This is a genomic window from Pelagimonas sp. (assembly GCF_050633425.1).
GTDB lineage: Bacteria > Pseudomonadota > Alphaproteobacteria > Rhodobacterales > Rhodobacteraceae > Pelagimonas.
Genome location: NZ_JBOEGM010000028.1, coordinates 1 through 56,134, shown reverse-complemented (window position 1 = coordinate 56,134; position 56,134 = coordinate 1). Strand labels below are relative to the sequence as shown.

Here is a 56,134-nt window from a genome sequence, read left to right as displayed (position 1 = left end):
CGGACCGATGACGCGATACCGAAAGTCGGCAAGCTTGATGGCGTGTATCTGATCGTCGCTGTCTTGCCCCAGCTGCGTCAGATCATCTGGCCCGCACAGATAAAAGCCCGCATCTATCTGGCCACGTTTCAACCAGGTCATAATATCGCCGCTGACACCATGCATCAGTTCGGTTTCGATGTCTGGGTGTTCTCGTTGCAGGCGGGCCAGCATCTGACCGAGCCGGATAAATTCTGGATCGACGATTGTGCCGATTTTGAGCGTGCCACTGATCCGGCCAGACCGGCGGCGCGCGCTCCGGTGAAAATCGCTCATGGCTTCAAGGATATGTTCCGCTTTTGACAAGACCGCAGCCCCGTCATGGGTGAGCTGTAACCCGGTGGCCGTGCGGTGAAACAACAGGAGGCCGGTTTCTTCGCTCAACCGTTTGATCTGGTGGCTGATGGCGGGTTGTGTGAGGTTCAACACCTCAGCGGCGCGTGACACGCTCCCTTCTCGGGCGACGGTCACAAAGGCCAAGATGCTGTTAATATTCGAAAAACGATCCATATAAAAATAACTAATATGACTGTGTGACATTTGTCATTAGGTTTTTCCCAAACTGTCGCCCAAGGGTTGTTGCACGGCACGCGCCGGGTGGGCGTGGCCGAAAATGGAACGACAGATAGATTGGCGGGAAAATGTCCGAGGCTTCAAACGGGTTCGACTATATCGTAATTGGCGGTGGGTCTGCGGGATGTCTGATGGCAAATCGGCTGAGCGCTGATCCCAGCAATCGCGTGCTTTTGCTGGAAGCGGGCAAGCCAGACACCTACCCTTGGATTCACATCCCTGTCGGGTATCTGTATTGCATCGGCAACCCGCGCGCCGATTGGATGTACAAGACCGAACCGGACAAGGGGCTGAACGGACGCAGCCTATTGTATCCGCGCGGCAAGACATTGGGCGGATGTTCATCCATTAACGGTATGATCTATATGCGCGGTCAGGCCCGTGACTATGACAACTGGGCCGAATTGACCGGCGAAGAGGCTTGGAGCTGGGAAAACTCTTTGGCCGACTTCAAGGCGCATGAGAACCACTATAAACTGGATGGTGGGGCGGATCCTGTCACGGGCGATAACAGCCGGTTTTCTGACATGCATGGGCATGGTGGCGAATGGCGGATCGAAAAGCAGCGGCTGCGCTGGGATGTTCTGGACAGCTTTTCCGACGCTGCGGTGGAAACCGGCATTCAAAAAACCGACGATTTCAACAGCGGCGACAATTCCGGCGTTGGCTATTTCGATGTGAACCAGCGGTCGGGGTGGCGTTGGAACACGTCCAAAGCGTTTTTGCGGCCTGCCAAACACCGCAAGAACCTGATCATCTGGACCCAAGCACAGGTCGAAAAGCTTATATTCGACAGGACTGGGGACGGGGCGTTGCAGTGTGTCGGTGCTCTGGTGCATCGTGACGGCGTGCCGACCACGGTAAAAGCGCGCCGCGAGATCGTCTTGTCTGCGGGGGCGGTGAATTCACCGCAAATCCTGCAATTGTCAGGGATCGGCCCTGCGGCTTTGCTCAGAGAACATGGCATCGACGTGGTCATGGATCAGCCCTATGTGGGGGAGAACTTGCAAGATCACTTGCAAATCCGGGCGGTGTTCAAGGTGAACGGCACCCGCACCATGAACACATTGGCCAACTCTATGATGGGAAAGGCCAAAATCGGTCTGGAGTATCTGTTCAAGCGCTCGGGGCCGATGAGCATGTCACCAAGCCAATTGGGTGCCTTTACGCGGTCTGATCCGACGCGGACCCATGCCAATCTTGAATACCATGTTCAGCCGCTCAGCCTTGAAGCCTTTGGCGAGGATCTGCATGACTTTCCGGCGATGACCGTGAGCGTCTGCAATCTGAACCCAACCAGCCGGGGCCATGTGCGCATCGCGTCGTCCAATTTCCGGGATGCGCCGCGCATTGCGCCGAACTATCTGAACACCGAAGAGGACCGGAAAGTGGCGGCGGACAGTTTGCGACAGGTGCGCGAAATCATGGCGCAATCCGCGATGCGTGTTTACGAACCCGAGGAGTTCAAGCCAGGTGTTCAATATCAAAGCGATGATGATCTGGCCCGGTTGGCGGGTGACATTGCCAGCACGATTTTCCACCCGGTTGGCACCATCAAGATGGGGCGGGCCGATGATCCGACGGCTGTTTTGGACCCGCATTTGCGCTTCAAGGGTGTTGGGGGGCTACGTGTGGTTGACGCTTCGGTCATGCCGGAGATTACCAGCGGCAACACCAATTCACCCACGATTATGATCGCGGAAAAGGCCGCAGGCTGGATGTTGGCAGGCCAGTAGGCCGGATTGTCGTCATTGGGTAGGCGGTCGGGGCTGGGGGCAACCGATGGGGCGCCGTTCAAAGAGCCTCTGGTCCAAGGCGCTCGTAAATTGGGCGATCCGGCGGGTGCCGGTTGGCTCTGAGGTCCTGCGCGGCCCGACTTGACTGTTGGGTCGTGTGCACGCTCACAATCCGAATTCGCCCACCTGACTTTGCGCCAGAAACGCACAGCGTGCCGCATAGGTGCTGTGCAGGGACAGGGCGGCGTGCATTTTGACATAGGCCATTTCCGGTGTGGTATCGCGCCCATCAACCACATTGTTATCGCGCATCACCTGGCCTGCGGCATAGGTGCCAAGCTTCATCCCACCTTCGGGGCATTGGCTTACGGCGATGACGGGGATTTGGCGCTGCTGTGCCCGACCAAGCGCGGCCCGCATTTCTGGCGTGTCCGGCGCAGTGCCAGAGCCGTAACAGCGCAGAACCAGCCCGTCACTATGCTCAACGGCAAAGGAGAGCACATCCGTGTTTGGCCCCGGTGTGATCGAAAAAATGCTCACCTTATGCGGGGCAAAGGCATTCAGACCGGCGCGCTCCGCACCAAAGAGCGGCGGCACCTCGCTTGGTTCTGCTTCAAAGGCTTCAAAGGCGCTGGAATGGGATTTGCGAACGCGCGCGCCATGCAAAAGCTGCCCGGCGAATTGCACCCAGACACCGGGTTGGCAGGTGCCCGCAGCCTTGAGCGCGGCGCGCAGATTACCCAAACCATCGCTGCCCTCTACGGTCAGGGGAAGCATCGAGCCCGTCACGATCACCGGCTTGTCCAGACCGGCAAGGGCCAAGCACAGCGCCCCGGCCGTATAGGCCAGCGTGTCGGTCCCGTGGGTGACGACAACCCCGTCACAGGTTGCGCCTGCGTCATAGATACACTGAGCGACCCTGATCCAATCGGCCGGCGTGGCTTGGGCGCTGTCAATCAACGGTTCGAGCGTCTGGATCGTGACATTTGCAGCTGTGTCGCCCGCAGCAATCAAGCCCTGCACGGCCTCTTCAACAACACCCGCCATTGGGGCGAAGCCCTCTGTTGTTTGGGTCATGCCGATCGTGCCGCCGGTGTGGACCAAGAGTATGCGCATCGTAATTTCCCCGACGTCGTTTCACAGCAAATGCCTAAGGGCCTTAGGTATCCATCTGCGTCGACACAGGCAATGCAAGGGCGTACGGGTCGTGAAAAAACTTGTTTGAGGAAATGACCTTCTAAGCATTGCCCCAAACGTCAGGAAATGATCTGACAGCCAAACAGTGACGGTCTCAAAGAAAGGACGCCCGTTGACATTTTCGATTGGTATCGGCCCAAATATTCGCAAATCGGCCTATTTCGATGCAACCGTGCGCGACGGCGTTCGCAGTTTCTCTGTCTATAATCATATGTACATCCCGGCCCATTTCGGGGACCCGGATGGAGAATATGACCGCCTGATAAACGGGGTCGCCATGTGGGACGTGGCTGCGCAGAGACAGGTCCAGCTGGCGGGGCGCGACGCAGGACGGTTGGCGCAATATCTGACTCCGCGCAATCTGACCAAGACCAAGGTTGGCCAAGGCCGCTATGTTCCGCTTTGTGATCATGACGGGTGGTTGATCAACGATCCGGTTCTGTTGAAATTGGCCGATGACCGGTTTTGGCTGTCTGTTGCGGACAGTGATATTCACCTTTGGGCCGCTGCATTGGGGCGCGAAAAGGGATGGGACGTTGCCGTCACCGAACCCGACGTATCGCCCCTTGCGATCCAGGGGCCCAAAGCTGTGGATGTGGTGGCCAGGCTCTTTGGGGATGCGGTGCGTGAGTACCGTTATTTCGCCTTTGAAGAGACAGCGCTGGATGGCATTCCATTGGTTTTGGCCCGGTCGGGATGGTCAAAACAGGGCGGGTATGAACTGTATCTTCAGGATCAGTCACGCGGCAGTGAACTCTGGGACAAGGTCAAAGAGGCCGGGGCGGATTTTGGCATCGGCCCCGGTGCGCCAAATGACGTTGAACGCCTTGAAAGCGGGTTGATATCCTATGGTGCCGATATGCGCTGGCAAACCTATCGGACAACGCCTTTCGAGATGGGGTTTGGCGGGCTGGTCGATCTTGAGTCTGATATTGATTTTGTTGGGCGCAGCGCATTGACCAAAATCGCCGCGACTCCGCCCAGCCGTCGCCAGATCAGGGTGGTGATCACCGGCAACCCGCCGCTGGTCGGGCATCCGGTTGCGCTCTTGCACAATGGAACTGAGGCCGGGTTCGTCAGCGAATGGGCGTTTTCCAAAAGGGTGGGACAAACGATTGGGGTCGGAATTATTCAGGCAGATCTGCCCAAAGGTTCTGAGGGTCTGAGCATCCAGATCAATGATCAGTCCTATGCGGTGCAAGAGCACGATGCACCGTTTGTCAGCTAGGTCGGCATGTGACTTAGGGCACCACTGTGCGTGACGCCAAAAACCAAGAGGCACCGGACAACCGCGAAATATGACGCGGTCGGGCGGTGCCTTTGATGCCGGGCCGTGTTGGTTGAGCGGCAAGACAAGCTGTGCGTCTAGATGGGCAAGAGCCACGATGTAGGATGAGCCGGTGCCCAGTGTGATGTGATCTCGGATTACGGGCCGCCCATTTGTCTTTTAACACTTCGATTTGAGTCGCGTTCATCAAGGGGGTTGACGTCGAGATGTGTAATATCTAAATAGGTAATAACTTAAATGGATATAAGATAATGCCAAACCTCGACACATATGCAAAACCCAGCGTTGCCGTTGATCTCGCGATCGTGACAGTCATTGACGGTCAGTTAAAGGCAGTGCTGGTTGAGCGACCGGACGATGATGTGCCCGGTTGCGCGATGCCGGGTGGGTTTGTTCGGATTGATGAACCAATGGAGCAAACCGTGGAGCGGGTCTTGGCCGAAAAGGTTGACTTGCGACACGTGCATTTCGAGCAACTGGCCAGTTACGGCGCGCTTGATCGCGACCCGCGTGGCCGTGTGATCAGCATTGTATATCTGGCGCTGTGCCCGGCAAGAGTGTTGGAAGGCCGCAAACTGGCGACCCTTCATGTGGATTGGGAGGGGGAAACCGGTGGGCCTGCGCGGGCGTCGCAGGATGGAAAAACGGTCGCCCTCGCTTTTGATCACGCCGAAATTCTGGGGGATGTGGTGAAGCGGCTTCGCGGAAAACTGGAATATTCGCGGGTTGGTTTTGCCCTTCTTCCCGACAGATTCACCTTGCGAGAGGTGCAGGAGGTGCACGAGGCGATCTTGGGCAAAGAGCTCAAAAAACCGCCCTTTCGGCGCAAGTTGCTGGATCGCGGAATGATCGCCCCGACAGGCAAGTTTGAAACCGGCACCGCCTATCGCCCTGCCGAATTGTACAAAGTTAAATCATAGGAGTTGGATACATGGCACAAATAAAAAGGTATGTCGTCGCCAATCAGCTGAGGGCAGAAGCCTCGCAGCACATTCAATACTTTCGGAAGGGGAACCTTCAGAAATCCGGGCGCGGTCTGTCGTTCTGGTTTGATCCAAACGGCGCGTCGCTAACTGAAATTCCAATGAACGACCGTGAATTGATCTTTATGATCAAAGGCCAATCTTCGGACTACCAAGATTTGGCGGTTCAGGGGACTGTGATCTGGCGCGTTGCCGACGCGGATAAGGTCGCGTCTCGTATCGACTTTGGCATTGATATCAATCAGGGTGCCCACCTGGGCAAGCCCGAAGAGCAAATACAGTCTGTGTTGAATGGGTTGGTCAGCGAATTCGCAGACGCCTATTTGAAGGATAAAGGCGTACGTGATTTGCTTGAGGCGGGGCTGTCTCCTGTGCAGGCGGCCATCGCTGCGGGTTTCAGCGCCGATCCGACCTTGGAAGCTATGGGGTTGGAGGCCGTGAGCATTCGCGTGTCGGCGCTGTCGCCAAAGTCTGAGCTGTTTCGTGCGTTGCAGGCCCCAACGTTTGAGAGCCTGCAGCAAAAGGCGGATGAAGCCACCTTTTCACGCCGTGCTTTGGCGGTCGATAAGGAGCGGGCAATTGCGGAAAACGAACTGCAAAACCAGATCGAATTGGCCCTGCGCCGCAAAGATCTGATTGCGCGTGAAGACGCCAACGCGAGATCGAAAGCGCAAGCCGATGCCGCGGCAAAGCGAATTCTTGTCGAGGCGGACAGCGAGGCCAAAATTATCGCAGCCGAGGCGGAAGCCAAACGGATTCGCGCGGTGGAACAAGCCGCTGCGGATATGGAAAAGGCCCGCATGAACGCCATCGCAGAGGTTCCGCCCGCAGTTATGTTTGCGCTGGCTGCCCAAGAGTTTGCCGGCAAACTGGAGAAGGTCGACAGTTTGACCGTGAGCCCAGACATGTTGGCGGGTTTGGTTCAGCAGGCCAAGGTGTTGATGTCGCCACAGGGGGGTGAGAGGTAAGATGACAAGCCTGAACCCTCGTGTCGTGTTGGTCAGCCGGGAAACCGAATATGCGGCCTTGCTTGCCAAGCACGGAACGCGGGGTCAGGCCGAATTCTTCCTGACAACCCGCGGTCAGAATATCGAAGAACTGGAGGCGCGGGATGCGTTACAATCCCGCGCCCTCACCGCTGCCAAAGGCGCTATTCCGGCGGATTGGTCTTATGTTCAGGTCACACGGGACGATCTGAATCGGTTTTTGTTTGGACCAAATGACATTATTGTGCCGGTTGGATTGGATGGTCTGGTGGCGAATTTGGCCAAGTATCTTGATGGCCAGCCGGTCATTGGTGTCACGCCTGATCCGGCCTCGTCTGAAGGGGTGTTGAGCCGCCACAGCGTGGAAGCTTTGCCAAAGCTGTTGAAAGCTGTGGCCCATGCCGATGTGGAAATTCAAGCGCGAACCATGGTCGAAGCGCACGCGGGCCAAGGCTTGTCTTTGCTCGCCTTGAACGAGCTGTTTATCGGGCACCGTTCCCACCAGTCTGCGCGCTATGTCGTGCAGTCTGCTGGGGCGCAGGAGTTTCAATCATCGTCCGGTATGATCGTCGCAACCGGCACCGGTTTAACGGGCTGGGCCAAGTCGATTATGGTGGCCAACCACCGCGCCTTTGACATCGCGCCCGAAGAAAACCGCGCGGCGTTTTTCGCCCGCGAACCCTGGCCCAGTCGCACGTCGGGCTGCGCCATCGACGCGGGAGAGATACGAGACAATGGCGATTTTTCCATGTTGTCCAGGATCAACGAGGGAGGAGTCATCTTTGCCGATGGTATCGAGCAGGATTTCCTCCCCTTTGATTGGGGTGTTCAGGTTGAGGTTCGGTTGGCGGACAAGAAACTGTCCTTGGTGGTTTAAGACCGCCGCGCTGAACAAAAGCGCGGTTTATCCCGCAGGCTGTCGGCAGGTTTTGTGGCCAGCCTGCCGTTAGGTTTTTGATTGAGTTGCGCTGGAAGGGCTTTGCCGCCCGAACCTCTGGGGGCTTTGCTTTACATAATCCTCATTACCGGATGCAGTTTGCGACAGCCGGGGTGCATTCTAAACTGGATTGCGAAAGTTCTCCTATCTTGCTGGAAAGCAAGGAGAATGAAAGATGGCGCATAGAGAGCTAGACCTTCGTGAACGGCGCAGGATTGAAGATATGTTGAATGCCCAGATGTCTGTGCGAGAGATCGCGGCTGAGATCGGAAGGCATGTTTCGACGGTTTACCGCGACATCACACGCAACGGCTCCACCGATGATGAACTGCCGGAACTGAATGGGTACTACGGCATGGTGGCGCAACGCACAGCGACCCGAAGGCGTTCGCGGCGGCGCAAACTGGTGCGTCTTGTTGGCCTGCGCAAAGCTGTGATCAAGCAACTCAAGGTAGGATGATCGCCGGAACAGATTGCCGGACACTTGCAATTTGAAGGTCAGCCCGTGCGTGTCTGCCACGAGACGATCTAGGCCGATGTTTGCGGTCCTGATGGCCAGTCCAGAGACCTTGCAAGGTACTTGCCCAACCGTCGCAAGACGCGGCGAACACGCCATTCGCGCAGCCCCCGCGGCCTTGTGGTTCCGCCGGAGCGGTCGATCTATGAACGGCCCGATGACGTTGATACCCGCGAGACATTTGGCGAATGGGAAGGTGATCTGATGATCTTTGAACGCGCTCAGGGCAAGATGAATGTGGCCTCATTCGTTGAGCGTGAAACCCGCTTTGCCGTCCTGTTCCGCAATAACGACCGCAACACGACGCACTTGATGAAGCGGCTGATGGGCGTGATGGACCCCTGCCCCAACCGGCCCGCAAATCCATCACCTTTGATCGCGGGATTGCGTTCAGGAACTGGCGCAAGCTGAAGCCTGGGATTGGAACGGAGGCGTGGTTTTGTGATCCGCAAGCCCGGTGGCAAAAGGGTTCCGTCGAGAACCTCAACAAGAGGGCGCGTCGATACTTGCCAAAGGATGCGCCCATGGCCGCGCTCACAAACCGAGATACGAAGTCGATTTGTGAGCGCTTGAACGGCACGCCTCGAAAATGCCTTGGGTGGAGAACACCAACGGAAGCCTTCAGGGAAGAATTGATGAAACCGAGACAGCCGAAACCGTCGCAACGACCCTTGAGACTCCACGCAAAGAGCACCCGGCGTTACCGCCCCGGTCGTCCCGCCCCCGGTCATCCCGCCCCCGGTCGTCCCGCCCTGACAACCTTGCCAATCCGCTTCGTGGCCTGATCTTTGGGGCGGTTTTCTCAGGTGACGACAAAGCCATGCGCATAGGGGTCGCGGCTGTCGATGAAGATGGTGTTGAAACCCGTGACACGCGCCCACCCGCTGACCTGTGGTACAATGGCGGGTCGGTCGCCAACGTGGGTCAATTCATGAATCCGACCCGTGAAAAGCGACCCGATGATGCTTTCGTGGACAAAATCTTGGCCCTGGGTCAAATCTCCGCGTGCGGCCCATTGCGCCATCCTTGCCGAGGTTCCGGTGCCACAGGGTGAGCGATCAATCGCTTTGTCACCATAAAACACGGCATTGCGCGCGGTGGCCTCTGTCGCTCGCGGGGCACCTGTCCACATGATATGGGATAATCCGCTGATTTCCGGCTTTTCTGGGTGCTGGAACGAGTAGGCGTCATTCAATGCAGCGCGCAGTTTGGGGGACCAGCCGATCAGATCCAGTGCCCGCACATCCGCCATATCGGAAAAGCAGTTTTGCGGCTCAACGATGGCATAAAAATTGCCGCCATAGGCCACATCAACCGTGACCATCCCCAGCCCTTCAACCTCGGCTTGCAAATCGCGTGCAGAGAGGAAAGACGGGACATTGGTCAGACGCACCTCTTCGACAAAACGGCCTTCTTGGCGATACTCGGCGATCACCACACCAGCAGGCGTGTCGAGCCGCAACACTCCGGGCGTGCGTGCGGTGACCAGCCCATTTTCGATCGCTGTGGTGACGGTGCCGATGGTGCCATGTCCGCACATCGGTAAACACCCCGAGGTTTCAATATACAAAATCCCGACATCACAATCCTCGCGCGTTGGAGGGTACAGAATGCTGCCCGACATCTGATCATGGCCGCGCGGTTCAAACATCAATCCGGTGCGGATCCAGTCGTATTCCGCCATGAAATGGGCGCGGCGCTCCAACATGGTCGCGCCCTGCAGCATCGGGGCCCCGCCTGTCACCACCCGCACCGGATTGCCACAGGTGTGGCCATCAATGATTTGAAACATGTGTTGTGTCATCTCAGACCCTTCAGAAAATCAGTGAAACGGGTGGGGCGAAAGGGCTGTATATTGACGGCTGTGTCGGCCCCTGTGACCAATTGCGCCACCAATTCGGCGGTGCCTGCGGATTGCGTCAGACCAAGGTGACCATGACCAAAGGCATAGATCACCCTTGGTGCCTTGGGGGCTTTGCCAATGACCGGCAAGCTGTCCGGCAGCGATGGGCGAAACCCCATCCACTCTGTGCCATTCTCAACGCTCAAACCCGGTAGAAACCGTTTGGCTTTGTCCAAGAGAGCTTTGGCCCGTCGATAGTTGGGCTTGCGCCTGAGCCCGGCCAGCTCCACCGCGCCGCCCACCCGCACACCGGCGCCGATTTTGCTCACCACAAATCCGTGTTTGCCAAAGGTCAAATGGGTGCGCAGGTCAAAGGCTCCGTCTGGCAAGGTTGTGTTGTAGCCCCGTTCGGTTTCCAACGGGATGTGATCGCCCAAATCCCGCGCCAGCCGATGCGACCATGCCCCGGCGCAGATCACCAAATGATCGGTTTTGCGCCGCTCTTGGCCGTTTATGTCGATTACCGCGCCGCCGTCATACACCCCGGACACCGTCGCTTGTTCAATACGCCCACCTCCGGACACGAAACGTTGTGCCAAGGCCAATACCCATTCATTGGGGTCGACCAAGTTGGTCCATTGCGGCGTAAACCCCGCATAGCGAAATGTTGGGGCCAAGCCCGGCTGAATCTCGGCAATGGCGGCGTGGCTTTCCAGCAATTCAAACGCAACACCGTGCAAACGCCGGCGGTTCCACATTGATTGTGCCGCGTGAAAGTCTGCGGCCGTGTCATAGAGGTGTAACTGCCCGTCATGGCGCAAGTGGTCTTCTAGGTTTTGGTCTTTGGCCAGACGGTGAAACGCTTCGCGCGCATGGTGCATAAACGTCGCTTGGGCCGCGATGCCGCGTCGATGCCGATCCGGTAGGCTCGCCCGCCAAAACCGCAGCATCCACGGTGCAATCCGTGGCGCATAACCCAAAGGGATCGACAAAGGTCCAACAGGATCAACAAGCCAACCCGGAGCTTTGGTGATGATGCCGGGGGCGGCCAGCGGTTCAATATCAGCAAAGGCCAGCGCCCCGGCATTGCCTGCCGAGGCTTCTTGAGCCACACCTTTGCTATCCAACACCGTGACCGAAAACCCCTGTTTTTGCAGGGCCAGCGCTGTGGTGATCCCCACAACGCCAGCCCCAACCACGGTAATCGACGCCACGCGTCAGACCCCGGTATAGGCGGTTTTGACCTTGGTATAGAACTCGGCTGCATAGCGCCCCTGTTCGCGTGACCCAAAGGATGATCCTTTGGTGCCGCCAAAGGGCACGTGATAGTCGACACCGGCCGTAGGCAGGTTGACCATGACCATACCGGCCTGGGCTTGGGCTTTGAACAGGGTTGCGTGTTTCAACGACTGGGTGCAAATCCCCGCAGACAGACCAAATTCGGTGTCATTGGCCACGCGCACGGCCGTGTCAAAGTCGGCGACCTTGATCACAGTGGCCACTGGTCCAAACACCTCTTCGCGGTTGATCCGCATATCATTTGTGGTGTCTGTGATCAGCGCCGGTTCCATATAGAACCCTTCGGTTTCTCTGGTGACGCGGGCCCCGCCGATCACCTGAGCACCTTGATCTTTGGCGATCTGGACATACTCCAAATTCTGCGCCAATTGCCGTGCATCCACGACCGGCCCCATTTGCACGCCGTCCCCCAAGGCGTGGTCGACCTTAAGCGCGCGCATGCGTTCGGTCAGGCGCGCAACGAAACGGTCATGAATGCCTTGGGTGACAATCAACCGCGAAGAGGCGGTACAGCGCTGACCGGTCGAAAAGAACGACCCATTCAAGGCCACCTCGACAGCGGTCTCGAGATCGGCGTCGTCCAATACCACCAATGGGTTCTTTCCCCCCATTTCAAGCTGAACTTTCTTGAGCTGCGCGCCGCAGGCCGCCGCAATGCCACGTCCGGTTGGAACCGATCCGGTAAAGGAAATTGCGGTGACCCGTGGGTCATTGATCAACGTTGGCCCAAGCTCAGATCCGAGCCCCAGCACAAGGTTGAACACCCCTTTGGGCAGGTCGGATTTCGCGATGATCTGGGCCAAGGCATGGGCGCAACCGGGCACCAATTCGGCCGGCTTCAGCACAACAGCGTTTCCATAGGCCAATGCGGGGGCGACTTTCCACGCGGGAATGGCAATGGGAAAGTTCCAGGGCGTGATCAACCCGACCACACCCATAGGGTCGCGCGTCACATCAATGCCGACGCCGGGCCGTACCGAGGCAAGCAGGTCACCGGTTTGGCGCAGCGCCTCTCCCGCAAAGAACTTGAAGATGTGCCCGGCGCGGGTGACTTCACCGATCCCTTCGGGCAGCGTCTTGCCTTCTTCTCGGCTCAGCAATTTTCCCAATGCCTGAGCGTTGGACAAAATCTCGGTTCCGATGAAATCCAAAACGTCAAAGCGCTGTTGCGGTGTTGACGCGGCCCAGCCCTGTGCCGCTGCATCCGCCGCTGAAATCGCTTGGGTCATCTCTTCGATACCGGCTTGGGCGGCGTGGCCCAGCACATCGGTGGTGTCCGAAGGGTTCACATTTGGCACAGCGGTTCCACAAGACACCCATGCGCCGTCAATCAGGTTTTGATAGTCCATGATCATGCCGCCAATGCCAGAACGTCGGCTTGCGCGGACCAGTCGGCATACCAGTTTTTGAACAACCTGTACTGGGTCTCAACATACTGCTGCTGGCTGGCGCTCAAGGCGTCGTCGGGGTTGAAATGCAACGCATATTCGGCGTCGCCGTTTAGAACCATCAGGTGCTTGTAATACAGAACCAGATCCGGCCCTTCGTCAAAGCTCGACAGCACGCCAAGCGCGGCATCCAGTTCATGGGCTTGGCGCCGTGCCTCGGCGTTTCCGGCTGCGGCCTGTTGGCTCAGCGCCACCAGATGCAGCACCTCGCGCGGAAGTGCATTGCCAATTCCGGTGATCGCCCCCCCAGCACCGCAATTCACAAAGCCATGCACAACGGTTGTGTCGACGCCGATCATCAGCGTCACGTCCTCGGACCCGCTTGTGATGTTTTCAGCCGCATAGCGCAGGTCTTGGGCACCGCCAAATTCCTTGAAACCGACGAGATTGGGGTGCTCGATGCGCAGGTTAAAGAACAGCTCGGCGCGGGTGGCAAAACCGTAATACGGGCTGTTGTAGATCACCGCGGGCAAATTTGGGGCGGCGGATAAAATCGCCTTGAAATGATTGCGCTGCGCGGTCGGCGATGGGCCCCGAGACAGCACGCGCGGGATGACCATCAACCCCTGCGCACCGACTTTGGCGGCATGGGCGGCATGCGCCACGGCACTGGCGGAATTGATGGCACCGGTGCCCACGATGGTTGGCACACCGGCCTCGACCAAACGCGCCACACCTTCCATACGCTCCGCGTCACTCAAGAGCGGCCAATCCCCCATCGAACCGCAGTAAACGACCGCCGACATGCCGGCTGCAATCAGCTCCCGGCCTTTGCGCACCAGCGCGTCAAAGTCGGGTTTTCGGTCGGCGGTACACGGGGTCATCAAAGCGGGAATAGTGCCCGAGAAAATGGTCTGATCCATGGGGGTATCCTTGAAATTGGGAGGGAATTCGACTGGTTGTATCTGGTGTTTGCAAGACGCGTCGGCTGGTTCGGGGTGACGGGGCTGATTGGGCGCACCACGCGGTGGTTGAAGACGCGGGGGCCTGTCCGACAGGACGACCCAATCCAGCCCTTCTTTGCGCTATTTGTTCGTGGCTTTTGCCCAAAATGTTTTGTCCTCCCGTCTGAAACTCAGGTTTGAACCGATGGTCAGAGTCTTATTGTATATTGGATCCAATATACAATATAAAAAATCACATCTTCAAATTACCCAAATCTTCCAGTAGGTTGCCGCCAGTGGAGGTGCCTTTTGAAACTCAAACCTGTTGATATTTCCCGCACGGCTTCGGCTGCGACCATCGTTTTTGAAGCGCTGCGCAAGGCGATCATCGAAGGCGAGATGAAGGACGGCGAACCCCTGCGCCAAGACGAGATTGCCAAGCTTTTCAATACCTCACGCATTCCAGTGCGCGAAGCGATCTCCCGTCTTGAGGAGCAAGGGTTGGTGACATCGCAACGCTATAAGGGCGCCGTTGTTGCCGGGCTTTCGATCGAAGAGGCCAGCGAAGTGTTTGAATTTCGGGCCTTGGTTGAGGGGGACGTGATCCGCCGCTCGGTGCCTTTGATGTCCAAATCCGTGCTGCAAGAGGCCCGCGGATATTGCGACGCCTTTGCCGCGTCGCCCGACCCGATGGCTTGGGGAGAGCTCAATCGCAAATTCCACTGGGCGCTTTATGCCGCCTGCGCCCTGCCCTACCACCTGTCCGTCATTGACAATGCCATGGACCGGATCGACCGCTATTCGCGCGCGCAATTGGTGATGTCTGACGGCATGGAGCGCGCCAATCGCGAACATCTCGGTATCCTCACAGCCTGTGAATCCGGCGATGCAGATCGCGCGGCCGAGCTCACCCGTGCCCATATCCTAGGTGCCAAGGAATCTCTGACAGAACATATGTCGTGACTGTTTTGTCCCCGGACGCTGGTGTTGACCTTGGTGGGCTGGCGTCAGCCTGCGCAACGTCCTTGCTCGGTTTTGCGATTGTACGATGGGTGCCCCTATAACATGTCGTGGCCGTCGTGGTGTCATGTGACTGAGACATCCTAGGATCAGCGCGCCTGTTGTGACGATCTGCCCATCTGTGCCCTCACGGGCTAAGAATTCCGACTATTTTACAAATATGTTTCTTAACTGTCATCCTGGGGTGACAATTTCCGGGTCTTGGTCTCCTGCGAAGAACAGGGGGACGGCATGCTCGAATTTGAGGGCCTGACAAAACAATTTGGTGGTAATGTAGCGGTTGATAATGTCAGCCTGAGCGTTGGCAAGCCTATGATGATCGGGATCATCGGGGCATCTGGTGCGGGCAAATCCACCCTGCTGCGTATGATGAATCGTTTGACGGACGCCACCAGCGGCGCGCTGCGGTTTGAGGGGCAAAACGTGCTTGCGCTCAAGGGCCGCGAGAAACGTAATTGGCAATCTCACTGCGCAATGATCTTTCAACAGTTCAATCTGGTGCCGCGTATGGATGTTGTGTCCAACGTTTTGCATGGCACGTTGAACCGCCGCTCGACCCTGTCGACGATGTTCAACCTGTATCCGAAATCTGACATCTACCGGGCCATCGACATTCTCGAACGGCTTAGCATCGAGGCCCATGCGGCCAAGCGCGCCTCGGCCCTGTCTGGCGGTCAACAACAGCGCGTCGCCATTGCCCGCGCCTTGATGCAAGACCCCAAAATCATTCTAGCAGACGAACCCATTGCGTCGCTTGATCCGATGAATGCCAAGGTGGTCATGGATACCCTGCGCCATATCCACGAAGAAGACGGACGCACCGTGATCGCCAACCTGCACACTCTGGATACGGCGCGCACCTATTGCGACCGGGTGATTGGAATGCGCATGGGCCGCGTCGTGTTTGATGGCACGCCCGAGCAACTGACAACCGGTGTGGCGCGCGACATTTACGGCGCAGATGCCAGCTTCTCTGAAGCGGCGACCAGCACCAGCATTGAAACGCTCGACCGGTCCAACCGCCCCCAACAGGCCGCTGTTACGGCTTGATGAAAACTCAGCACCTCGGGGCGTGACACGCACCGGGACAACATCCAACTGGAGACACACGATGAACAAGCTGATTGCTGCCATTCTGGCAACCACCGCCCTCGCCGCGCCTGCCGCTGCCGAAGGTATCCAAGAATTCCGCATCGGCATCCTGGGCGGCGAAAATGCTCAGGACCGTTTGAACAACAACGAATGCCTGCGCGCCAAAACCGAAGATCTGCTGGGTGTTGAAACCAAGCTTTTCGCCCCTGCCGATTACAACGGCGTTATCCAAGGGCTGCTGGGCGGCACCATCGACATGGCATGGTTGGGCGCCTCTGGTTACGCCAAAACCTTCTTGTCTGACCCGGATGCGGTTGAGCCGATCTTGGTCAAAGTCAACACTGATGGCGGCTATGGCTATTACTCGATCGGTTTTGCGCACAAAGACAGCGGCATCGCGTCTTTGGATGACATGAAGGACAAAGTTTTCGGCTTTGGCGATCCAAACTCGACGTCCGGCTTCCTGATCCCTTCAATCGAAATCCCCGAAGCCACCGGCGCGACCATGACGTCCGGCGATTACTTTGGTGAAGTGAAATTCACCGGCGGTCACGAGCAAACAATCGTTGCCGTGAACAATGGCGATGTTGACGGTGGCGTGACCTGGGCCGACGGTCTGGGCAACTGGGAAGATGGTTTCAACTCTGGTGCCCTGCGCAAAGCGGTTGACGCCGGTCTGGTTGACATGAACGATCTGGTTCAAATCTGGCAGTCCAAGCCGATCCCAGAAGGCCCCGTTGTTCTGCGCAAAGAGCTGCCAGAAGACGTGAAGCTGAAAATGACCGGGCTGATGGCGTCGCTGAAATCCATCGACCCAGACTGCGCCTATGGCGTTCTTCAGGGCGATGCAAAAGGCTTTATGCCCATCACGCACGACGCCTACGAAGTGATCATCGAAGCCCGTAAGCTGAAATCCAACTAATCGCATTTCAACCGCGTCTGGCGGGCTCCGGTGATCCGGGGCCCGTCAATTTCAAATCAAGGCCATCATGACAGATTTACCGCACGACCTTCGCGCCGACTATATGGCGCAGACCCAGCGCAAACGCGTCTATAACAGCATCTTTCTTGTCTTGTTTGTCGCCTTGATGATCGCCGGATTCACCACCGCAGATGACCGCAACGCCGGGAGTTTCGCCGATGGTTGGACCAATGTTTTTGACTTTCCTGCCGAAGTGCTCGGCGAAGCGTCGCAAAAACTGGCTGAATTTCCGGCCCATTTCCTGCGCTTTTTGCCGGCCTTGATCGAAACTCTGAACATCGCCGCAGCGGCCACCTTAATCGGTGCGCTGGTCGCCATTGTCGCCTCGCTTTTGGCAACACGTGGCTTGGCACCCTGGCCACGCGCGATCCCGGTTGTGCGGCGGATCATGGATATCATGCGCGCCATCCCCGAGATTGTGATCGCTCTTGTGTTGATCTTTGTCCTTGGCGGCGGCCCGGTGCCTGCGATGATTGCCATCGCCTTTCACACCATCGGCGCGCTTGGCAAATTGTTCTCAGAGGTCAATGAAAACGCCTCGCTGAAACCGGTTGAAGGGCTGCAATCGGTGGGTGCGGGTTGGGGGCAACGGATGCTCTTGGGCGTTATTCCACAAGTTGCGCCCAATTATCTCAGCTATGCGTTGTTGCGCTTCGAAATCAACATCCGCGCCTCTGCGATCCTTGGCTTTGTCGGGGCCGGTGGCATCGGTTACGAGCTCAAAAACGCCATGTCCTGGGGCAAAGGCAAATATGACGAAGCCGCCGCGATTTTCCTGCTCTTGTTTATCACCATCGTCATCGTCGATCAGCTGTCGTCGACCCTGCGTGATCGCCTGACCCACGGCAATCGCAAGCTGGAGGCCACAGTATGACCGTGCTCTCGACCAACACCGCCCTGCACCACCAAGCCGAACAGCTTTTTGCGCGCAAACGTCTGATTGCCCTCTCGGTGCCCGTTTTGGTTTTGGCCTATCTGGCCTATATTTTTGTCTCCTTTGACATCGTCGGCCTAAGCGAACGCGCCAGCCTCAAAAACGCCCGCACCTTGGTGGCGGACAGCTATAGTTACAAAACCCATATCACCCGCAATCTGCGCACCGGTGACATCACCGCCGCCATCGAAGGGGAGCGCAAAGGCAGCTACCCAGAGGGCACCATGCCCGATTGGGTCACCTTGGGTGATGAACCGCGCGTTGCGCTCAAGGACGGTCATTCCGTTATCCTTGGCGACACCATCATTTATGACTATCCCGGCTACGGCCAGATTTCTGTCACCGCCAGCCGCTCCCAAGGGGTTCAGGCGGTGTTTCCCGACGGTCAGGTGCCCGATTGGGTCAGTCTGTCAAAGTCACGTCTGAGCCTGACAACCGACGCTGGCCGGCTGAATGTGACCAAGACCAAGGCCGAAGTGTTTCGCTATTCCAAAGGCTGGGAGCTCTTCTTCTTCACCCTCGACAGCCCCTATTACGGCCTCGGTCCGTTTGAGCTTTTGAGCCGGGCAATGTCGGGTGAAGGCGCGGCGATTTGGGATGGGTTTTGGAACAACAAGATGTGGCACCATTCCCAAGTGGCTTGGGCGATCTTTGAAACGATCCTCATGGCCTTCCTTGGCACCTTTGGGGCCGCAATCGTGGCCCTGCCCCTGGCCTTTTTGGCGGCACGTAACTTTGCGCCACTGATCGCGGTGCGGTTCGCAGCCCGCCGGATGTTTGACTTCTTTCGTGGTGTGGATGCGCTAATCTGGACCATCATCTTGGCCCGTGCCTTTGGCCCCGGACCGTTGACCGGAGCCTTGGCCATCCTGATCACCGACACGGGAAGCTTTGGGAAAATGTTCTCAGAGGCGCTTGAAAACGTGGATGAAAAACAGATCGAAGGCATTCAATCGACCGGGGCCAAACCGCTGCAACGCTACCGCTTTGGTGTTATCCCTCAGATCACGCCGGTTCTGCTCAGTCAGGTGTTGTATTTCTTCGAATCCAACACCCGGTCGGCCACCATTATTGGCGCGATCACTGGCGGCGGCATCGGCCTGTTGCTGACCCAAGCGATGATCACCCAAAAAGATTGGGAAGAGGTCGGCTATTATATCATCCTGGTGATCTTGATGGTCATGTTCATGGATTGGGTGTCTGGCCTACTGCGGGCCCGTTTGATCCGCGGTTCACAGGAGCATTAACGCTATGGCCCGACTGTCCGCCGAAACCCCGTTTATCCATCCCGATTGCGAGATCACCACATCCGACTTTGGGGCCTTTGTTGAGATCGGCAAAGGCAGTCGGATCGCCAATACGCAAATGGATGATTTCTCCTATTGCGACCGCTTCGTCGATATTGCCAATGCCCGCATTGGCAAGTTCGCCAATATCGCCAGCTTTTGCCGCATCGGCCCAACCGATCACCCGATGCAGCAAGCGTCCTTGCACCATTTCCTGTATCGCTCGGATGATTACTGGGAGGGCACCGGCAAGGACGCCGCCTTCTTTGAACATCGCCTTGGTCGCCTTGCGCATATTGGCCACGATACCTGGATCGGTCATGGGGCGATTATTCGACCAGACGTCACAATTGGGCACGGGGCCATTGTTGCCGCCGGGGCCGTGGTGACCAAGGATGTTGACCCCTACCAAATTGTTGCCGGGTTGCCCGCCAAACCCATGCGCGCCCGGTTTCCAACCGCGATTGCCGATCGTTTGATGGCGCTGGCATGGTGGGATTGGGATCATGACCTCGTGCGTGACCGGCTCGCCGATTTCCGCAACTTGCCGATTGAGACGTTTTTGGAAAAATACGAATAGGCGTCAGTCATGTGCGACGGTCAGCGTCACGCGATCAGCGGCAAACCAAACGGTTCCAAATTCCAAAGGATGGCCGTTTGGGTCGACGTTGATGCCAACCGTTTTCAACACCGGATCCCCTTCGCGTAGACGCAGATGTAGTGCCTGTGTCGGATTGGCCAGTTCCGCCGACATGCGGGTGTCACGCCGGGTGTAATCTTGCAGCCCATTCAGTCTAAAGGCCTCAGTCACGGATGTCGTCTGTTCCAGCGCCTCGGCCATTTTGGGCAAACGCGCGAGCGGGTAAACGCTGATGAACAAGCCGATGGGCGCGGGTCCGGCAAGGGTCAAGCCTTCATAGATCAGCACAGGATCGCCGACGGGAATGTCCAGGGCCTGTGCCTCGACCGGATCACAGCCCCGGTTTTCAATCCGCAGGGTTTTGCGGCTCGGTAGGCGCCCCGTTGCGGCAATGTTTTGATGAAACCGCACCCGTCGGCCAATCGGGTAATCGGTCGGGGGCGCTTCGACAAACACGCCGGCCCCACGCCGTGACCGCACTATGCCGCGCTCTGCCATATCGGCCAGCGCCCGGCGGACCGTGTGACGGTTGACACCAAATCGGCTGGAAAGCTCCGCTTCGGTCGGAAGCTTGTCACCGGTGCCATAGTGCCCCGCGCTCATATCCGCTTCTAGCTGGGTGGTGATTGATTTCCAAATCGGTGTTCGGGTCATGCGTTACCAAAATTTCACAAAAGTTGAGTTGCCAGATCGGGGAGGAGTTCGATAGATGTTGTCTAGTTGTATAGTGGATTAGACAAATCAGCAAGGTGTCTAGATGAGCGCTCCTCAAGAAAATAACGCGGCCCGCAAAAGCTGGATGAGCCTGCTGGCCAAAGCGGCTCCGGCCCGGCTGGAACAGCTTTTTGACGGGCTTGGCACACCGCCCGAATTTGACTGGATGCGCCCGCCGGAAACCGGTGGCGTGATGGTGCGGGGGCGCGCAGGCGGCACCGGTGCTCCGTTTAACCTTGGTGAGATGACAGTGACCCGCTGTGCCCTGCGCCTGTCGGGGGGAGAGACCGGACACGCCTATGTGCAAGGCCGCGACAAGGCCCATGCTCGCCGCGCCGCTTTGGTTGATGCCTTGATGCAAACGCCGCGCGCCGACGATCTGCGCAGCCAAATCCTCGAGCCGCTCGCCCATGAAAGCAAGGCCGCCAAAACCGCCCGCGCCGAAAAAGCCGGGGCCACCAAGGTGGATTTCTTCACCATGGTCAGAGGAGAAGATTGATGCTTGAGTCTGATGATGCCTTGGCTGGCGGCTTTGCCAACCCATCCGTTGACGCGGCGCATGCGTTTCGGGCGGCGCTGAATGCAATGGCGCGCCCGGGTACGATTGAAACGGTTGATCTGGCCAAGGCCCCCGCGCCGATGTCAGCCGCTGCCGCCGCCTTGGTTCTGACGCTGTGTGACGGCGAAACCCCCATCTGGTTGTCTCCAAGCCACGACACGGACGATGTGCGCACATGGATCGCTTTTCACACCGGTGCCCCCATCACGTCGCGCGACACCGCGCAATTTGCCATAGGTCCATGGGACCAAATGATGCCGCTCGGGGATTTCCCCATTGGCACGCCGGAATATCCTGACCGCTCGGCGACGCTGATCGTCGAGGTTGAGACGCTTGAGCCCTCTGGCGCGCGTCTTACCGGTCCGGGCATTGAAGTCGACGCCCATTTGTCGATCCCAGATCACACGGGAATCCACGCCAACCGCGCGGCCTTTCCCTGCGGGTTGGATTTCTTCTTTACCTCGGGGCGCCTGCTGGCGGCGCTTCCCCGAACCACAATTGTCACCACTCTCGCGGAGGCCGTCTGATGTATGTTGCTGTCAAAGGTGGCGAACGCGCCATCGACAACGCCCACGCGTGGCTCGCTCAAGAGCGTCGCGGAGACACGGCCGTTGCCGAGCTGAGCACCGATCAAATTCGCGAACAGATGTCACTGGCGGTGACCCGCGTGATGGCCGAAGGCTCGCTCTATGACCCTGATTTGGCGGCACTGGCGATCAAACAGGCACGCGGCGATCTGATCGAAGCGATTTTCCTGATCCGCGCCTATCGCACCACCCTGCCCCGCATCGGCCATTCACTGCCGGTGGATTGTAATGCGATGTCTTGCATCCGCCGCGTGTCCGCGACGTTCAAGGACGTGCCGGGAGGGCAGATTCTTGGGCCGACTTTTGATTACACACACCGTTTGCTCGACTTCAAATTGGCCGCGGATGGCGAATTGCCGACCTCTGTTTCAGGGGACGCCGTGGCCGAGGCCATGCCGCGCATCACCGGCCTGCTGGATGACGAAGGGTTGATCCAGTCCGACCCCCCCAGCGATGACACCCCCACCGACATGACCCGCAAGCCAATGGAATATCCGGCGGATCGGCCCTTGCGGTTGCAGGCATTGACGCGGGGCGATGAAGGGTTCCTGCTTGGCATGGCCTATTCGACCCAACGAGGCTATGGCCGCAACCATCCGTTTGTCGGCGAGTTGCGCATTGGCACCGTCGATGTGGAAATGGAGATACCGGAACTTGGGTTTTCCATCGACATTGGTGAAATCACCCTGACCGAATGTGAAACCGTTAACCAATTTATGGGGTCCAAAACCGAAGCCCCGCAATTCACCCGCGGCTATGGGCTTGTCTTTGGTCAAAACGAACGCAAGGCGATTTCAATGGCGCTGATCGACCGGTCATTGCGTTGGAAAGAGCTGGGCGAAGACAATGTTGGTGCCCCGGCGCAGGACGAAGAGTTTGTTCTGTCACATGCCGATAACATTCAGGCCACCGGGTTTTTGGAACATATCAAACTGCCGCATTACGTCGATTTTCAGTCTGAGCTGGAATTGATCCGCAAGGTGCGTGCCGAGGCCATGGCCCATAGCCAAAAGGAGGCCGCCGAATGAAACCTTCTGTGGTCGTTTTCGACCTTGGTGGCGTTTTGATCGACTGGCAAAAGCATCTGGCTTGGATTGACGATCTGGGCAGCCGCGAGGCGGTGGACGCCTTCTTGGCGCGGGTCGATTTTTCGGCGAAAAATCTACGGGGGGATGGCGGTGCGCTCTTTTCTGAGTTGGCCGAAGAGTTAGACGATGCAGAGGATCGCGCGCTTTTGGCCAATTATCCGAGCCGCTTTGATCGCACCATCCAAGGTAAGATCGCCGGCACCTGGGACATTTTGCACCGTCTGAAAACCGCCAGCGTGCCGCTCCATGCGATCTCAAATTGGTCGGCGGAAACCTGGCCCGTTGCGGTGAAAACCCACCCTGAACTTGGTCAGGTATTTGGGGTGACCGTGATCTCGGGCGAGGAGCGCATGCTCAAACCCCAGCGCGAGATTTTTGACACCCTGTGCCAGCGCGCCAATGTCGCCGCCCATGACTGTGTATTCATCGACGACAGCCCGAAAAATGTGGTTGGGGCCAAAGCCGCAGGCATGGATGCGATCCAGTTCACCGACCCAGAAGCGTTGGAAAGTGCACTACAAGATCGGGGATTGTTGTGACACTAATGCGAGTTGTCCATGCCTCTCAGCGCGCTGTGATCGACGACGCCCTTGTAGCCAAACCATCCGCCTTCGTTAAACCAAGCGCCACCAGGTCTTTGCGGATGTATGTCGGATCGCATTTCGGTCCCGTCATGCTCGGTCCAAATCCAGAGTCCGCCGGGAAGCGAGCGCAGGCTTTGCCATCTGCGTTCTTTGCGTCGCTTTTCGCGCCATCGCAACACAGCCAAAACGACGATGAACCCAGAGAAAACGGATATCAAAACACTGGTCATTTCACTCAACACTCGCAATTCGTAAGGCAGGATATGAGTGACTATAACACCATCTTTGTTGGGAATGGCAAAAATGCCAACGCGGTCAATGCAGGCATGGATGCGATCCAATTCACCGACCCAGAAGCGTTAGACGTTGATCTCAAGCAGCGGGGTTTGCTCTGATGTCAGTCGCCACCGCCATCACCCCCTCCATCGGAGCCTCCATCGTACCCGTCGCCGCCCGGCTCGCTGTACCAGTCTCCGCCTTTACGGTCCGGATGTGTCGACGAACTTCGCGAAGATCCGTCAAAGTCGGTCCAAAACCATGTGCCTGTGCTGTCTTGATGAAGGCTGGCCCGGCGTTTTTTGCGCTGTCTGGATTTGCGGATCGACAACCCGGCCCAGATCAAGCCGATAGCGACAACGACAAGAACACCCAACCCGCTTTCCATCCAAACACCCTCACTCAGAAAAGGACCATTTCATGAGTGACTATAACTTCGCCTATCTCGATGAACAGACCAAACGGATGATCCGCCGTGCCATTCTCAAAGGTGTGGCCATCCCCGGTTATCAGGTGCCTTTTGCAAGCCGCGAAATGCCGATGCCCTATGGCTGGGGCACCGGTGGTGTACAGGTCACCGCCGCCTGTCTGACCCCAGAAGATCAGCTCAAGGTCATTGACCAAGGCGCCGATGACACCACCAATGCGGTGTCGATCCGCAAGTTCTTTGAGCGCACCGCGCAAATCGCCACGACCGAAGCAACCGCCAAGGCATCGGTGATCCAAACCCGGCACCGCATCCCCGAAGAACCGCTGCGCGAGGATCAGATCCTTGTCTATCAAGTGCCAATCCCCGAACCACTGCGGTTCCTTGAACCGCGCGAGACCGAGACCCGCAAGATGCACAGTCTCGAAGAATACGGGCTCATGCATGTGAAGCTCTATGAAGACATCGCGCGCCACGGTCAGATTGCCACCGCCTATGCCTATCCCGTCAAGGTCGAGGATCGCTATGTGATGGACCCATCGCCGATCCCGAAATTTGACAATCCCAAACTGGAATCCGCCGCGATCCAACTGTTTGGTGCCGGGCGCGAACAGCGCATCTATGCCATTCCGCCCTACACCAAAGTCGTCAGTCTCGACTTTGACGATTACCCGTTTGAAGCCAGCAAAGCCGACGCGGTGTGTGACCTGTGCGGGGCCGAGCATAGCTACCTGGACGAGGTGATCACCGATGACGCCGGCAACCGGATGTTTGTTTGCTCGGACACCGATTTTTGCACCACCCGACAGGCAGACGGCCATCGGGGCCGCTTATCCCCAACGGAGGACGCCGCATGACACCGCTTTTGTCTGTGCGCGATTTGCGCAAAAACTATGGCAACCGGATTGGCTGCACCGATGTGAACTTTGATCTCTTTCCCGGCGAAGTCCTTGGCATCGTGGGCGAATCCGGATCAGGAAAATCGACATTGCTCAACAGCGTGGCGGGCCATCTCGACCCTGATGGGGGTGAAGTGCTCTTTGACACGCGCACCGATGGCCCCCGCGATACCCGCAAGATGAGCGAACCGGAACGCCGGATGCTATCGCGCACCGACTGGGCCTTTGTGCATCAAAACCCGCGCGACGGGCTGCGCATGTCGGTCTCGGCGGGGGGCAATGTTGGCGAACGTCTGATGGCCGTCGGCGCACGCCATTACGGTGATATTCGCGAGCAGGCCATTGATTGGATTGGCCGGGTTGAGATCGCCGCCGACCGTGTCGATGATCGCCCCTCGGCCTTTTCCGGCGGCATGCAGCAACGCTTGCAGATCGCCCGCAATCTCGTCACGGCTCCGCGTCTGGTGTTTATGGACGAACCCACCGGCGGGCTTGATGTGTCGGTTCAGGCGCGTCTGCTTGATCTGTTGCGCAACCTTGTGCGCGAAATGGGTCTGTCGGCGATTATCGTCACCCATGACCTCGCCGTTGTGCGGCTTTTGGCTGATCGCTTGATGGTGATGAAATCGGGCCATGTGGTGGAAACCGGCCTGACCGATCAGGTGCTTGATGATCCGCAACATGCCTATACCCAACTTCTCGTGTCCTCGATCCTGCAGGTGTAACCCATGATCCACGTTGAAAATGTGACCAAGACCTTCACGCTCCACAATCAGGGCGGTGCGGAAATTCGCGTCATGCAAGGCGCAAACCTGTCCGTTGCTCCGGGCGAATGCGTGGCGCTGACCGGCAATTCAGGGGCGGGGAAATCAACGCTGATGCGGATGATCTATGGCAACTATCTTGCCGCCTCCGGGGCCATTGTTGTTGATGGGCTCGACATTGTTCAGGCCCAGCCGCGAGAAATTCTGACGTTGCGCCGCCAGACCCTTGGCTATGTGAGCCAGTTCCTGCGCGTTGTGCCCCGCGTGCCGACGCTTGATGTGGTGGCCGAACCGCTGTTGGCCATCGGAACCGAGCGCGCCGTCGCCCATGAGCGCGCCCGCGATTTGCTAACCCGGCTCAACATTCCGCAAACCCTGTGGTCGCTCTCGCCCACGACGTTTTCGGGCGGCGAACAACAGCGGGTGAACATCGCCCGTGGCTTTGCCCATACCTATCCGGCGATGCTGTTGGATGAACCGACCGCAAGCCTCGATGCCACCAATCGCGCCACGGTTCTGAGCCTGATCGAAGAGGCCAAATCGCGCGGGGCGGCTATTATCGGCATTTTCCACGATCACGAGGCCCGCGACCGGGTCGCAGATCGCGAAATTGACGTCTCTGCATTTACGCCGGGCATGGCGGCATGACGGGGGCATTATTCGCGGTTGTCGGCCCTTCGGGCGCTGGCAAAGACACCCTGATGGAGGCCGTCCAACGTGCGCGGCCCGACGTCACTTTGGTGCGCCGCGTGATCACCCGCCCCTCGGCTGCGGGTGGCGAAAATTTTGAGGGTGTCACCCCAGCCGAATTCGCTCAACGTCTGGCTCAAAAGGCCTTTGCCCTGCATTGGCAGGCGCATGGCCTGTCCTATGGTATCCCTGCCAGCATCACAGCGGATGTGGCACAGGGGAACACCGTTTTGTTCAACGGATCGCGCACCATGCTGAGCGAAGCCGCCCAAATTCACCCCGGTCTGCGCGTCTTGCATATCACCGCCAGCGATGCGGTTCTTGGGGCGCGCCTTCGGGGGCGTGGCCGCGAAACCGACACCGACATCACCCGCCGGCTAGAGCGCGCCCGCCTGCCCCTTCCCGTTGGTTTGGATGTCACGGTTATCGACAACTCCACCACAATTGCGGCGGCAACGGCCCAGATGTTGCAGGCCCTTGATCGGCCAAACCTTGGTAAAAAAACGGCTTGCGAGCCGCAGACTGTCAAACTTCTGTGACACTTGCCATGTCACAAGAGCAGGCTTGATAAAGAAAGACATAAGATGACTGATGTGATCCTCGCCAATGCAAATGTCGTCCTCGAAAATGAGGTCGTCCGGGCCAGTGTGGAAATCCGCGACGGCCATATCACCGATATTGCCCAAGGCACAAATGTGCCCGCCGGTGCCATTGACCTTGGCGGCGACACGCTGATCCCTGGCTTGATCGAATTGCATACAGACAATCTCGAACGCCACATTCAACCGCGTCCCAAAGTGGACTGGCCCCATGCGGCTGCGATCCTCGCCCATGATGGCGAATTGGCCTCGGTCGGTGTGACGACTGTGTTTGACGCCATGCGTGTTGGCTCGATCCCCGAAGGCAAAGGATCGTATAAGAAATATGCCCGCAATCTGGCTTCTGAGCTTTGGGCTCTGCGCGAAGCCGGTGCTCTGCGGATCAACCACTATCTGCATTTGCGCGCCGAGGTGTGTTCGCAAACTCTGGTCGAGGAAATGGCCGAATTTGGCCCTCAGGATCGTGTCGGCATTGTCAGCCTGATGGACCACACCCCCGGTCAGCGCCAGTTTCGAGATTTGTCCAAGCTCAAGCAATATATCCAAAACAAGCACAATATGACGGATGCGGATTTCGACAATCACGTCACCAAGCTCAAATCCCTGCGCGACACCCATGGTGACAAACACGAAATCGCCGCCGTGGCCGAGGCCGCGCGTTATGGTGCTGTGCTCGCAAGCCATGATGACACCACCGCCGACCATGTGTCGGTCAGCGCGGCGCATGGTATCAAACTGGCGGAATTTCCCACAACGGTTGAGGCGGCCAAGGCGTGTCACGCGCATGGCATCAAGGTGATGATGGGGGCTCCAAACCTGATCCGGGGTGGCTCTCACTCGGGCAATGTGGCGGCGCATGAATTGGCGGAATTGGGGTATCTCGACATCATTTCATCCGATTACGTGCCGTCTGCGCTGATGACGTCTGCGTTCTTGCTCGCAGATCTCTGGGATGATCTGCCCGGCGCGATTGCCACTGTCACCGCGACACCGGCCCAAGCCGTCGGCCTCCTTGATCGCGGGCGTATCGCTATCGGCTTGCATGCCGATTTGGTGCGGATCACCCGTGTACAAGGCACGCCGGTCGTGCGCGGCGTGTGGTGTCACGGCCGTCAGGTTGGTTAGGCCAAAGGCCCCAGAAACACGTCGCGCAGGGCCTTGATTTCATCGGCAAGGTGGTCAACCAAAACCCGCACCCGCGTGGTGCGCCGCAGGTCTGAATGCAGCAACAGCCAGATCGAGCGATCTAAATACGGTTTTGTCCCCGGCATTGGCACCAATCCCGGAATCCAATCCCGGCTCGAATATGGCAGGTAACTCATCCCGACGCCCGCGGCCACCAATTGGCCGATCATCGTTGGCGATTGCACCCGATAGCGCAGCTTGGCCTTGGGAAAGGGACTGGCTTTGACCCAAGCCGGGGCCGGATCGGGTTCGCCCCATCCGATCCACTGCAAGCCTTCACCGCCTGGCCCGGCATCCTCCCAATGGCGGTCCAGATAATCCTGACTGGCGAAAATCCCGCCAGCGTATTGCAGCACTTTGCGCCCAACCACATCGTCATCAATCTGATGTGCAACCCGGATCGACACATCGGTCTCTGAGCGGTTGATGTTTTCAAAACGGTTGGTCACGGCGATGCGCAGCTCAATCTCGGGGTATTTTCGCTCAAAATCCGCCAGAATGCGCGCAAACCGGGATGGCACAAACCCCGCTGGCATCGACAGGCGCACCGACCCGCGCGGCTCATCATCAAGCCCCTGTACCCGGCGTCGGGCATTGGTCACGGCGTTGTCGGCCTCTTGTGCCAAGGGCAAAAGCACTTCCCCCGCCGCAGTCAACTGCAACCCAGCCTTTGAGCGATTGAACAGCCGCACGCCATAGTCGTCTTCAAGCGCGCGCAGATTGCGATCGACCGTGGCGTGGGTCGCTCCGATGTGCTCGGCCGCGGCCCGCAGGCTTCCGGTTTGTGCCACCGCCAAAAAATAAGGGAGCCTGGCCCAATCCATCGCTCTCTCTCCTTTGATCGTTCCTGATGAGCTTATCTCATCGCTGCGCCAAGAGGTGTATCATATTTTGACCACGGTGTCGCGAACTTGGCCATATGTCCTAAAAATTGAAACGCTATCTTGCCCTCTATCAACAGGAGGACACCGCAATGAACCGACGAGATTTCCTAGCAACCACCGTGGGTTTGGCCAGCATTGGCCTGCCGCGGATCACAGTTGCGGCTGGCAGTGCCGACTTTCCCTTCACCATGAAAACCCAACAGATCATGGGCCAGACCATGGCCTATGTCGATGAAGGCGCGGGTGACCCGGTGGTGTTTTTTCATGGCAACCCGACGTCGAGCTATCTGTGGCGCAACATCATTCCCGCCGTGACCGGCACCCACCGCGCCATCGCCGCCGACATGATTGGCATGGGGCAAAGTGGCAAACCCGATCTGGCCTATACCTATGCCGATCACGCCGCCTATTTGCATGGGTTGCTTGACGCGCTTGACCTGCAAAATGCGACGCTGGTGTTGCATGATTGGGGCGGGGCGCTTGGCTTTGACTGGGCGATGAAAAACCCGGATCGGGTCAAGGCGATTTCCTATATGGAAACCATCGCGCCACCTGCCATGCCCTTTGCGAACTACGAAGCCATGGGCCCGTTTGGCGATCTGTTCAAGGCATGGCGCACGCCGGGCGTTGGCGAAAAGATGATCCTTGAGGACAATATGTTCGTCAATGAAATCCTCGCCAAGTTTGGTGTCAAAACCCCGCTGACGCCCGATGTCATCGCCCATTACAACAGCTATTACCCAGATGCCAAATCGCGGGCCCCGCTGTTGGAATGGCCACGTCAGGTGCCGATTGGTGGCCTGCCCGAACAGACCACCGCGCTCACCCATGAGATTGCGAAATTCCTCACCACCAGCGATCTGCCCAAGCTTTTGTTCCACGTCACGCCCGGTGTCCTTGCGCCCCCCGAGGTTGTGGCTTGGATGCAGGAAAACGTGCCGAACCTGAGCACCATTGATTTGGGCGAAGGCGCGCATTTCATCCAGGAAGACTACCCCACCGAGATCGGCCAAGGCTTGGCTGACTGGCTCGCAACTCTTTGAAAGGACAAATGATATGCCACATGTGACGGTTACCCGCGTTATCAAAGCCCCGCTCGCCGATGTCTGGGCAAGCTGGGACGATTACGCCAATATTTATCGCTTTAATCCCAACCTCACCAAATCCTACCTGATTGGGGAGAATGGCGAAACGGGGCTGGGTGCAACGCGCCAATGTGATATGGTGGATGGTAAAAATTACATCCGCGAACGCATTGTTGAACACAGGCCGCAACAGCGCCTTGTGGTCGATATCTACGATGGCTCATTGCCGCTCAAACAGGCGCAGGCCGAGGTGTCGCTGCGCGCCGTGAGCCAGACCGAAACTGAGATCAGTTTTACCATGCGTTTCACACCCAAAATGGGCCTTCTGGGTCGTCTGATGGTGCCGCTGATGAAGCCTCAGTTCCGAAAATCCATCGTGAGCTTGATGGATGGCAATCAGGCATATGTTGAACGCGGGGAGCTGGTGAATGCCGCCTGACCTGCTGCGTGAGTCATGGCCAGAGACAACTCTGGCCACCGGCCCTGTTCACACTCAAAAGGTGCCGCACCGTCGTATGACATAGAAAACCCGGCCCCTGCCTGCCCCTGCCCGTCGTCTGCCTGTTTCGCCGGGTGATTGCCGGGGGATTTGCGCTCTTACTCTGGGTGATGACGTGGATGTGATCACAGTTCCTGACACTGCATGGCACTATCCTCCCCCATATCCCTTTGAAGTGCAGGTGGCGGGCTATATCGCTGTTTACGCCGACCAAGTGACTGTAAAGGATGCGCCCCTATGAATGTGCAAAACACCGTTTCATCCCCCCAAGACTCATTCGCCGACATCGCGCTGCTGTTTGATCGCACCCGTAGCCGCACCACAAAACTGGTGGCCCCGCTGACGGCCGAAGACATGATGTTGCAATCCATGCAAGACGCGAGTCCGGCGAAATGGCATTTGGCCCATACCACTTGGTTCTTCGAAGAATTCATCCTGCGCAAATATGTGCCGGGGTATCAATCGCCCGATGATCGCTTTGCGGTTTTGTTCAATTCCTACTACGTTCAGGCCGGGCCTCGTCACGCGCGTGACAAGCGTGGGTTGATCTCGCGCCCTGATCTAGAGGCCGTGCGTTCCTATCGTCTTCATGTCGAAGAGGCGCTGCGGGCGCTGTTGGCCGAGGGTCGGAACGACACGCCTGACATTGCCGCGCTGATCGAACTGGGCTGTCATCATGAAATGCAGCACCAAGAGCTTCTGGTCACTGATCTGCTGCACGGGCTAAGTTATAATCCGCTGCTCCCGGCCTATCTAGATCCGGTTGTGCCCCCTCGCCGCACTCCGGTCGATCTCGCCTTTACCCGTCATGATGGCGGGCTGGTTGAGATTGGCCATGACGGCATCGGGTTTCACTATGATTGCGAAGGGCCGCGCCACAAAACCTATGTTGCGCCGTATCAGCTCGCCAATCGTCCGGTCACCAACCGCGAATGGATCGCCTTCATGCAAGACGGTGGCTATGGCCGCGCGCCGCTGTGGTTGATGGAAGGGCATGCCCGCGCCCAAGCCGAAAACTGGGACCACCCGCTGTATTGGTGGCAACAAGATGACGAATGGTGGAGCTTTACCCTGCGTGGTGCTCAGGCTGTCGATCTGGATGCCCCCGTGGTTCACGTGAGCTATTATGAGGCCGACGCCTTTGCCCGTTGGGCCGGTGCGCGGCTTCCGACTGAGGCGGAAATCGAGCTGGCGGGGCGCGATGCGCCCATTGCTGGCAACTTTCTGGATGACGGCCATCTGCTTCCTTTGCCCGGTGCCGGGTTGTGGGGGGATGTCTGGAATTGGACGCAATCGGCCTTTTCTGCCTATCCCGGTTTTCAGCCGGCAGCCGGAGCGATCGGCGAATATAACGGCAAATTCATGGTCAACCAGTTTGTCTTGCGCGGCGGCTCTTGTGCCACGCCCATCGAACAGATGCGCCCGAGCTACCGCACGTTTTTCTACCCGCATCAACGCTGGCAAATGCTCGGCCTGCGCCTTGCCAAAGACGTATGAACCCAAAACGCCTGAGACATAACGTGTCACTCAGAGGATTTTAGACATGGATAAACCTGTCATCACCAATTACGCCTTGGCGCAGTCCGCCATTGAAACCCTGTCGCGTCCACAAAAGACGCTCGAGGCCAAGTGGTTCTACGATCAACGCGGCAGTGAGCTGTTTGAGCAGATCACGCAGTTGCCGGAATATTACCCAACCCGCACCGAAATCGCGATCCTTGAGCGGCATGCTACGCGCATCGCGCGCCATGTTCCCGATGGCGGTGTGTTGTTGGAGCTTGGCAGCGGGGCCAGTGTCAAAACCCGGCTCTTGCTGGATGCTCTGCCTCGGCTCGGGGCCTATGCGCCGCTCGATATTTCCGCTGACTTTCTGTTGGAAACAGCCGCGCAGCTTCAAGGTGCCTATCCCGGTCTGACCATCACCCCGGTTGTCGGCGACTTTATGGCCCCCCTGCCCGATCCCTCCGACCTGCGCGGCCTGCCCAAAACGGTGTTTTTTCCCGGGTCGACCATCGGCAATCTCACCCCGGACGAGGCCGTTGCCTTGCTCAGGCGTATTCGCTCTTTGCCGGATGTGACGGCACTGATCCTCGGGGCGGATCTGATCAAAGAAGCCTCCCGCTTGATCGACGCCTATGACGACGCCCAGGGTGTCACTGCGGCCTTTAACCTCAACCTGCTGCAACGGATCAACCAAGAAACCGGGGCGGATTTTGATCTTGGGGCCTTTCGCCACCAAGCACGCTGGGATGATAGCCGCGCGTGTATCGAAATGCATCTGGTCAGCACCAAGGCCCAGACCGTCACCATCGCCCAGCCCATCGGCGTGCAGGTCTTTCACTTTGAAGAAGGGGAAAGCATTCACACCGAAAACAGCCACAAATACAGCCGCACCCATCTGACCCGCATGGCAGAGCTGAGCGGCTGGAAACTGTCGGATGACATCACCGACCCGGCCAATGATTTCTCGGTGTGCATCCTGACCCCAGGGGCCCCGGATTGACTCAGAACAGGGGCCAACTCGGCGCGCTCCTGTCGTCACGCCCCGTACAAGTCACGTACGGGCCACGTACGGGCCAGAAACAGGCCAAACATAGGTGGAAAAACGGAAATTTTCACCCGGCGGGCGATTTCAGGTTATGCAAAGCCCGAACAGAGCAGGCCGCCAAGGCCCGCTCTGCGCGTCCGTTGAGATCAGTTGATCGGCGACAACAAGTTGGGATTGGTCACCAGGTTACGCACGCCATGTGCGTGGTTTTCACCAAACGGGTTGTCCTTTAGCCACGCGCCCACAGACGCGATATCCAACTTGGCCACACCGGGGCGCACGCTCCAGGTCACCTGAAAGGGCGATCCTTTTTCATTGTAACCGGGGCCGGTGGTCGAGCCTCTGTACACAATCGGTTGCCCCAAATCTGTCGGCAGGTTGGGAACCTGATTCAAGCCGTCAATCTTTTCAATATTGGCCATCTCGGTGAAATCGGCCCCGCCTTCAGAGACAAGCACCGCCACAACCGTCTCAACGCGCAATTGCGGATTGCCGATGGCATCGCTCAGACAGGTGCCAAGACCATTGCCCAAGGTCGCCTGCGCGGTCGAATGCACAAAATGAATCTCGATGGTATCGCCGGGCACAAGGTCGCCGTGCTCGCTCGTGCCAACGGCCATATCAATTGGCGCGCTCTCTTTGTCCGACAACGTGCCATTATACTTAAAGCCAGTGCCATAGCCCTGACCGTCACCATTGCCGGCAAAGGTGGTAAAGTCACCGCCCTTGTGTTCGGCGTTCTCATGAAAGTGAATGTCGCACAACATCATGTCGCTTACAGCGGGCGCCGATCCAAAATCACGCTGGTTCGCGCCATCACGCGCATCAATGTCGCGGGGCGATTGCGGACCATAGCCCTTGCCTTCAGTCGCGGCGGCCAATGTGGCACGTTGCGCGGCGATGACATCATCCGAAACGGCCTGACCATCGGTTGCAGCAAAGGCAACAGAGCCAAGCATCGTGATCGCAAGGCCAACCGGCAAAATAGTTTTATGCATATCGTTTCCCGTAAAGATAAGTATTAAGGATATGTTAATAGCGAGCATATTTTTGATTGCAGATCAACAGGGGCCATTTGGTTTTTGATATTATTGACAGCCAATCGGGGCGATTCATCAGTCCGCCGCCCCCCAATAGCAAGCGCTGCCCAACGGGCCAGAAACAGCACCGTCATTAAAAGTATTGATTTTAAAAAGGTGTTTTCTTTCAGAGTGATAATGGCTTGAAGCCGCGCGGCATAAAACGTCCGTTGGGACGTGTCGGCCCCGCCAAACTATGGGGCAGATCTGAGGGGGAACGCCCCACATGTCGCAAAGGCCCAGCCCGCGCCGCGCCCCAGAGTTAGCGCGCGAAGTTTCTCATCCAAACACTCTCGATGACCGAAACCCCTTGTCACAAGTGGGGTTTCGGTCTTGGCGATACGGCGCTCGGCCGGTGAGATTTGATCTCAGCCCGCCTGCTGTCAGCGGCCCAAAACTGCTGTCACCGCCCGCTCCGTGGCCGCAACAACTTGATCGGCCTCGTCACGGCTGAGGCAGAACGGCGGGGCAAAGCCCAGGATGTCACCCTGTGGCATGGCCCGTGCAATCACGCTGTCTTGTTCCAACATTTTCGCAGCAATCTGCGGCCCGATCTTATCCGCCGCATCAAAAAATGCATTCCCATCGCGGTCTTTCATAAACTCAACCGCACAGAGCATCCCTTCGCCGCGAATGTCGCCCACATTCGGGTGATCCCCCAGCGCGTCTTTCATCGCACTGTTCAGATAGGCCCCAACCGATCCGGCATTTTCAACAAGGTTCAGCTTGTCGATCAATGTCAAATTGGCAACCCCAGCCGCCGCGCCGATCGGATGCGCGCTATAGGTCCAGCCATGGCCAATCGGGCCGTTTTCATCGGTGCCTTGCTCAAGCACTTTCCAAACCTTATCCGACACAATTGACCCGGACAAAGGCGCATAGGCCGAGGTCAAGCCCTTGGCGATGGTGATAATATCCGCTTCGATCCCATAATGATCTGATCCAAACATTGTCCCCAAACGGCCGAACCCGGTCACCACCTCATCGGCGATCAGCAAAATGTCGTGTTTCTTCAGCACCGCTTGGATGGCGGGCCAATACCCGGCGGGCGGTGGCACAATACCCCCTGTGCCCAGCACAGGTTCGCCGATGAAGGCGGCAATTTTGTCGGCCCCTTCGCGGGCAATCAGCTCTTCCAGACTGGCAACGCATTGCGCGACAAAGGCGGCTTCGCTTTGGCCCTGATCGGTGCGGCGGAAATAATAGGGCGCATCAGTGTGGATCACCTGATCCACCGGCAGATCGAACTTTTTGTGAAACAGCTCAAGCCCGGTCAGCGATCCAGTCACCAGCCCAGACCCATGATAGCCACGCCAGCGCGAAATGATTTTCTTCTTCTCAGGACGGCCAAGGATGTTGTTATAATACCAGATCAATTTGACGTTGGTCTCGTTCGCATCTGATCCGCCAAGGCCAAAATACACCTTGGACATGTTCCTCGGCGCGCGGTCCAAAATCATCTTGGATAGGGTGATCGACGCTTCGGTGCCATGGCCGACATAGGAATGATAATAGGCCAATTCCTGTGCTTGGGCCGCGATGGCTTCGGCGATTTCGGGCCGGCCATAGCCGACATTGACGCAATACAGCCCGGCAAAGGCATCCAGAAACCGGTTGCCGTCGCGGTCTTCAATATGCACTCCGCTGGCGGTTTTGATGATCCGCGAAGGGCTTTCTCCGCGCGCATGTTGGGCAAGATGCGTCGATGGGTGAAAGAAATTGTCGCGGTCCCAGCTGTCCAATTGGTCGTTTTTTAGCATCTTGGCATCCTGTTTTAGCACCTGTGATTCCCTTATTGTACACAACACAATGTGAATCACTTGATTTTCACGCGATAATGGGCACAAATTTACCCAGCAAGGCAATTCAATTTCTGTGTTGTACACATCTCAGCTTCGTTTCCGCGAAAGGAAAACCCGTTGTCCAAGCCCAATGCCGCCTTTTCCCGTGCCGAATATGATCGCCGCATCGCGCTGACCCGTGCCGCCATGCAAGCCGCGGGCCTTGACCTGTTGTTTGTCACTGACCCGTCAAACCAAGCATGGCTAACCGGTTATGATGGCTGGTCTTTTTATGTGCACCAGGGGGTCTTGCTTGGTCTCGAAGGTGAGCCGATCTGGTGGGGTCGTCACATGGATAGCATTGGTGCCGGGCGCACCTGCTGGATCAGTCCCGACAATATCCACGGCTATGCCGACAATTACGTGCAATCGACAGAACGCCATCCGATGCAGGATTTGGCCGGGCATATCAGTGAGTTGGGGCATCACGGTGCCCGGATCGGCGTTGAGATGGAGAACTATTATTACTCCGCCAAAGCCCATGCGGTTTTGACCCACGAACTCCCCAATGCCCAGTTCAAAGACGCCACCGCTCTCGTCAATTGGCAGCGTCTGATCAAGTCCGACCCTGAGATTGAATTCATCCGCAAAGCGGCCCGCATTTCTGAAAAGGTCATGCAAGTAGCGCTTGAACGCGCCGAACCCGGTGTGCGCAAAAATGATCTGGTGGCTGATATTTATCATGCCGGGATCACTGGTGTTGATGATATCTGGGGCGATTACCCCGCGATTGTGCCGCTGACCCCATCCGGGCTTGATGCCACGGCCGCGCATTTGACCTGGGATGGCACGCCCATGCGCGCGGGTGAGGCGACGTTTTTCGAACTCTCGGGCTGCTATCGCCGCTATCACGCGCCGCTGTGCCGCACGATCTATCTTGGTACGCCGCCGCAGGAAATGCGCGATGCCGAAACCGCCCAGCTCGAAGGTATCGAGGCCGGGCTCAATGCGGCGCGGGCGGGCAATCGCACCTGTGACATCGCCAATGCCTTTATCGGCACGCTCGAAAAACACGGGATCAAGCGGGAAGGCCGGTGCGGGTATCCCATCGGTCTCAGCTACCCGCCCGATTGGGGCGAGCGTAGCGCCTCTATTCGCAGCGAAGATCAGACGGTTCTGCAACCGGGCATGGTCTTCCATTTCATGCCTGCGCTTTGGATGGATACCTGGGGTCTTGAAACCACCGAGACGATTTTGATCACCGAAAATGGTGCCGCCGAACCGCTCTGCACTATTGATCGCAAGCTGTTTGTGAAGTCGTAAATGGAGGCCCTCACCCGCACCAAGGCGATCCTGCGCGATTTGATCGCGTTCCCGACCGTGTCCAGCGACAGCAACCTCGCGATGATTGATTACATCGGCGATCTGCTGCAAAACGCCGGTGCCCGGGTCGAGATCATCAAAGCCCCCTGCGGCACCAAGGCCAACCTTTTTGCCACCCTTGGCCCTGATGTGGGGGGCGGAATCGTGCTGTCGGGGCATAGCGATGTTGTGCCGGTGGCCGATCAAGACTGGTCCTCAGACCCGTTTGATATGGTTGAGAAAAACGGAAACCTCTATGGGCGCGGCACTTGCGACATGAAGGGGTTCATTGCCGCTACGCTGGCGATGGCCCCTCAATTCGCCGCGCAAATCCAAACCCGCCCGTTGCATTTCGCCTTTACCTATGACGAGGAAATCGGCTGTTTTGGGGCGCGTCATTTGGCCGACACACTGGCCGCGCGTGACCTGTCCCCAAGCGTTGCCATCATTGGTGAACCAACCATGATGCGCATCATCGAAGGCCATAAGGGGTGCTATGAATACAGCACCCATTTTCACGGTCTCGAAGGGCATGGCTCGGCCCCTGATCTTGGGGTGAATGCGGTGGAAATTGCGGTGCAATATGTTGCTCGGCTGCTTGATCTCAAGGCGCAATTGCCCGCCAAAGCCCCCGAGACCTGCCCCTTTGATCCCCCTTGGACCACGGTCAATGTCGGCGCGTTAAATGGCGGTGTTGCGCATAACGTCATCGCCTCGCGCGCGCAGGTCGATTGGGAAATGCGGCCCGTGCAAACCTCCGACGCCGATTTTGTCAAATCCGCCCTGCGTGATCTGTGCGACACGGAGCTGTTGCCCAAAATGCGTGCGGTCTTTCCCGACGCCCGGATTGAGCTGGAAACCATCGGCGAAGTCGCCGGCCTGATCCCAACCGAAACCAACGAGGCCCGCCAGATCGTCAGCGAACTGACCGGAGGAAACAGCGCCGACCTGGTTGCCTTTAGCACAGAAGCCGGTATTTTCCAGGCGCTTGGAATGGATGTTGTGGTCTGTGGCCCCGGCTCTATTGAACAGGCGCACAAGGCCGATGAATATCTGGCAGAGGATCAATTAATCCAGTGTTTAACCATGCTTTCCCGGCTTGGGGCCCGTTTAGGCACCTAATTGTATGACGGCTGATCTTTCGTCTCATGTGGATCGTCACAACGCCATGCATCACGCAATCCGTGAGCGTATTTGCCTGCTGATTTACGCCCCCGGCATGCATCTGTCCGAGACCGCTCTGGCCGATGAATTTGGCATAAGCCGCACCCCGATCCGGCGGGTGTTGGCCCGGCTTGAAGACGAAGGTTTGGTGCAATCCCAACATGGTATCGGCACCCTTGTCACCGATGCCGACATTCACGAACTGGCGCAGGTGTACCGGTTAAGGGTAGAATTGACCGAGCTTGTCGGACGTCTTGATCCAGTCCCGCCAAGCCCTGCGTTTATGAAAGATTTTCAAGCGTTTATCACGCGAGGAGAGACAATCATCCAATCGGGCACCGCCCATGATTTCACCCGGTTCGATATGGATGTGTTTCAAAGGCTGCTGGATTTGACCGCCAATGAACCTTTGCGCCAAACGCTGGAACGGCTGTATTTTCAGACCAAGCGTATCTGGCTCAAGGCTGCAATAGAAGCGCAGCTTGATCTGGACCAGGAGTTTCGGATTTTCCAGCACGAACTCGAAGCTGTCCACCTCGCCCTGCAATCTGGTGATCTTGAGGCAGCGGCCCAAATCCAACGTGCCCACATCTCCATGAGCTTCCAACGCCTGCAACAAGTCTCTTGATCCCGCAGGCCGCGTGTGTAGACTAATACACACGTTAGGAGCCCTCATGTCTCAAAGCAAACAACGCACCAATGTCTCTCTCTCCGCTGGCAATCTGGCGGCAGCCCGCGAGCTTGGCTTAAACGTTTCGGCCATATCCGACGCGGCTTTGGCCCATGCGGTGAAACAGGCTCAGGCCCAGAATTGGGCGCAAGAAAACCGCAGTGCCATTGCGGAACGCCAAGCGTGGATTGACGCAAATGGCCTGCCTCTCGCGGATGTTCAGCTGCTGCAAACCGACTGATGGCACAGTTTCATGTCTACAAGATTGGGCCAAACCGCTTGGTTCTTGATCTGCAATCCGACCTTATCGACATCGGGTCACGCGTGGTTGCGCCCCTGCTTCCCCAAGACGATGGCCCGCGCCGTCTGACCCGGCTTGAACCGGTTTTTGACATCGCGGGAACGGTCTTTGTCTTGCACACGGCCGAATTGGCCGCGATCCCTGCGCGCTTGCTTAAAGACCCGGCCATCGCCGATTTGACGGCCTTCGATTATGAGATTCGCAAGGCGCTGGACATGGTGTTTTCAGGGTTTTGACCTGCGCCTCACCCCGCACCCTCACCCGGTGCCCTCACCCAGCACCCCATGTATCGCCAAGCCGATAGCCCTCGGGCCAGGGGTCGCTTGGGTCCAGCATATGTTGATGCGTGCCCGTGACCCAGCCGCGGCCGCTGATCTGTGGGCGAATGGCGGGTCGGCCCGCCACGGTTGTCTCGCCCAAAATCGTGCCGATAAATTGCGAGCCAATGATAGATTGCGCCACAAGCCTCTGTCCAACCTGCATTTCCCCCCGGGCCGCCAGCACGGCCATGCGCGCTGAAACCGCCGTTCCGGTGGGCGAGCGATCCACCTTGCCGGGTTGAATGGCCACGGCGGACCGGGCAGAAAACCCGCCCTCGATGGCGCTCAACGCCCCGGCAAACAGGCAAAAGCTGATATGCGTCCAATCGGGGTTTTCCGGGTGGTGAAACCCCAGCTGTGCATTGGCGGCATTGGTGATTTGAACCCCGAGCCGCGCAATGTCTCCGGCCTCGGCCTCGTCAATATCAAAGCTCAATTCCGCCGCATCAACAATGACAAAACTGTCGCCGCCATAGGCCGTGTCGACGCGCAACTCGCCAATGCCCGGCACTTTGAGCATGACATCCAATTGCCCGGCAAAGCTCGGCAGGTTTTCAACACTGATCCGCTCTGCCTTGCCATCGCGGCATTCGGCCTGCACCTTGACCAATCCGCCGGGCGCCTCCAACACCAGATGTGTCACAGGCTCAACCATGGGAATAATTCCGCTATCAAGCAAAACCGTTGCCACACAGATCGAATTTGACCCCGACATTGGCGGCGTGTCTTCGGGCTCCATAATGATAAACGCGGCATCTGCCTCGGGGTGTTTGGGCGGCACCAGCAGGTTCACATGCCGAAACACACCCCCGCGGGGTTCGTTCAACATGAAGTTGCGCAAAACCCCGTCCTGCGCGATCCAGTTTCGTTGTGCCCACAGCGTGTCACCGGGTGGCGGGGCCACGCCGCCGACAATGACATCGCCAACTTCACCTTCCGCATGACAGGACACGACATGTATGGTTTTGCTTGACCGCATTCAGGCTCCTTTGGGCGCGCGGGATGGGGATGAGCGGCACCCCCGGCCCCGCCAAACCCCCAACCGCTACCCGCGTTTTTGAAAGAAGATCATCATAAGCGCGAGACAGCTTGAGCCGAGCATCAACAAAAGCGACACCGCATTCAACAGCGGCGTTGAACCTTCCTTCAAGCGATCAAACATCGCAATCGTCAGCGGCGCATCGGACCCGACCAACATCAGCGTGGTGTTGAAGTTCTCAAAACTCATCAGAAACGCCACCACAAAAGCGCCGATCATCGCCGGGGCCAGATAGGGCAAGGTCACGGTCGCAATCGCCGCCATTTTGCTGGCACCGAGGTTGAGCGCCGCTTCCTCCAGGGTGCGGTCAAATTTCTGCAACCGCGCCCCAATCACCAGTGTCGAGATGGTGGTGATAAAGGAAAACTGCCCCAAAATCACCAATGTCAGCCCCGGCCGCAGCGCCTCAAGATCCCAGCGAAACCCATCCCAAAGCCCATTTGCGACACGGCTTGAGGCCACCAAAATCGAAATGCCAAGCACGATTCCGGGGATCACCAGCGGCAGCAGCATCAGCACATAGAGCACCCCCTGCCCGCGAAATTTGTAGCGGTTGAACAAGAATGCGTTCGACAGGCCAACCGCCACCGACAGCACCGACACCCCCAGCGCCACAAACACAGAGGTGCCGATGGCGCGTAGGATGGAACGTTCATGAAACACCCCGATCATCGGGCGCTCAGAGCCGAAAAACCAGTTCCACGTAAAGCCTTCCCAAGGCAGCGACGGGAATTGGCTGTCGTTAAAGGCAAACGCCGCAACAACAACCAAAGGCAGCGCCAGAAAGACAAAGAACAGCGTCACATAAGCGCCATAGCTTATGGTCAAAAACCGCGATTTTGGGATTGATGGGATCATATCAGCGCTCCTTCTTACCCCATTGTCTTTTCAAGCGATTGCCCGGTCAGCCGCAGCATCCCCCAGACGATCAATGACGACAATATCAACAGCAAGAACCCAAAGGCCGCCCCCAGCTCCCAATTGAACCGCACGATAAATTGCGAATAGATCAGCTCGGTGAACCACAGGCTTTCTTTCCCGCCCAGCATCGTTGGGGTCAGGTAATTGCCAAGGCACAGCATAAACACCACGATACAGCCCGACACGATGCCCGGCATCGCATGCGGAATGATGATTTCGCGCAAAACACTAAGCCCGCTGCCGCCCAAATCATACCCCGCTTCGACCACGTCATCCGCCAGGCTTTCCAATGTGGTGACCAATGGCACCACCATGAACAGCATCGACGTATAGACCAGGCCGACCATAATCGCAGCGTCATTATACAGCATCTCAACCGGCCCCGAAACCAGCCCAACAGATTGCAGCACGTTGGAAATGATCCCGGTTTCGCGCAACAGGATCATCCAGCCAAAGGTCCGCACCAGTTCCGACACCCAGAACGGCACCAAACACAGCAAAAACAGCGCCGATTGCAGGCGCCCTTTGACCATTTTGGCGATGTAATAGCTCACTGGAAAGGCGATCAAAAGCGTCAGCAAAGTCGCCAGGATCGACATGACGGCGGTGCGCAGAAACGTCCACAGATACAGCGGTTCGTTAAAGAATGTCAGATAGTTGGCAAAGCTCAGCTCGTATTTGCCAACCCCGACCCGTTCGCGCAGCGACACCAAAAACAGGTCGATATGCGGAATGAAAATCAACAGCGACAGCCACAGCGCCAATGGCGTCAACAGCAATGCCAGCCCCAGTTTTGCTTCGCTGCGCATCTAGAGCCCCTCGCCCGCAAACACATTGGCCTGATCGCTGGCCCAGCCGATATGCACCGTGTCCCCCTTGGACAGGGACGCAAATTCGCCCGATTGCGGCAGGTTCACGGCCACCTCTTCATGCCCATCCGCCCCGCGCACCAACACCCGGCTGGCGGCGCCGTTAAACAAAAGCGAGGTCACTTGACCACTGATTTTGTTGTCAAAACTCGCGAGCTCATCCGCCGAATGGGCAATTCGGATCGCTTCGGGCCGCACAAAGGCCTGCGCAGCGTCGCCGGGCTGCAAGGCCCGTCCATGGGTTGCCCCGCGCAGAGTCATTCCGCTCTCGCTTTGCACCTCAACCGCATCACCCGCGATGCGTGTCACCCGGCCCTGCCAGCGATTGCTGTCGCCCACAAACCCGGCCACAAAGGCGGTGTCGGGGCGGTAATACAAATCGCGCGCCGTGCCGACCTGCTCAAAACGCCCGTCGTTCATAACGGCAATATTATCCGACATAACAAGGGCTTCGGATTGGTCATGGGTGATATAAACAAAGGTGGTATCAAAAGCGGCCTGTAGCGATTTCAGCTCAACTTTCATCCGCTCGCGCAGCTTAAGATCAAGCGCGCCCAGCGGTTCATCCAGCAACAAAACATCCGGCTCAAGCACCATGCAGCGCGCAATCGCGACCCGCTGTTTCTGGCCGCCCGACAGTTCATCAACCTTGCGTTTGCCAATGCCCGGCAGGCCAATCCGCTCAAGCGCTTCGCCAACTTTGGTGGTGATCTCGGCTTTGGGTAGCCCGGCCCGCCGCAAACCATATCCGATATTATCTTCGATATTCATCATTGGGAACAGCGCCAGGTGCTGAAACACCATATTCACGGGGCGCTTGTTTGGCGGCACGTTCAGAACCGATTTGCCCTTGATGTCGATCGCGCCGCTTGTCGGTTCGAGGAACCCGGCAATCATCCGCATAATCGTGGTCTTGCCGCAGCCCGATGGCCCCAAAATAGAAAAGAAAGACCCCGGCGGAACCGATAGCGATACATTGTCCACGGCGGTCGTGTCGCCGAATGTCTTGGTCAAATCCGTACAGTGCAAGTCGGGTGTCGCGGCAGAGGTCATGGGGGTCTTTCGTCAAATAAGTTGCGCCCGCCAAAATCGTGGCGGGCGCGTCATGTCAGAGTCAAATGGGCTTATTTGGCCGCTTTGACGCGATCCAAAACACCACCTTCGATGGCTTCCAGACCGGCAGGCACCGGTGGATACCACTTGATGTTGTCGATGGCTTCTTGTGGGAAGCTGGCCTGATAGCGCGCTTTGAGATCGGCAGAGGCAAACTCATCTGCGCCCATGGACGCGGTAAAGTTGCCGGCCGCGGCGGTGATCTTGGCCGAGATCTCAGGCTGCATCACAAAGTTGATCCAGGCATAGGCCGCCTCGTCTGCTTTGCCCTTGGCAGGCAGCACAAATGTATCAACCCAACCCAAAGCACCGGCTGCTGGCGCAACAAAGGTGATGTCAGGCTTGTCCGCATTCAGCTTCCATCCGCCGGTGTCCCACGCCATCGACGCCACAACCTCGCCCGAGCGCAGCAGACCCATCAGCTCATCGCCACCACCCCAATAGGTTTTGACGCCGGCTTTACATTCGATCAGCTTGGTTTCGACCTTGTTCATGATGTCGGTATAGGCCGCTTCGTCGCCATAGGCCGCGAACGGGTCAAGACCCATCGCAAAGGCAAAACCGATCAGCGTCGGGCGTTTCAGACGATAAGAGACTTTGCCCGCAACATCAGCGCTACAAAGATCGGTGTAATCCTTGACCATGGGCGCCATTTTGGTGTCGAGAACCAAACCGCTGGTGCCCCAAACATGTGGCACACCGTAAATGTCTTCGCCAACGGTGGTGTTGGCTTGGGTGGCCAGCATCAGCGACGGGATAAACAGATCGGCGTCGATCTTGGACAGATCCATTGGCTTATAGATGCCGAACTCTTCTTGCGGACCGGCGATCCGGTCTTGGCTCGGCTGGGCCAAGTCAAAGCCACCGCCGCCCGTGGCGCGCAGTTTGGCGATCATTTCTTCGTTGTTGGACTTGGTCACTTCAACCGTGTGACCGGTCTGTTCTTCGAACATTGCAACGACATCTTCGGGGGCGTAGCCGCCCCATGTCAAAAGCCGCAACGTATCAGCAGACGCCGCGCCAGCCGCAAGGGCGATGGCTGCAGCAGAAGACAGCATAACCACATGATGTTTCATAGAAGGTATCCCTGTTAAGAATATTTAGGTGATCTTAAGGCCCGCAGTGTGGTGGGATTTTATCTTTTGGTCAATTTGTTTCAGAGCGGTCATAAAAGTTTCAAATTTTACATTTTGGCGCGTTCTCTCCAAAATCCCCAATAAATTAAGGCGGATGAAAACCATGGCGCTGTCCCGGTGCCAGGTTTGGTTTGGCGGCGGTTTTGACCTTGGGCATAGGTGTCAAATCGGGACCTGCGCCGCTTTGGGTGATTCGTCCGGGTGTGATCTGCGAAGACGGCGGTGAAAAACCCGACCCGTAGAAAACCAGCCTGCGGACGCGCGGCCTCCCCGCCCCCTGTGGAAAACCTCTTGCAAGAATCGCAAAATTGCGCGACTTATTTACGGAGAAAAGTGAATAAAACGCCAAGCAGCGTAACTATGACGTGGTTAGCTCGGGGGAAACCCTACAGATATGCCACTCTCGATGCGCCGTGCGGCTCCAAACGAGACCCCATAAAAACCGGGGCAAGATGGTGGGCAGATGAAGGACGAAACCCGTCGCATAGATACCCTTGTTGGGGATCATGCGCAAAAACTATCCGAACGCTTACAGGCGCATCGGGCACAATTGTTTCCCCCAAATGCGCAGCGCACCCTGCGGACTTTCACCTCTGGTGAAGTCGCGACGCTGCTCGGGGTCAAAGATGCCTATTTGCGCAAATTACATCTCGAAGGGCGCGGGCCCCAGCCCGAAATCCGCGCGGGCGGGCGGCGCTATTACACCCCCGACGACATTCAATCCCTGCGCGTTTTGCTGGAACAAGGCGCCAAATCGCCCGGCACCTACCTGCCAGGGCGTCGCGATGGCGACAAGCTTCAGGTCATCACCGTCATCAATTTCAAAGGCGGTTCGGGCAAGACCACAACCTCGGCCCACCTGGCCCAAAAACTGGCGCTTGATGGCTATCGCGTCTTGGCCATCGACCTCGATCCGCAGGCCAGCTTTTCGGCTTTGCACGGGTTTCAGCCCGAATTTGACCTCGTTGATGGCGGGACGCTCTATGATGCGATCCGCTATGATGATCCCCTGCCGATGCGTGACATCATCCAGAAAACCTATTTCACCAATCTCGACATTGTCCCCGGCAATCTCGATCTGATGGAATTCGAACACGAAACCCCGCGCGCCATAGTCACCCATCAGGGCAACCTGTTCTTCACGCGGGTCGGCGAAGCGCTGGCCACGGTCGAAGACGAATATGACGTTGTCGTCATGGATTGCCCGCCGCAATTGGGTTTTCTCACCATGTCCGCCCTATCGGCCGCGACCGCCGTTTTGGTCACGGTGCACCCGCAGATGCTCGACGTGATGTCGATGTGTCAGTTCCTCTTGATGACCTCCAATTTGCTGGGTGTCGTTGCCGAGGCCGGGGGGGATATGTCCTATGATTGGCTGCGCTATGTGGTCACCCGTTATGAGCCGGGGGATGGCCCGCAAAACCAAATGGTCTCCTTCATGCGCTCGATGTTTGGCGACCATGTCCTGAACAATACCGTGTTGAAATCAACAGCAATTTCTGACGCGGGCATCACAAAACAAACTCTGTATGAGGTTGAAAAGTCGCAATTCACCCGCACAACATATGAGCGCGCGATTGAATCGATCAATGCGGTGAACGACGAAATCACCGGTCTCATGCAACAGTCATGGGGGCGCTAGAATGGCACGTAAAAATCTCCTTCAGGGCTTGATGGATGAGGCCGCCAAGACGGACACCCAAGCCGGGACAGCCCCGGAAAACGCGCCCTCTCCTGCCGCTTCCAAGGCGGCTCAGCCTAACAAGGACAGTGATCAGTTTGATCCCGCCCGTCCTCGTCGCTCGACCGGGGCGATTGGTGCCGTGAGCCAGTCAATTGCCCAGCTCAAAAGCCGTTCGGTGATCGAAATTGACCCGTTCGACATCAAAGATGGTGGCCTGCAAGATCGTCTTGAACACCAAGATGATGAGCATCAGGCCCTGATGGAGAGCATGAGGGAATACGGCCAGCAAGTGCCGGTTCTCGTCCGCCCGCATCCCGAAAATGAGAATTCCTACCAGATCGTATATGGCCGTCGCCGGGTTCTTGCCCTGCGCGATTTGGGCCTACCGGTCAAAGCTTTGGTGCGCGATCTCGATGACGATGCCTTGGTTATGGCTCAGGGTCAGGAGAACTCGGCGCGCCGGGATCTGACCTTTATCGAAAAGTGCAACTTTGCCTATCAGATGCGGGAAGGCGGCTATAAACGCAAGGTGATTTGCGACGCGCTTTCAATAGACAAGACTTTGATTTCACGTATGTTTTCCATTGTGGACCGGGTCGGCTTGGATGTGATCCAGGCGGTTGGCTCTGCCCCCGGCATTGGCCGCGATCGTTGGGCGGTTTTGGCCGATCAGATGGAAGAAATCTTTATCGAACCGACGCAAGTCGCGGGGGCAGTGGTCTCTCTTGCTGGGGGGCGTCCCTCGGCCGAACGGTTTGAAGCGGCGCTCAAGGCCTGCGGTGTCGGCGCTGCGCAAGAGGCGAAAAAGCCCCCTGCCCCGCGTGGACGCACCACCCATATCACAAGCGCCCATGGCTTTGAGATTGGCAAAGTCTTGCACAAGGAATCTGAGGTGGTTGTGACCCTGCCCCGCACCGGAGAGGACAAGTTCGGTGATTGGTTGGCGGATCATCTCGAAGAGATCTACCGCGACTGGGTCAGCCAGGTTGCGGAAGATGAAGCCGACTAAAGAACGGCTAAGACAATGAGCAGAAACAACAAAATCAGGAGGCACATCTAGCGCCAAAAAGAAAGAGCCCCCCAGGAAGCAAATCCCAGAAGGCCCATTCGTTCTCTAGACAATTACGAATCTAGGTCTTTCTCTGTACGGCTGTCAACTGCCGAACGCCTCTGGGCGGCCAGATTTTTGCGCTTTGTGAAAATTTATGACCTATCATGCAACGACGCCTTTCGGGCAGCGGTCGGTAACTGCTGGCCTGCTGAAATCGGCCAAGGCCGCGCGCGGCTCTGCGCCCATTCCCAAAGTCGATAAATGGGAGCTGTTCCGCCAGCTCTGCACCGGTCGTTTGGCCTTTGGTGTCACCGATCGGGATCTGACGGTGTTGAATGCCCTGCTCAGTTTTCTGCCCGAGAAGACATTGCAAGACGCGGCACAAACCACCGTGTTTCCCTCAAATCGCGCCCTTGGCGAGCGCGCCCATGGCATGGCCGAAAGCACGTTGCGCCGGCATCTTGGGGCTTTGGTCAAAGCTGGGCTGATCACCCGTCAGGATAGCCCGAACGGCAAACGATATGTGCGCCGTGATCGCTCTGGCGACATCACCCAAGCCTTTGGGTTTGATCTGCGCCCCCTGCTCGTCCATGCCCGCGCTATCAGCGAAGCCGCGCGCGCCGCCGAGGATGCCACCGCCCGTCGCAAAGAGCTGCGCGAGATGATGATCCTCAAGAAGCGCGATGCGTTTAAGCTTTCTGAATTTGGATGTGCTGAGGGGATCGCGGCGAATTGGGATGAGATCTTCGACACGCTTGCCCTGCTTCAGCGCAAGTCGCGGCGGAAACTTGACATTGACGGGTTGCAGGCTTTGCATGATGATGTGGATAAGCTGCTGAACAAGGTGCAGAATATCCTCTTGGAAACAGAAGAAATGAGCGGCACTCACAGCCGTTCTGAGCGGCACTTACAGAATTCAAAACCTGATACTCTTGAATCTGAACATTGCTTAGAAAAAAGCAAGGCATCGCCCGAGCGCCCCATTCAGCAACCCTCAACTTCTGCTCAGGACACGATCCGTGCCAAGCCTGAGATCAAAATCCCCCTGGCTTTGGTTTTGAAAGCCTGCCCGGATTTGGAACCCTATTCCCGTGATCCCATTCGACAATGGAGCGGGTTATATGATGCGGCTCAGCTCGTGCGCGGCATGATGGGCATTAGCCGGTCCGCCTGGGATGAAGCCACGGCGGCGATGGGGCCGGAATGTGCGTCTGCGGTTGTTGCAGGCATGTTGCAACGGGTGGATGAGATCAATAACCCCGGCGGCTATTTGCGGAGTCTGACTCACAAAGCGCAGCTCGGTAAGTTTTCACCTGGCCCGATGATCATGTCATTGCTCAACCGTGGCGAGGCGCAAAAAAGTTGACAGCTGTCAACTTTTTGAGCGTTAGCGCCGTTTTTGGGAAAAGTTGACAGCTGTCAACTTTTTGAGGCTCTCAGAAAATGATGGCTAAACACCAGCACGGCGAAATTGGTTCTAGGCGTGTTTGGTGATGCACATAGCTTCGAAGTTTGGTATACCATTTCGAGGCGGTGCTATTGAGAGGCGGAAAGCCATACAGATAGTTACTGGGGACAAGACGCAGTTTCGATAGAAATCACGAAATTGCAGGGGGATAAAGTGGGGGCAAATCATGCGCATTCTTCCAACTAATGGGCCATTATTAGGGCGTGTCTGGAGCCCTGATGCAGGCGGGCCGCTGGTTGTCACCTGTCGAGACGGTGACCTTTGGGACATCACCAGCAAGGCTGCGCCTACGGTGCGCGACATTTGTGAAATGGCCGATCCTTTGGGATATGTGGCATCAGCTCCGGGGGTTGCGCTTGGCGATGCCACTGAAATTGCAGAGCGGACACCCGATTTGGACGCCGTGCATTTTTTGGCTCCTTGCGATTTGCAAGCCATCAAGGCTTGCGGCGTTACCTTTGCAGGGTCGATGGTTGAGCGGGTCATCGAAGAGCAAGCGGCCGGTGACCCGGCCAAAGCACAAGACATTCGCGCGCGGATTGGGGCCCGGATCGGGGCCAGCCTGTCCAATATCGTGCCAGGGTCAGCTGAGGCGCGGGACGTCAAAACCGCGCTGATCGAAGAAGGCCTGTGGAGCCAGTATTTGGAAGTGGGAATCGGCCCGGATGCTGAGGTGTTTTCAAAAGCGCAGACGCTGTCTGCGATGGGGCCGGGGGCGCAGGTCGGGTTGCACCCGATGTCGAGCTGGAACAACCCGGAGCCTGAGGTGGTTTTGGCCGTTGCGAGCACCGGGCGAATTGTTGGTGCAACACTAGGCAATGATGTGAATTTGCGCGATGTCGAAGGGCGTTCGGCATTGTTGTTGTCAAAGGCAAAGGATAACAATGCGTCGGCGGCGATTGGTCCGATGATCCGTCTGTTCGACGATCATTTTGGGCTAGACGATGTCCGCGCCGCTGAACTGTCGCTGACGGTGACGGGGCAGGATGGTTTCGTGATGAAGGGGTTTTCTTCGATGGCTGAGATCAGTCGCGACCCAGAAGATCTGGTGCGCCAAACTGTGGGCCGTCATCATCAGTACCCGGATGGGTTTATGTTGTACCTGGGGACGTTGTTTGCCCCGACTCAAGATCGTGACACGCCCGGCGGTGGGTTTACCCATAAGGTCGGTGATGTCGTAGAAATTTCATCTGCCCATTTGGGCCGACTCGAAAACACGGTGATGTTGTCAACCGAATGCCCGGAATGGCAGTTTGGTGTCAGCCATCTGATGCGCAATCTCGCAGCCCGTGGGCTGCTTTAATCTAAGGATACTTCAATGCTTAAGGGCACTCACTTGATCGCCGGTGAATGGGTCGGCAACACGGACAGTTTTGCCAATGAGCCTGTGACTGGCGAGGCAGATCGCTTTGCTGCAGGTACGCCTGATCTGGTCGATCAGGCCTGTCAGGCAGCCGAGGAAGCGTTTTGGTCTTATGGCTATACGACACGTGCCGAGCGCGCGGCGTTTCTTCGTACGATCGCCGATGAAATCGAGGCGCGCGGCGCGGATTTGACCGCCTATGGCTGTAAGGAAACCGGGTTGCCGGAGGCGCGTTTGAACGGTGAGCGCGGACGCACCACCGGGCAGTTGCGCCTGTTTGCCGAGCACATCGAAGCCGGTGATTATCTTGATCGGCGCCATGACAAAGCGCTGCCTGATCGTGCGCCACTGCCGCGCCCGGACATCCAGATGGTGCAACGCCCCATTGGGCCGGTTGCCGTGTTTGGCGCATCGAATTTCCCACTGGCCTTTTCAACGGCAGGGGGGGATACGGCGTCGGCATTGGCGGCGGGCTGTCCGGTGGTTGTCAAAGGTCATCAGGCGCATCCGGCAACGGCCGAGATTGTTGCGCAAGCCATTGATTATGCTGTAAAAAAATGCAATCTACATCCCGGTGTCTTTAGCCTGATCCAAGACGGAGGCATTCCTGTCGGACAGGCGTTGGTTCAGCATCCTGTGATCAAGGCGGTTGGTTTTACCGGCGGTTTGCGCGGCGGACGTGCGCTGTTTGACCTATGTGCACAGCGCCCTGAGCCGATCCCGTTTTTCGGTGAGCTTGGTTCGGTCAATCCGATGTTCCTGCTTGACGACGCTCTGGCCGCGCGCGGCACGGATATTGCCAGCGGATGGGCCGGGTCGTTGACCATGGGGGCAGGGCAGTTCTGCACCAATCCGGGCATTGCTGTGGTCAAGGCAGGCGAGGCGGCCGACGCCTTTGTTGCCGCTTCCCGAGAGGCGCTGAGCGGCGCAGGTGAGCAGACCATGCTGACCTCGGGGATTGCATCGGCCTATGATGCGGGGCAAGCGCGGTTTGATGCGGCTGAGGCGGTGACATCTCTGGTGACGTCACCGGCAGCGCCACGCAGCGCCGGGCCGAACCTGTTTTCGGTATCTGCCCAAGCCTTTTTGGCCGATGAGGCGTTGGCCGAAGAGGTGTTTGGCCCGCTTGGGTTGGTTGTGATTGCTCAGGATGATGCCGAGGTGATGGCCGTGGCCAAGTCGCTGGAGGGGCAGTTGACCTGTACCTTGCAGATGGATGACGGTGATCTGGATGCGGCCAAGACCCTTTTGCCGGTGCTGGAGCGCAAAGCCGGGCGGCTGTTGGTCAACGGTTTCCCAACGGGCGTTGAGGTGAGCGAGGCCATGGTGCATGGCGGACCTTACCCGGCGTCGACCAATTTCGGTGCGACCTCGGTCGGGACATTGGCGATCCGTCGGTTCTTGCGTCCGGTGAGCTATCAGAATTTCCCGGAAGCTTTGCTGTCGCTTGACAAGTAAGCCTGTCAAAAGAATGGCCCGCCGGGACTCGGACACGAGTTTGGCGGGCCATTTGTTTTAGAGGGATGCGGCGAGCAGTTGTTGCGAATAGGCATGCTGGGCCTGATTGGAGCGCAGCGCGTCGGTGCTCATAACCTCGACAATTTCACCATTGCGCATCACCGCAAGCCGGTCACACATGTGGCCGACCACGGACAGGTCATGCGAGACCATCAGATAGGTGAGCCCATGTTCTGAGCGCAGATCGGTGAGCAGGTTGAGGATTTCGGCCTGAACCGAGACATCAAGCGCCGAGGTCGGCTCATCCAGCAACAAGAGCGTTGGTTCCGGGGCGAGGGCGCGGGCGATTGCGACGCGCTGGCGCTGCCCCCCAGAGAGCTGATGCGGATAGCGGAAGCGGAACTTTTGCCCCAAACCGACGTCGTCCAGCAGGGTCGCAACCCGTTTGTCGATGTCTGAGAACCCATGCAGCTGGAGCGTTTCGCCAAGCACCTGATCGACGGAATGACGCGGATGGAGCGAGGCATAGGGATCTTGGAACACCATTTGAACGGTCTTGAAAAAGCTCTTGGCGCGTTTGTGTCCGATGGGGGTGCCTGCGACAGAGATGTTGCCCGACCAGGTCGGGGCGAGGCCGGTGATGGCGCGCAGGATCGTTGATTTGCCCGAGCCGCTTTCGCCGACAAGGCCAAAGCTTTCGCCCTTGGCGACGGAAAAGGACGCGCTTTTGACAGCATCGACGCGGTCGCGTGCGGTGCCAAACCAAACGTTGAGAGTGTTAATGTCGAGCATTGTCATATCCGGCCACTCACGCTTGGGGCGGCTGCCCAATCGGGGTCACGTTGCAACACGTCAAGCCGATCACAGGGGGCGTCGAGCCGGGGCAGGGAGCCAAGCAAGCCGCGGGTGTAGGGGTGTTTGGCCTCGTGCAATTTGTCGGCCTCACAGACCTCTACAATGCGGCCCGCATACATGATCAACACCCGGTCACAAAAGTCAGCGACAAGGTTGAGGTCATGGCTGATAAAGATCAGGCCCATGCCGCGTTCTTTTACGAGTTTATCCATGATATCAAGAACTTGCCTTTGAACAGACACATCAAGTGCTGAGGTTGGTTCATCAGCAATCAGGATTTCTGGGCTGGGGATCAGCATCATTGCGATCATGATCCGCTGCCCCATGCCGCCCGACATTTCATGCGGATAGGCGCGCATGACCCGCTCGGGATCGCGGATTGAGACCGCCTCGAGCATTTCGAGTGATTTAAGGTAGGCTTCAGATTTTGAGGTTTTGTTGTGCAGGCGATAGGCTTCGATGATTTGATCGCCGATTGTGGTGACGGGATTGAGCGAAAACTTGGGGTCTTGCATGACCATGGAAATACGTTGGCCACGCACGGCGCGCATGGCCTTTTCGGATTTTTCTAACAGGTTTTCACCATGCAGGTTGATGTGCTCGGCCTCAACGATACCGGGCGGGCGGATCAGCCGCAAAATGGCCCGGCCGGTCATGGATTTGCCCGAGCCGCTTTCGCCAACAATGCCAAGCCGTTCGCGCCCCAGCGTAAAAGAGACACCGCGCACCGCGTCAAACACGCCCTGACGGGATGGGAATTTCACCCAGAGATCTTTGATATCAAGTAGGGTTTCCATCATTCGCCCGCCTTTGGATCAAGCACATCGCGCAGCCCGTCACCGAGCAGGTTAAAGGCCAGCGACACGGTAAAGATCGCCAATCCCGGCACGGTGGCCACCCACCAGTGATCAAGGATAAACCGCCGTCCTTCGGAGATCATCGCGCCCCATTCCGGGCTGGGGGGTTGCGCACCCAGGCCAAGGAAGCCAAGCCCCGCAGCGGCCAGAATGATGCCGGCCATATCCAGAGTGACCCGAACAATCAGCGAAGAAATGCACAGCGGCCAGATATGCTTGGTGATGATCCGAAGCGCGCCAGCGCCCTGCAGTTTGATCGCCGAGATATAGTCTGAGGAGCGAATGGTCAGGGTCTCGGCCCGCGCGATCCGGGCGTAGGGCGGCCAGGCGGTGAGCGAAATCGCCAGCACAGCGTTTTCGATGCCAGCCCCCAATGCCGCAACAAAAGCCAGCGCCAGAACGAGGCGTGGAAAGGCCAGAAAGATGTCGGTGATCCGCATCAGGACAACGTCTGTCCAGCCGCCGAGATAGCCGGAGACGGTGCCAACCAAGAGCCCGACAATCGGAGCGATCAACGCCACAAGACCAACGATATAGAGCGTAATCCGCGCCCCATAGATAAGCCGCGAGAGAATATCGCGGCCCAGGCTGTCGGTGCCAAAGATATGGCCCGGCGTCCAAAGCGGGGCCAGACGATTGCCAAGGTCTTGGACAAAGGGATCATGCGGGGCAAGGAGCGGCGCGGCGGCGGCGGTCAGCACCAGCAGCATCAAAATGCCAAGACCGATCATGGCCATCGTGTTGGACCGAAAACTCAGCCAGCCTTGATAGAAGGAGGACAGCCGGGCGTGACGGCGCGAGGTGGGCGTATCGGTCAATAGCCACGCGCGCAGAGTTTGTGTTTCAGACATAGGGGTGCCCTTATTTCGCACGTGGATCAAAGACTTTGTAGAGCAAGTCAGAGAAGATATTGAGCAGGATGAAGATCAGACCCACCACCACAGTGCCGCCCAAAACGGCATTCATATCCGCGCTGAGCAGGGCGGTGGTGATATAGCTGCCGATCCCCGGCCAGCTAAAGATGATCTCGGTCAGGACCGACCCTTCGAGCAAACCGGCATAAGACAAGGCAATGACGGTGATGAGCTGAACGCGGATGTTTTTAAACGCGTGTTTCCACACCACATTCCATTCCGACATGCCCTTGACCCGTGCCGTGGTGATATATTCGGCGCTGAGCTGTTCGAGCATAAACGACCGGGTCATTCGGCTGATGTAAGCGAGTGAGTAATAGCCCAGAAGCGAGGCGGGCAGGATGATGTGACTAAAGGCGTCTTTGAACACGTCCCAATTGCCATCAAGCGCGGCGTCGATCAGGATCATGCCGGTCACCGAGGGCACAACGTCGACATAGAAAATACCAACACGACCGGGGCCACCGACCCAGCCCAAGATGCCATAAAACACCAAAAGCCCCATCAGCCCGAGCCAGAAAATCGGCATGGAATAGCCAACAAGGGCCAGCACGCGGGCGATTTGGTCGATCCAGGAGCCTTTGCGAACAGCAGCGAGGACACCAAGCGGCACGCCAAGGACAACGCCGATGAGAATGCCGAGCGTCGCAAGCTCCATCGTGGCAGGAAAGACGCGGGCGATGTCTTCGGAGACAGGGCGCGCATTGAGCAACGAGGTGCCAAAATCAAGATGCAGCACATCCCACAGGTAATAGAGGAATTGCACCAACAGCGGTTTATCAAGGCCAAGCTGTAGAAAAACAGCGTCATAGGTTTCTTGGGACGCCCGTTCGCCAACGATGGCCAGCACGGGGTCGATCGGCATGACGCGACCGATGATAAAGGTGATAAAGAGCAACCCCAATAGCGTGACTGAGATCGATCCAAGCGTGAGCAAAGTGGTCTTTAGCCACTGCGGAAGAGGCACCCGAGGGTGCCTCTCACGATTGTCATCTGTCAGGGCCATTTACTTGGTGACCTGCCAATAAGCGGCAGAAGTCACAGCCTGACCGGTCGAGAAGTTCATGACATTGTCACGCATCGCCGACTGTTCAATCTGTTGGAACATAACAACAAATGGGGATTTGTCGCGGAACTCAGACTGAATTTCGTGATACATTTTTACACGCATCTCTTTGTCGCCTTCGGTCACAGCCGCAGCAACTTTGTCGGTCAGATCTTCTGGATCCCAACCGGTGCGCCATGCGAGCAAACCGGTCGCATTGGCCGCGTCGGAGTTGTCGGGGTTAAAGGCAAATGTCCCGGCATTGGTCTGGGGATCAGGATAGTCTGGCCCCCAGGCACCGAGGTATACGTCAAGCTCGCGGGCACGATAGCGCGCCAGAATTTGCTTGGCGGTGCCAACGGTGATGTTGACCTTGATCCCGGCCTGGGCCGCGGCGTTTTGGAAGGACTGACCGATTTCCATGCGCTCTTGAGCTTCGCGCACACCGATTTCGATTTCCAGATCCTTGACACCGGCAGCGTCGAGCAGGGCTTTGGCTTTCTCAATGTCATAGGTGAAAGGAGCTTCGTCCGAGGCACCAAGATAGGTGGCGGGCAGGAAGTTCTGGTGAATGGTGTACTGACCCTTGAGGAAGCTGTCGCGCATGCCTTC

At 57.6% G+C, this 56,134-nt stretch carries 57 protein-coding genes and 1 pseudogene (1 of these 58 cut by a window edge); 36 read left to right on the top strand and 22 right to left on the bottom strand.

The genetic code is table 11. From position 1 onward, the window contains the following. Window positions 1–549 carry the 5' portion of a LysR family transcriptional regulator gene (locus ACRBB0_RS22085; protein WP_431376636.1) on the bottom strand. 363 nt of this gene lie to the left of the window's left edge, so only the first 549 of its 912 coding nucleotides appear in the window; its start codon is at window positions 547–549; the stop codon falls past the left edge of the window. A 131-nt stretch (window positions 550–680) separates the two neighbouring features. On the opposite strand from ACRBB0_RS22085, the gene ACRBB0_RS22080 reads away from it, so the two are divergent. Further along, window positions 681–2,348, top strand: coding sequence for a GMC family oxidoreductase (locus ACRBB0_RS22080; RefSeq protein ID WP_431376635.1), 1,668 nt, complete (start codon window positions 681–683; stop codon window positions 2,346–2,348). 165 nt (window positions 2,349–2,513) lie between these two features. Here the strand turns inward: ACRBB0_RS22080 and ACRBB0_RS22075 are convergent, their stop codons facing one another. Continuing rightward, entirely contained in the window at window positions 2,514–3,464 is a 951-nt protein-coding gene (locus ACRBB0_RS22075) for an asparaginase (RefSeq protein ID WP_431376634.1), read from the bottom strand. A 193-nt stretch (window positions 3,465–3,657) separates the two neighbouring features. Here ACRBB0_RS22075 and ACRBB0_RS22070 point away from each other — a divergent pair, with 193 nt between their 5' ends. The 5 genes and pseudogenes from ACRBB0_RS22070 to ACRBB0_RS22050 form a co-directional block, all read left to right on the top strand. Next, complete coding sequence (locus tag ACRBB0_RS22070) at window positions 3,658–4,773, top strand: glycine cleavage T C-terminal barrel domain-containing protein (RefSeq protein ID WP_431376633.1); 1,116 nt, start codon at window positions 3,658–3,660, stop codon at window positions 4,771–4,773. Window positions 4,774–5,084: 311 nt separating this feature from the next. Then, a complete protein-coding gene (locus ACRBB0_RS22065; RefSeq protein ID WP_431376632.1) occupies window positions 5,085–5,753 on the top strand; it encodes an NUDIX hydrolase in 669 nt (222 codons plus the stop codon). Between the two features lie 11 nt (window positions 5,754–5,764). Then, window positions 5,765–6,784 (top strand): SPFH domain-containing protein, encoded by a 1,020-nt coding sequence (locus tag ACRBB0_RS22060; RefSeq protein ID WP_431376631.1) that lies wholly within the window; start codon window positions 5,765–5,767, stop codon window positions 6,782–6,784. A 1-nt stretch (window position 6,785) separates the two neighbouring features. After that, a complete protein-coding gene (locus ACRBB0_RS22055; RefSeq protein WP_431376630.1) occupies window positions 6,786–7,679 on the top strand; it encodes a hypothetical protein in 894 nt (297 codons plus the stop codon). 235 nt (window positions 7,680–7,914) lie between these two features. Further along, window positions 7,915–8,903, top strand: a pseudogene (locus tag ACRBB0_RS22050) (IS30 family transposase); the annotation flags it as partial. 155 nt (window positions 8,904–9,058) lie between these two features. On the opposite strand, the gene ACRBB0_RS22045 reads toward ACRBB0_RS22050, so the two are convergent. From ACRBB0_RS22045 to ACRBB0_RS22030, 4 genes are read right to left on the bottom strand one after another with little or no spacing between them, the layout of a single operon-like run. Further along, window positions 9,059–10,060, bottom strand: a complete 1,002-nt coding sequence (locus tag ACRBB0_RS22045) for a 4-hydroxyproline epimerase (protein ID WP_431376629.1) — start codon at window positions 10,058–10,060, stop codon at window positions 9,059–9,061. Further along, a complete protein-coding gene (locus tag ACRBB0_RS22040; RefSeq protein ID WP_431376628.1) occupies window positions 10,057–11,313 on the bottom strand; it encodes an NAD(P)/FAD-dependent oxidoreductase in 1,257 nt (418 codons plus the stop codon). Before ACRBB0_RS22040 ends, ACRBB0_RS22045 begins: the two co-directional genes overlap by 4 nt. Before the next feature lie 3 nt (window positions 11,314–11,316). After that, window positions 11,317–12,747 carry an aldehyde dehydrogenase family protein gene (locus ACRBB0_RS22035; protein WP_431376627.1) on the bottom strand — a complete coding sequence of 477 codons (1,431 nt, stop codon included), beginning with the start codon at window positions 12,745–12,747 and terminating at the stop codon, window positions 11,317–11,319. Window positions 12,748–12,749: 2 nt separating this feature from the next. Further along, window positions 12,750–13,709 (bottom strand): dihydrodipicolinate synthase family protein, encoded by a 960-nt coding sequence (locus ACRBB0_RS22030; protein ID WP_431376626.1) that lies wholly within the window; start codon window positions 13,707–13,709, stop codon window positions 12,750–12,752. A gap of 330 nt (window positions 13,710–14,039) precedes the next feature. Here ACRBB0_RS22030 and ACRBB0_RS22025 point away from each other — a divergent pair, with 330 nt between their 5' ends. The 6 genes from ACRBB0_RS22025 (at window position 14,040) to ACRBB0_RS22000 (ending at window position 19,624) form a co-directional block, all read left to right on the top strand. Beyond that, complete coding sequence (locus ACRBB0_RS22025) at window positions 14,040–14,693, top strand: GntR family transcriptional regulator (RefSeq protein ID WP_431376625.1); 654 nt, start codon at window positions 14,040–14,042, stop codon at window positions 14,691–14,693. A gap of 288 nt (window positions 14,694–14,981) precedes the next feature. Then, a complete protein-coding gene (gene phnC / locus ACRBB0_RS22020) occupies window positions 14,982–15,800 on the top strand; it encodes a phosphonate ABC transporter ATP-binding protein (protein WP_431376624.1) in 819 nt (272 codons plus the stop codon). A gap of 61 nt (window positions 15,801–15,861) precedes the next feature. Further along, complete coding sequence (phnD, locus tag ACRBB0_RS22015) at window positions 15,862–16,764, top strand: phosphonate ABC transporter substrate-binding protein (RefSeq protein WP_431376623.1); 903 nt, start codon at window positions 15,862–15,864, stop codon at window positions 16,762–16,764. A 67-nt stretch (window positions 16,765–16,831) separates the two neighbouring features. Further along, window positions 16,832–17,698, top strand: coding sequence for a phosphonate ABC transporter, permease protein PhnE (phnE, locus tag ACRBB0_RS22010; protein ID WP_431376622.1), 867 nt, complete (start codon window positions 16,832–16,834; stop codon window positions 17,696–17,698). Then, entirely contained in the window at window positions 17,695–19,005 is a 1,311-nt protein-coding gene (gene phnE / locus ACRBB0_RS22005) for a phosphonate ABC transporter, permease protein PhnE (RefSeq protein ID WP_431376621.1), read from the top strand. The genes phnE (ACRBB0_RS22010) and phnE (ACRBB0_RS22005) overlap by 4 nt, the downstream gene beginning before the upstream one ends. 4 nt (window positions 19,006–19,009) lie before the next feature. Further along, entirely contained in the window at window positions 19,010–19,624 is a 615-nt protein-coding gene (locus tag ACRBB0_RS22000) for a chloramphenicol acetyltransferase (RefSeq protein WP_431376620.1), read from the top strand. Between the two features lie 3 nt (window positions 19,625–19,627). On the opposite strand, the gene phnF is transcribed toward ACRBB0_RS22000, so the two are convergent. Beyond that, window positions 19,628–20,338, bottom strand: a complete 711-nt coding sequence (gene phnF / locus ACRBB0_RS21995) for a phosphonate metabolism transcriptional regulator PhnF (RefSeq protein WP_431376619.1) — start codon at window positions 20,336–20,338, stop codon at window positions 19,628–19,630. Window positions 20,339–20,441: 103 nt separating this feature from the next. Between phnF and phnG the strand changes: the two genes are divergently transcribed. From phnG to ACRBB0_RS21975, 4 genes are read left to right on the top strand one after another with little or no spacing between them, the layout of a single operon-like run. Then, on the top strand, window positions 20,442–20,897 hold the full coding sequence (gene phnG / locus ACRBB0_RS21990; RefSeq protein ID WP_431376618.1) for a phosphonate C-P lyase system protein PhnG: 456 nt from the start codon (window positions 20,442–20,444) through the stop codon (window positions 20,895–20,897). Next, on the top strand, window positions 20,897–21,484 hold the full coding sequence (phnH, locus tag ACRBB0_RS21985; protein ID WP_431376617.1) for a phosphonate C-P lyase system protein PhnH: 588 nt from the start codon (window positions 20,897–20,899) through the stop codon (window positions 21,482–21,484). The genes phnG and phnH overlap by 1 nt, the downstream gene beginning before the upstream one ends. Beyond that, complete coding sequence (locus ACRBB0_RS21980) at window positions 21,484–22,572, top strand: carbon-phosphorus lyase complex subunit PhnI (RefSeq protein WP_431376616.1); 1,089 nt, start codon at window positions 21,484–21,486, stop codon at window positions 22,570–22,572. The genes phnH and ACRBB0_RS21980 overlap by 1 nt, the downstream gene beginning before the upstream one ends. Next, on the top strand, window positions 22,569–23,171 hold the full coding sequence (locus ACRBB0_RS21975) for an HAD family hydrolase (RefSeq protein WP_431376615.1): 603 nt from the start codon (window positions 22,569–22,571) through the stop codon (window positions 23,169–23,171). The genes ACRBB0_RS21980 and ACRBB0_RS21975 overlap by 4 nt, the downstream gene beginning before the upstream one ends. 2 nt (window positions 23,172–23,173) lie before the next feature. Here ACRBB0_RS21975 and ACRBB0_RS21970 read toward each other — a convergent pair whose 3' ends face one another. Beyond that, window positions 23,174–23,446: a hypothetical protein gene (locus ACRBB0_RS21970; protein ID WP_431376614.1), complete on the bottom strand. Its 273-nt coding sequence runs from the start codon at window positions 23,444–23,446 to the stop codon at window positions 23,174–23,176. A gap of 33 nt (window positions 23,447–23,479) precedes the next feature. Between ACRBB0_RS21970 and ACRBB0_RS21965 the strand changes: the two genes are divergently transcribed. After that, the gene (locus tag ACRBB0_RS21965) at window positions 23,480–23,611 is read left to right on the top strand and encodes a hypothetical protein (RefSeq protein WP_431376613.1); all 132 of its coding nucleotides are present in this window, start codon (window positions 23,480–23,482) and stop codon (window positions 23,609–23,611) included. A gap of 2 nt (window positions 23,612–23,613) precedes the next feature. On the opposite strand, the gene ACRBB0_RS21960 is transcribed toward ACRBB0_RS21965, so the two are convergent. Next, a complete protein-coding gene (locus ACRBB0_RS21960) occupies window positions 23,614–23,880 on the bottom strand; it encodes a hypothetical protein (RefSeq protein ID WP_431376612.1) in 267 nt (88 codons plus the stop codon). Window positions 23,881–23,912: 32 nt separating this feature from the next. Here ACRBB0_RS21960 and ACRBB0_RS21955 point away from each other — a divergent pair, with 32 nt between their 5' ends. From ACRBB0_RS21955 to ACRBB0_RS21935, 5 genes are read left to right on the top strand one after another with little or no spacing between them, the layout of a single operon-like run. Then, window positions 23,913–24,776: an alpha-D-ribose 1-methylphosphonate 5-phosphate C-P-lyase PhnJ gene (locus ACRBB0_RS21955; protein ID WP_431376611.1), complete on the top strand. Its 864-nt coding sequence runs from the start codon at window positions 23,913–23,915 to the stop codon at window positions 24,774–24,776. Beyond that, a complete protein-coding gene (gene phnK, locus ACRBB0_RS21950) occupies window positions 24,773–25,543 on the top strand; it encodes a phosphonate C-P lyase system protein PhnK (protein WP_431376610.1) in 771 nt (256 codons plus the stop codon). The genes ACRBB0_RS21955 and phnK overlap by 4 nt, the downstream gene beginning before the upstream one ends. A gap of 3 nt (window positions 25,544–25,546) precedes the next feature. After that, the gene (gene phnL / locus ACRBB0_RS21945; protein WP_431376609.1) at window positions 25,547–26,230 is read left to right on the top strand and encodes a phosphonate C-P lyase system protein PhnL; all 684 of its coding nucleotides are present in this window, start codon (window positions 25,547–25,549) and stop codon (window positions 26,228–26,230) included. Continuing rightward, the gene (gene phnN / locus ACRBB0_RS21940) at window positions 26,227–26,811 is read left to right on the top strand and encodes a phosphonate metabolism protein/1,5-bisphosphokinase (PRPP-forming) PhnN (protein WP_431376608.1); all 585 of its coding nucleotides are present in this window, start codon (window positions 26,227–26,229) and stop codon (window positions 26,809–26,811) included. The genes phnL and phnN overlap by 4 nt, the downstream gene beginning before the upstream one ends. A 45-nt stretch (window positions 26,812–26,856) precedes the next feature. Next, window positions 26,857–27,996: an alpha-D-ribose 1-methylphosphonate 5-triphosphate diphosphatase gene (locus ACRBB0_RS21935; RefSeq protein ID WP_431376607.1), complete on the top strand. Its 1,140-nt coding sequence runs from the start codon at window positions 26,857–26,859 to the stop codon at window positions 27,994–27,996. On the opposite strand, the gene ACRBB0_RS21930 is transcribed toward ACRBB0_RS21935, so the two are convergent. Then, complete coding sequence (locus ACRBB0_RS21930) at window positions 27,993–28,880, bottom strand: LysR family transcriptional regulator (RefSeq protein ID WP_431376606.1); 888 nt, start codon at window positions 28,878–28,880, stop codon at window positions 27,993–27,995. The genes ACRBB0_RS21935 and ACRBB0_RS21930 overlap by 4 nt on opposite strands. Before the next feature lie 149 nt (window positions 28,881–29,029). Here ACRBB0_RS21930 and ACRBB0_RS21925 point away from each other — a divergent pair, with 149 nt between their 5' ends. The 4 genes from ACRBB0_RS21925 to egtD all read left to right on the top strand — a co-directional run bounded on the left by ACRBB0_RS21925 (window position 29,030) and on the right by egtD (window position 33,027). After that, window positions 29,030–29,983, top strand: coding sequence for a haloalkane dehalogenase (locus tag ACRBB0_RS21925; protein ID WP_431376605.1), 954 nt, complete (start codon window positions 29,030–29,032; stop codon window positions 29,981–29,983). A gap of 13 nt (window positions 29,984–29,996) precedes the next feature. After that, window positions 29,997–30,464, top strand: a complete 468-nt coding sequence (locus ACRBB0_RS21920) for an SRPBCC family protein (RefSeq protein ID WP_431376604.1) — start codon at window positions 29,997–29,999, stop codon at window positions 30,462–30,464. A 297-nt stretch (window positions 30,465–30,761) separates the two neighbouring features. Then, complete coding sequence (egtB, locus tag ACRBB0_RS21915; protein WP_431376603.1) at window positions 30,762–32,021, top strand: ergothioneine biosynthesis protein EgtB; 1,260 nt, start codon at window positions 30,762–30,764, stop codon at window positions 32,019–32,021. A gap of 46 nt (window positions 32,022–32,067) precedes the next feature. Then, window positions 32,068–33,027 (top strand): L-histidine N(alpha)-methyltransferase, encoded by a 960-nt coding sequence (gene egtD / locus ACRBB0_RS21910; RefSeq protein WP_431376602.1) that lies wholly within the window; start codon window positions 32,068–32,070, stop codon window positions 33,025–33,027. 191 nt (window positions 33,028–33,218) lie between these two features. On the opposite strand, the gene ACRBB0_RS21905 is transcribed toward egtD, so the two are convergent. Further along, window positions 33,219–34,070 (bottom strand): delta-class carbonic anhydrase, encoded by an 852-nt coding sequence (locus tag ACRBB0_RS21905; protein ID WP_431376601.1) that lies wholly within the window; start codon window positions 34,068–34,070, stop codon window positions 33,219–33,221. Window positions 34,071–34,534: 464 nt separating this feature from the next. Beyond that, window positions 34,535–35,911, bottom strand: a complete 1,377-nt coding sequence (locus tag ACRBB0_RS21900; RefSeq protein ID WP_431376600.1) for an aspartate aminotransferase family protein — start codon at window positions 35,909–35,911, stop codon at window positions 34,535–34,537. 159 nt (window positions 35,912–36,070) lie between these two features. Here ACRBB0_RS21900 and ACRBB0_RS21895 point away from each other — a divergent pair, with 159 nt between their 5' ends. Genes ACRBB0_RS21895 through ACRBB0_RS21875 form a run of 5 tightly spaced genes read left to right on the top strand, consistent with a single transcriptional unit; the run spans window position 36,071 to window position 39,665 of the window. Continuing rightward, complete coding sequence (locus tag ACRBB0_RS21895) at window positions 36,071–37,255, top strand: M24 family metallopeptidase (protein ID WP_431376599.1); 1,185 nt, start codon at window positions 36,071–36,073, stop codon at window positions 37,253–37,255. Beyond that, window positions 37,256–38,416 carry an acetylornithine deacetylase gene (argE, locus tag ACRBB0_RS21890; protein ID WP_431376598.1) on the top strand — a complete coding sequence of 387 codons (1,161 nt, stop codon included), beginning with the start codon at window positions 37,256–37,258 and terminating at the stop codon, window positions 38,414–38,416. Window positions 38,417–38,420: 4 nt separating this feature from the next. Next, entirely contained in the window at window positions 38,421–39,086 is a 666-nt protein-coding gene (locus tag ACRBB0_RS21885) for a GntR family transcriptional regulator (RefSeq protein ID WP_431376597.1), read from the top strand. A gap of 46 nt (window positions 39,087–39,132) precedes the next feature. After that, window positions 39,133–39,369, top strand: coding sequence for a type II toxin-antitoxin system CcdA family antitoxin (locus ACRBB0_RS21880; protein ID WP_431376596.1), 237 nt, complete (start codon window positions 39,133–39,135; stop codon window positions 39,367–39,369). Beyond that, on the top strand, window positions 39,369–39,665 hold the full coding sequence (locus ACRBB0_RS21875) for a CcdB family protein (RefSeq protein ID WP_431376595.1): 297 nt from the start codon (window positions 39,369–39,371) through the stop codon (window positions 39,663–39,665). The genes ACRBB0_RS21880 and ACRBB0_RS21875 overlap by 1 nt, the downstream gene beginning before the upstream one ends. A gap of 34 nt (window positions 39,666–39,699) precedes the next feature. On the opposite strand, the gene ACRBB0_RS21870 is transcribed toward ACRBB0_RS21875, so the two are convergent. From ACRBB0_RS21870 to ACRBB0_RS21850, 5 genes are all read right to left on the bottom strand, one after another. Beyond that, window positions 39,700–40,728, bottom strand: coding sequence for a trans-3-hydroxy-L-proline dehydratase (locus ACRBB0_RS21870; protein ID WP_431376594.1), 1,029 nt, complete (start codon window positions 40,726–40,728; stop codon window positions 39,700–39,702). 66 nt (window positions 40,729–40,794) lie between these two features. Then, window positions 40,795–41,646, bottom strand: coding sequence for an ABC transporter permease (locus tag ACRBB0_RS21865; RefSeq protein WP_431376593.1), 852 nt, complete (start codon window positions 41,644–41,646; stop codon window positions 40,795–40,797). Between the two features lie 14 nt (window positions 41,647–41,660). After that, the gene (locus ACRBB0_RS21860) at window positions 41,661–42,518 is read right to left on the bottom strand and encodes an ABC transporter permease (protein ID WP_431376592.1); all 858 of its coding nucleotides are present in this window, start codon (window positions 42,516–42,518) and stop codon (window positions 41,661–41,663) included. After that, window positions 42,519–43,631, bottom strand: coding sequence for an ABC transporter ATP-binding protein (locus ACRBB0_RS21855; RefSeq protein ID WP_431376591.1), 1,113 nt, complete (start codon window positions 43,629–43,631; stop codon window positions 42,519–42,521). It abuts the gene before it with no gap. A 71-nt stretch (window positions 43,632–43,702) separates the two neighbouring features. Then, complete coding sequence (locus ACRBB0_RS21850; protein WP_431376590.1) at window positions 43,703–44,767, bottom strand: extracellular solute-binding protein; 1,065 nt, start codon at window positions 44,765–44,767, stop codon at window positions 43,703–43,705. 523 nt (window positions 44,768–45,290) lie between these two features. On the opposite strand from ACRBB0_RS21850, the gene repA reads away from it, so the two are divergent. The 5 genes from repA (at window position 45,291) to ACRBB0_RS21825 (ending at window position 51,851) form a co-directional block, all read left to right on the top strand. After that, the gene (repA, locus tag ACRBB0_RS21845) at window positions 45,291–46,469 is read left to right on the top strand and encodes a plasmid partitioning protein RepA (protein ID WP_431376589.1); all 1,179 of its coding nucleotides are present in this window, start codon (window positions 45,291–45,293) and stop codon (window positions 46,467–46,469) included. A gap of 1 nt (window position 46,470) precedes the next feature. Beyond that, on the top strand, window positions 46,471–47,520 hold the full coding sequence (gene repB, locus ACRBB0_RS21840; RefSeq protein ID WP_431376588.1) for a plasmid partitioning protein RepB: 1,050 nt from the start codon (window positions 46,471–46,473) through the stop codon (window positions 47,518–47,520). Window positions 47,521–47,716: 196 nt separating this feature from the next. After that, complete coding sequence (repC, locus tag ACRBB0_RS21835) at window positions 47,717–48,928, top strand: plasmid replication protein RepC (protein WP_431376587.1); 1,212 nt, start codon at window positions 47,717–47,719, stop codon at window positions 48,926–48,928. 268 nt (window positions 48,929–49,196) lie between these two features. Further along, window positions 49,197–50,333 (top strand): fumarylacetoacetate hydrolase family protein, encoded by a 1,137-nt coding sequence (locus ACRBB0_RS21830; RefSeq protein ID WP_431376586.1) that lies wholly within the window; start codon window positions 49,197–49,199, stop codon window positions 50,331–50,333. A 15-nt stretch (window positions 50,334–50,348) separates the two neighbouring features. Continuing rightward, window positions 50,349–51,851 (top strand): aldehyde dehydrogenase (NADP(+)), encoded by a 1,503-nt coding sequence (locus ACRBB0_RS21825; RefSeq protein WP_431376585.1) that lies wholly within the window; start codon window positions 50,349–50,351, stop codon window positions 51,849–51,851. 57 nt (window positions 51,852–51,908) lie between these two features. Here the strand turns inward: ACRBB0_RS21825 and ACRBB0_RS21820 are convergent, their stop codons facing one another. From ACRBB0_RS21820 to ACRBB0_RS21800, 5 genes are all read right to left on the bottom strand, one after another. Beyond that, the gene (locus ACRBB0_RS21820) at window positions 51,909–52,649 is read right to left on the bottom strand and encodes an ABC transporter ATP-binding protein (protein WP_431376584.1); all 741 of its coding nucleotides are present in this window, start codon (window positions 52,647–52,649) and stop codon (window positions 51,909–51,911) included. After that, complete coding sequence (locus tag ACRBB0_RS21815; protein WP_431376652.1) at window positions 52,646–53,503, bottom strand: ABC transporter ATP-binding protein; 858 nt, start codon at window positions 53,501–53,503, stop codon at window positions 52,646–52,648. Before ACRBB0_RS21815 ends, ACRBB0_RS21820 begins: the two co-directional genes overlap by 4 nt. Next, window positions 53,503–54,414 (bottom strand): ABC transporter permease, encoded by a 912-nt coding sequence (locus ACRBB0_RS21810; protein ID WP_431376583.1) that lies wholly within the window; start codon window positions 54,412–54,414, stop codon window positions 53,503–53,505. The genes ACRBB0_RS21815 and ACRBB0_RS21810 overlap by 1 nt, the downstream gene beginning before the upstream one ends. Before the next feature lie 10 nt (window positions 54,415–54,424). Then, complete coding sequence (locus tag ACRBB0_RS21805) at window positions 54,425–55,483, bottom strand: ABC transporter permease (RefSeq protein ID WP_431376582.1); 1,059 nt, start codon at window positions 55,481–55,483, stop codon at window positions 54,425–54,427. After that, window positions 55,484–56,134, bottom strand: a 651-nt coding sequence (locus tag ACRBB0_RS21800) for an ABC transporter substrate-binding protein (RefSeq protein ID WP_431376581.1), incomplete at its 5' end; no start/stop codon positions are given.

Bases quoted from the DNA above. Each gene is read 5' to 3' on its own strand.
- ACRBB0_RS22080 (WP_431376635.1), top strand. From the start codon at position 681: ATGTCCGAGGCTTCAAACGGGTTCGACTATATCGTAATTGGCGGTGGG.
- ACRBB0_RS22075 (WP_431376634.1), bottom strand. From the start codon at position 3,464: ATGCGCATACTCTTGGTCCACACCGGCGGCACGATCGGCATGACCCAA.
- ACRBB0_RS22065 (WP_431376632.1), top strand. From the start codon at position 5,085: ATGCCAAACCTCGACACATATGCAAAACCCAGCGTTGCCGTTGATCTC.
- ACRBB0_RS22060 (WP_431376631.1), top strand. From the start codon at position 5,765: ATGGCACAAATAAAAAGGTATGTCGTCGCCAATCAGCTGAGGGCAGAA.
- ACRBB0_RS22055 (WP_431376630.1), top strand. From the start codon at position 6,786: ATGACAAGCCTGAACCCTCGTGTCGTGTTGGTCAGCCGGGAAACCGAA.
- ACRBB0_RS22045 (WP_431376629.1), bottom strand. From the start codon at position 10,060: ATGACACAACACATGTTTCAAATCATTGATGGCCACACCTGTGGCAAT.
- ACRBB0_RS22035 (WP_431376627.1), bottom strand. From the start codon at position 12,747: ATGGACTATCAAAACCTGATTGACGGCGCATGGGTGTCTTGTGGAACC.
- ACRBB0_RS22030 (WP_431376626.1), bottom strand. From the start codon at position 13,709: ATGGATCAGACCATTTTCTCGGGCACTATTCCCGCTTTGATGACCCCG.
- phnC (WP_431376624.1), top strand. From the start codon at position 14,982: ATGCTCGAATTTGAGGGCCTGACAAAACAATTTGGTGGTAATGTAGCG.
- phnD (WP_431376623.1), top strand. From the start codon at position 15,862: ATGAACAAGCTGATTGCTGCCATTCTGGCAACCACCGCCCTCGCCGCG.
- phnE (WP_431376622.1), top strand. From the start codon at position 16,832: ATGACAGATTTACCGCACGACCTTCGCGCCGACTATATGGCGCAGACC.
- phnE (WP_431376621.1), top strand. From the start codon at position 17,695: ATGACCGTGCTCTCGACCAACACCGCCCTGCACCACCAAGCCGAACAG.
- ACRBB0_RS22000 (WP_431376620.1), top strand. From the start codon at position 19,010: ATGGCCCGACTGTCCGCCGAAACCCCGTTTATCCATCCCGATTGCGAG.
- phnF (WP_431376619.1), bottom strand. From the start codon at position 20,338: ATGACCCGAACACCGATTTGGAAATCAATCACCACCCAGCTAGAAGCG.
- phnG (WP_431376618.1), top strand. From the start codon at position 20,442: ATGAGCGCTCCTCAAGAAAATAACGCGGCCCGCAAAAGCTGGATGAGC.
- phnH (WP_431376617.1), top strand. From the start codon at position 20,897: ATGCTTGAGTCTGATGATGCCTTGGCTGGCGGCTTTGCCAACCCATCC.
- ACRBB0_RS21980 (WP_431376616.1), top strand. From the start codon at position 21,484: ATGTATGTTGCTGTCAAAGGTGGCGAACGCGCCATCGACAACGCCCAC.
- ACRBB0_RS21975 (WP_431376615.1), top strand. From the start codon at position 22,569: ATGAAACCTTCTGTGGTCGTTTTCGACCTTGGTGGCGTTTTGATCGAC.
- ACRBB0_RS21970 (WP_431376614.1), bottom strand. From the start codon at position 23,446: ATGACCAGTGTTTTGATATCCGTTTTCTCTGGGTTCATCGTCGTTTTG.
- ACRBB0_RS21965 (WP_431376613.1), top strand. From the start codon at position 23,480: ATGAGTGACTATAACACCATCTTTGTTGGGAATGGCAAAAATGCCAAC.
- ACRBB0_RS21960 (WP_431376612.1), bottom strand. From the start codon at position 23,880: ATGGAAAGCGGGTTGGGTGTTCTTGTCGTTGTCGCTATCGGCTTGATC.
- ACRBB0_RS21955 (WP_431376611.1), top strand. From the start codon at position 23,913: ATGAGTGACTATAACTTCGCCTATCTCGATGAACAGACCAAACGGATG.
- phnK (WP_431376610.1), top strand. From the start codon at position 24,773: ATGACACCGCTTTTGTCTGTGCGCGATTTGCGCAAAAACTATGGCAAC.
- phnL (WP_431376609.1), top strand. From the start codon at position 25,547: ATGATCCACGTTGAAAATGTGACCAAGACCTTCACGCTCCACAATCAG.
- phnN (WP_431376608.1), top strand. From the start codon at position 26,227: ATGACGGGGGCATTATTCGCGGTTGTCGGCCCTTCGGGCGCTGGCAAA.
- ACRBB0_RS21935 (WP_431376607.1), top strand. From the start codon at position 26,857: ATGACTGATGTGATCCTCGCCAATGCAAATGTCGTCCTCGAAAATGAG.
- ACRBB0_RS21930 (WP_431376606.1), bottom strand. From the start codon at position 28,880: ATGGATTGGGCCAGGCTCCCTTATTTTTTGGCGGTGGCACAAACCGGA.
- ACRBB0_RS21925 (WP_431376605.1), top strand. From the start codon at position 29,030: ATGAACCGACGAGATTTCCTAGCAACCACCGTGGGTTTGGCCAGCATT.
- ACRBB0_RS21920 (WP_431376604.1), top strand. From the start codon at position 29,997: ATGCCACATGTGACGGTTACCCGCGTTATCAAAGCCCCGCTCGCCGAT.
- egtB (WP_431376603.1), top strand. From the start codon at position 30,762: ATGAATGTGCAAAACACCGTTTCATCCCCCCAAGACTCATTCGCCGAC.
- egtD (WP_431376602.1), top strand. From the start codon at position 32,068: ATGGATAAACCTGTCATCACCAATTACGCCTTGGCGCAGTCCGCCATT.
- ACRBB0_RS21905 (WP_431376601.1), bottom strand. From the start codon at position 34,070: ATGCATAAAACTATTTTGCCGGTTGGCCTTGCGATCACGATGCTTGGC.
- ACRBB0_RS21900 (WP_431376600.1), bottom strand. From the start codon at position 35,911: ATGCTAAAAAACGACCAATTGGACAGCTGGGACCGCGACAATTTCTTT.
- argE (WP_431376598.1), top strand. From the start codon at position 37,256: ATGGAGGCCCTCACCCGCACCAAGGCGATCCTGCGCGATTTGATCGCG.
- ACRBB0_RS21885 (WP_431376597.1), top strand. From the start codon at position 38,421: ATGACGGCTGATCTTTCGTCTCATGTGGATCGTCACAACGCCATGCAT.
- ACRBB0_RS21880 (WP_431376596.1), top strand. From the start codon at position 39,133: ATGTCTCAAAGCAAACAACGCACCAATGTCTCTCTCTCCGCTGGCAAT.
- ACRBB0_RS21875 (WP_431376595.1), top strand. From the start codon at position 39,369: ATGGCACAGTTTCATGTCTACAAGATTGGGCCAAACCGCTTGGTTCTT.
- ACRBB0_RS21870 (WP_431376594.1), bottom strand. From the start codon at position 40,728: ATGCGGTCAAGCAAAACCATACATGTCGTGTCCTGTCATGCGGAAGGT.
- ACRBB0_RS21865 (WP_431376593.1), bottom strand. From the start codon at position 41,646: ATGATCCCATCAATCCCAAAATCGCGGTTTTTGACCATAAGCTATGGC.
- ACRBB0_RS21860 (WP_431376592.1), bottom strand. From the start codon at position 42,518: ATGCGCAGCGAAGCAAAACTGGGGCTGGCATTGCTGTTGACGCCATTG.
- ACRBB0_RS21855 (WP_431376591.1), bottom strand. From the start codon at position 43,631: ATGACCTCTGCCGCGACACCCGACTTGCACTGTACGGATTTGACCAAG.
- ACRBB0_RS21850 (WP_431376590.1), bottom strand. From the start codon at position 44,767: ATGAAACATCATGTGGTTATGCTGTCTTCTGCTGCAGCCATCGCCCTT.
- repA (WP_431376589.1), top strand. From the start codon at position 45,291: ATGAAGGACGAAACCCGTCGCATAGATACCCTTGTTGGGGATCATGCG.
- repB (WP_431376588.1), top strand. From the start codon at position 46,471: ATGGCACGTAAAAATCTCCTTCAGGGCTTGATGGATGAGGCCGCCAAG.
- repC (WP_431376587.1), top strand. From the start codon at position 47,717: ATGACCTATCATGCAACGACGCCTTTCGGGCAGCGGTCGGTAACTGCT.
- ACRBB0_RS21830 (WP_431376586.1), top strand. From the start codon at position 49,197: ATGCGCATTCTTCCAACTAATGGGCCATTATTAGGGCGTGTCTGGAGC.
- ACRBB0_RS21825 (WP_431376585.1), top strand. From the start codon at position 50,349: ATGCTTAAGGGCACTCACTTGATCGCCGGTGAATGGGTCGGCAACACG.
- ACRBB0_RS21820 (WP_431376584.1), bottom strand. From the start codon at position 52,649: ATGACAATGCTCGACATTAACACTCTCAACGTTTGGTTTGGCACCGCA.
- ACRBB0_RS21815 (WP_431376652.1), bottom strand. From the start codon at position 53,503: ATGGAAACCCTACTTGATATCAAAGATCTCTGGGTGAAATTCCCATCC.
- ACRBB0_RS21810 (WP_431376583.1), bottom strand. From the start codon at position 54,414: ATGTCTGAAACACAAACTCTGCGCGCGTGGCTATTGACCGATACGCCC.
- ACRBB0_RS21805 (WP_431376582.1), bottom strand. From the start codon at position 55,483: ATGGCCCTGACAGATGACAATCGTGAGAGGCACCCTCGGGTGCCTCTT.